We start from the raw sequence: 55,590 nt of genomic DNA, 5'->3' as shown, positions 1-55,590 counted from the left end.
GGTCGGTGCACGTGGGGGAGGCCGCGTACCTGGGACAGGGAGCCATGGTGCGCGAGGGTGTGAAGATCGGCGCCGGTGCCGTGATCGGCATGGGAGCCGTTGTCCTGCAGGACGTTCCGGCAGGAGAGACGTGGGCCGGCGTGCCGGCCCGCCCGTTGCGTGGGGAGAGCGCGTGATCGAGATTCCACTGGTGGACCTGCGTGCCCAGCACGAGCAGGTGGCCGACGAGGTGGCCGACGGCTGGGCCGAGGTGCTCAAGACGACAGCCTTCATCAACGGCCCCCAGGTCGCCCGGTTCGAGTCGGAGTTCGCCGCCTACCAGGAAGTTCCGCACGCCATCGGTGTCGGCAACGGCACCGACGCCATCGAACTGGCGTTGCGCGCGCTGGGCGTCGGCCACGGCGACGAGGTCGTGCTGCCCGCCAACACCTTCATCGCCACGGCCGAGGCCGTCGCCCGCTGCGGCGCGACGCCCGTGCTCGTGGACTGCGTCGACGACACGCTGCTGATCGACGTCTCACAAGTGTCCTCTGTGGTCACTTCGCGCACCAAAGCCGTCGTGCCGGTGCACCTCTACGGCCAGGCCGCCCCGGTCGAACTGCTGCCGCTCGGCCTTCCGGTCGTCGAGGACGCCGCCCAGGCCCAGGGCGCGCGCCGCAACGGCGTCGCCGTCGGTGGCCTCGGTGCCGCTGCCGCGACCTCGTTCTACCCCGGCAAGAACCTCGGCGCGTACGGCGACGGCGGCGCGGTGCTGACGACGTCGGACGCCGTCGCGGAGTCGGTCCGGTTGCTGCGCGAGCACGGTTCGCCGCGCAAGTACGAGCACCCGGTGCTCGGCTTCAACAGCCGCCTCGACACGCTGCAGGCCGTGGTGCTGTCCGCGAAGCTGCGCCGCCTGGAGGGCTGGAACCAGTCCCGCCGCGCCGCCGCCTCCCGCTACACCGAGATGCTCGCCGACGTTCCCGGCGTGCGCACCCCGGTTGTGCTGGACGGCAACCTGCCCGTCTGGCACCTCTACGTCGTGCGCGTGGCCGACCGCGACCGAGTGCTTTCCGCTTTGCACGCCTCGGGAATCGGCGCCGGCATCCACTACCCGACGCCACTGCACAAGACCGGCGCGTTCGCCGGCCTGACCGGCTCGTTCCCGGTGGCGGAGACCTCGGCCGCGGAGATCCTGTCGCTGCCGCTGTTCCCCGAGATCACCGAGGCGCAGCAGACCCGCGTCGTCGAGGCGCTGAAGGCAGCGCTCTGATGACCGGCGTCCGCGTGCACCCGCACGGCCTGTGCGAGTCGGACGATGTCGGCGAAGGCACGCGCGTATGGGCGTTCGCGCACGTGCTGCCCGGCGCACGCATCGGCCGTGACTGCAACATCTGCGACGGCGCGTTCGTCGAGTCGCGCGCGGTGCTGGGCAACAACGTGACGGTCAAGAACGGCACGTTGGTCTTCGACGGCGTGACGTGCGAGGACGACGTGTTCCTCGGACCGAACGTGTCGTTCACCAACGACCTGCGGCCTCGTGCGCACGTCAAGAAGACGGGCGACGCTTTGGAGACCACCCTGGTCCGTCGGGGCGCGACTCTTGGCGCCGGTGCGATCGTCGTGTGCGGCACGGAGATCGGTGAGCACGCGTTCGCGGCGGCCGGTGCGGTCATCACTCGCTCGGTGCCCGCGCATGCGTTCGTGGCCGGCAATCCGGCCGTGGTGAAGGGCTGGGTCTGTGCGTGCGGTGTGCGGCTCTCAGATGATCTCTCTTGCCCGGAGTGCGGCATCCGGCACGAGCAGACGCCGGACGGCCTGAAAGCCGTCTGAGCCTTTCGCGCAAAACGCCGGACGCGCCGCCGCAGGACTTGTAACGTCCCGGCGGTGCATTTGCTCACCACCGCGCAACAGGACCGGTTGCGGCACCTGGCGCGCCGCAGTCCAGCGTTCATCGGCATGCGGATCGTCGTCCACGAAGACCACGTCGAGGTCAGCCATCCGGAGCAGCTAGAGCTCGGGTTCGAGTCGCTGTCGGCGGCACTGGCCGGCGTTCCGGCCGGCGAGTGGCCGGATCTGGTCGACGAGCACTTCCGGCGGGCCATCGCTCTCGGGACGGCGGACGGTTCCGACCTCGAAGGGCCGACCGACGTCGTGCTCCAGCGCACCTACCTGCGCCTGGCCACCTCGGACAGCGGGGTGTCGGAGGTCGCGTCCTACGCCGACGAGATCACGCCCGGCCTGCTCCGGGTGCTCGCCTTCGACCGGCCCGACTCCATCGTGATCATGAAGGACGAGGACGTGCTCCGGCACGGTCTGGACCAGCTCTACGACGCCGGCGCGGAGAACCTGGCGGGGGAGCTGCCGGACGGGTACCTCGAGGGCGACGGCGTCTACTACCTGCAAGGTTCGGACTACGTCGGCTCCCTGGTGCTGATTATCCCGTGGGTCATCGAGGTGTTGACCGGAGTGGCCGACGCGCCCCACGGCGCACTGGTCGCGATGCCCGCCCGCGACCAGTTCATCTTCCACGTCATCCGGGACCGGGACACCGCGGGCGTGCTGGCGGCACTGGACGAGGTCGGGCGGCTCGCCGCCGAGTGCCACGCGAACAGCGCGCACCAGCTCAGTTCGCGGGTGTACTGGTGGCGTCCCATGCCCGTGGGCGGGCTCGAAACCGTCGGGCACCACAACGGCCTGGGCATGGCTACGTACTACTCCGACGACTTCGAGGACCTGCTCTTCACCGTGGGGCTGGAGTACGGGACTGCTTGAGCCGGTTATTCGGGCTCCCACGCCACGAGCCGGTCGAAGACGCGCAGGTCGTCCTCGCCCTCCACGAACACCGGTACCGTCCCGATAGGTCCGGCACGGGGCCTGGGGAGGTCGCGCATGGCGACGTTCGGCGAGATTTCCACGCAGCTCGAGCGCGCCTGCGAGCTGGCGACCAAGGCTCGCGACTTCGTGGAAAGCGCTCGCGAGTCGGCCTCGGACGCGATCACGTTGTTCGCCAACGCGATGGACGGGTCGGTTGATCCTGAGGCGGAGACGACTCACGAACAGTGGCAACACGCCAGCAACGAGATGCAGGCTCTTGGTGAACTGCTAGGCGCAGCCATCGCGTCGGTTCGACGGTACCAATGCACGCTGTCTCCAGCATCGGATCGATCCGCGCAAGCCGCGACAGCGCCCACCGACCCACGGGGTCACACTGGGACGTCCTCGATCCCGTCCGCGGTCTCCGCGGAACGCGCGAACGAGTTGCGCAGGGAACTGCCTCCACCGGTCAATCCGATGACCGATCCCGGACGCAAGACGCACGGCCGTTGGGTCGGGCCTGACGGCCAAGCTCATGCGATCGTCAGCGGGAAGGACGACGATTCACTAGCCGCCGGCGCGTTGCTTCAACGCCTGGGCATGCCGGTGCGGAGGATCACCAAGTCGTCGGACGTCGAGATGAAGCTCGCCGCACGCATGGTTCGCGATGGCATTTCACACGTCACGGTTTTCATCAACAACGTTCCGTGCCGGGGCCAGTTGAGTTGCGACACCCTCGTACCGATCATGCTTCCGGAAGGTGCGACCCTGACGGTGCACGGTGTGAACAGGGACGGCACGCTGTTCAGGAAGCGATACACAGGAGGTGCTCGCCCGTGGTGGCGCTAGAAGCGTGGTTCGACAGCGACGCGGAGGACCCGACGATCGTCCGGACCTCGGATGAGCTGGACGCGGTCCTGGACACCATCGCCGCGTGGCCTTACCCCGGCCAACTCCAGCTCCTCATCGCCGACAACCCCGGCTATGTGGTTCTGGACGTCGGCCTGAACGGTGCCAAGCAACGCGGGGTCCTCTTCTACTCGAACCAGGAGCTCCCGGACGCTTACGCGAGTCAGGGAAGTGACACGGTGGACCCCGCTCCCATCTACTACTACATGGGGTCTGACACCGAGTTCCCCGCCACCGCCGAGATCCCCCTGGCTGACGTCCGCCGCGCCGCACACGAGTACATGAGCACGGGCGGCGGTCGCCCTCACGACATCACCTGGCAGGTTTGGACCGACTAGCGGCCTTCCGCGCGTCAGAAGGCGTCCGCTTCCTGCCACTGAACGCAGTCCGGACGCACGCCGGTCGATTGGAACTCGCGCAATGCCTTGCCCACCAAGGACAGCGGCAGCGCCGCATCGGCGGGAAACTCCCTGCGGCTGTCGACGTCTCGATACAACGTCGGCATGTCACCGGCAGGCTCGTCGGCGCGCGTCATCCAAATGCCTTCAACACCCTCAGCGGTCGGTCCGAAGTAGAGCATCGCGCCGACCTCACCCCCTTGGGTGACACCGATCTTGAACATGCGGTCGGGGATTTCGGCAAGTCCGCGCGTCGGTAGCTCAGGTGCGGAAACCTGCGTAGGGTGCGGCTGCTCGTGCTCGACGAGTTCGCGGAGCACGCGCTCCAGGTCCGACTCCGAACGGACCGACACCGGCTCGTCCGCGTCGTGGGTGTCGGTGTAATACCAGACATCCAGCGTGTAGCTCACCGCGTGTCCCTTCCGCGAAACTCCCGTGACCTTACTGGCGGGTCGATGATGCCGTTCTCGATCAGGTAGCCGTTGATCCGCTCTTGCTCGCCGTCCGGTTCGCTGCCGCTCTGCACGCTGGCTTGACCTGGGCAAACTATTCTGCAGCCTGCTCGATCTCCGCGAGCATCGCAATCGCTGACTGCCCGGCTTTAGTGCGACACTCGGTGCCGGAGCGATCGTGGTGTGCGGCACGGAGATCGGTGAGTACGCGTTCGCTGCGGCCGGCGGCCATTCGCGTTGCCGTATGGGCTACTCCGGGCGCGGTTGCCACTGAATCCCGGTTGGCCGCTGCCCTCCGGTTGCCAGGAACTCGTGTGCGGCCCGGCGCACCTCGGCCAGCGGAAGTTCCGCACCGGGTGGGTACTCGGTATCAGACCCCATGTAGTAGTAGAGCGGCGTCGGCGCGGTCGGGTCGGTGCCCTGGCTGAACCACGTGTCCCGGTTCCGTGCCGAGTAGTAGAGGGTGCCGAGTTCCCGCTTGCCGTCCAGACCGACATCAAAGATCGCGTGGCCAGGGTCGTCGGCCACCAGTAGCTCCACGATGTGCGACCCGCCCCAACCGGCCACCTGGTCCAGCACGGCATCCAGTTCGTCTGGTGTGCGGACGATTGTCGGATCGTCGGAGTTGATGTCGAACCACGCCTCTAGCGCCACCACGGGCGGGCACCTCCTGAGTATCGCTTGCGAAACCACGTACCGTCCGGGGCCACGCCGTGCACGGTGAGTGTGGCGCCCTGATTCCGTGCTCGGCCATGTGCGCGGCGAGCTTCATCTCGACATCTCCCGCACGGGCCGCACGGCCTGGCATGTCCAGCCGTTCCAGCTGATCGTCGACCAGCCGGGCGTCAGCGTCTTTGCCGCTGACGACGGTCCTGGCGACGCCGTCGGGACCGATCCATCGGCCGTGAGTCTTGCGACCTGAGTTCGGCTCCGTGATAGCTGGCGGCAACTCCCGGCGCAGCGCGTCCACGCGTTCGGCTGGGATCGCGATTGGCCCGTAAAGGATTCCGAGGCTGTGCAGGTAGGAACGGATCTCGTCAGCCACGGTGGCCAGCGTGGAGAGTTGCCCCTCAGGCTCAGTAATTCCCTCGATCACTCGCGTGAACAGCGCGCACGTCTGATCTACGTCCGCTTGTGTGCTTCCCGACGCCGCCGAGGCGAGCAGCTCACGCGCTTGCTCGGCGAGATCAGCTGCGGCGTGGTGGGCGGCCATCGATTGGTCGATCTTGCCCAGCACGCGCCGCAGTGCGTCTCCCACATCTCCGAGCGACGCCACATCGTTCTCCTCTAGGCGGGTTCCCAGCTGATGAGCCGGTCGAACACCCGCGCGTCACCCTCCAGCTTCAGCTCCTCGACGGGCTTGCGGCCGTAGAAGGCCAGCACCAGTTCGCTCGCCGTGCCGCTGAGCGACGCGTCGGCGGTGCCCTCGACCTCACCGACTCGGGCGCCGCCGGCGTCGAGCGTCACGCGCCAGGAACGTCCCTCGGTGGTGTGGTAGTCGACGATCGCGGGCTCGTGCGGCCACGCGGACGTTGTTGCGACGCAGGTCGTCTGGAACTCGTCGACGCCGTCGAGCGCCACCTCGTCCGGCAGCGGCTGGGCGGCGCCGATGGTGAGCTGGGCGTCGTAGGTGTGGACCGCGATCTCCTGGAGCTGGTGGCGGGCGGCGGCGCCTGCGGTGGCCGGCGCCTGCGAGTCGCTCCACCACGCCCAGCAGGCGCGGTCCGGGCCGGACTCCTTCAGGGCGTCGACCAGCAGTCGTGACGACTCGGTCATCCATGCCACCAGGTCCTCGCGCGGCGCTTCGACCTGAGTGCGGGCCGGGGGAGCGTCGGCGGGGCCCGCGGCGACGATCTCCGCCCACTTGCGGCGGCCGTCGCTCAGGTGCTGGACCAGGTCGTACAGCGTCCAGCCCGGGCAGGTCGGCACCGGTGCGCCCAGGTCGGGTGCGGAGGCGATGGCGGCGCAGAAGGCGCCGGTCCGTTCCTCGATCAGTCGCAGCAGGTCAGGGAACGCCAGAGTGTTGTGCACGCTGCTGTCTATCACCGTGCCGCGGTGGCAGCACAATGATTTAAAGCTGGTCCGTTTTCACCCGAACGAGCCGTTCTATGGAGTTACTTCAACGCCTACGGTCCAAGAGCATGACTGCGAGCATTTCCACCGCGTACAGCCGGGATCTGGGCGACGAACTGCGCAGGTTGCGCGAGAACAACACCAGCTTCGGAGGCCGGGCGATGGCCGCCCAGCTGGGATGGGATCCCAGCAAGGTCTCGAACATCGAGACCGGCAAGGCCCGCCCCACCGAGGTCGACCTGGCCCAGTACCTGGCGACGTGCGGGAAGGGCATCGAGTTCCTGCAGGACTTCGCCGACCGGTACCGCCACGCCTTCGACCTGTACTTCGCCCAGGTGCCGGAGAACCTGCGCACACTCACCATGGTCGAGAACATGGCCACGAAGATCTTCGCCTACGAGATCCTGTCGATCCCAGGCCTCTTGCAGACGGAAACTTACGCCCACGCGCTCTTCGTGGAGACCGGCTGCGAGTCGGTGGAAGATATCAAGAAGTTCGTCGCGTTGCGCATGGAGCGACAGTCCATCTGGCGACGGCCCTACCGCCCTGAATGTGTGTTCTACGTGCATGAACTGGCGCTGCAGATGCGGATCGGCGACGTCAAGGTCATGGAAGACCAGTACCTGCGCCTCCTCTTCAACGCGCACATCGTGCGCATCGTGCCGGCGAACGCTGTAGGCCTCGCGCTCCACTCGCCGGTCTCGCTGTTCGAGTTCGGCAAGGCATCACCGCTGGCCTACTCGGAGACCGATCTGGCCAAGGTGTTCGCGCAGGACACCTCGGCCATCAAGTCGAGCAGGACGCTCTTCGAGCGGTTGGATGCGGTTGCCCTGGATGAGGAACAATCTCGGAGCATGCTGGCGGAGTACGTCAGCGGACTGCGAGAGGACCCTCATGGCCATCGAACGGACCTGGCGTAAGAGCAGCTACAGCGGCGGCACCGGTGACAGCAACTGCGTCGAAGTGTCGCTGGCCCAGGACGCGTTGGTGCGGGACTCGAAGAACGCGAGCGGTGACGTCCTCGCGTTCTCCGCCCCTGCCTGGCGCAGCCTGCTCAGCTGGCTGGCCTGACCTCGGCCGCCTTGCGCGCGGCGGCCTCCTGTCTGGCTATGCGCAGCAACGCGCCGGACACGCCGATCAGCATGAACGTCATGCCGGTCGCGACGCTGAACGCGAGCTCGTCGAACGTGGCGGCACCCAGCGCGGACGTCAGCATCGCGGCCACCAGGCACATCGCGATGCCGCGCACGCCCTCGTCGCGGGACAGCGCGCGGGCCCGCAGTGCCGCGAAGATGGCGCCGAGGAACAGCAGGGCGAAGGCGATCAGGCCCAGGTAGCCGTTCTCGATCATCGTCAGCAGGTACTGGTTGTCGAGGATCGTGTACTTCGAGGGCAGGAAGGTGCCGAAGCCCCTGCCCAGCCACGGGTGTTTGGCGATCTCCAGCCAGGCGCCGTCGTAGTCCTTGGTGCGGCCCTGGAACGACGGGTCGTCCTCGATGTTGGAGAACATCGAGGTGACCGTGCCGAACAGGCCCGGCACGACGATGGACGCGCCGCCCAGGAACACCGCGCCGACGCCGAGCAGCGGCAGGCCTCGTTCGCGGGGCAGCAGGATCGCCATCACGATGCCCGTCACCACGAGGCCGATGATCGCCGTGCGCGAGAGCGACAGGATCGCCATCAGCGCCAGCAGTGACAGGGCGGTCCACCAGCGGCCGACGGGCTCGCCGCGGTCCTTCGCCTGGAACACGAAGTGCGCGGCGAACGGCACGCCCAGTACGCACACCAGACCGAACTCGATCGGGTGGTTCACGGTGCCGGCCGGGCGGAAGAAGATGGAGCGCGACTCCAGCGCCGAGTAGCCGTTGTCCTGCACGCGCAGGCCCGGCAGCGAGATGTACGACGCGAGGTCGAGACCCAGGCCGAACTGGAACAGGCCGACGAACGCGCTGACCGTCAGGCAGGCCACCATCACCCGCAGCGCGCGGCTCAGCCTCTCGCCGCTGCGGACCGCGTCGCACACGAACACCGCGAGCGCCGCCATCGACACGATCCTGATGAGCGCCGAGTCCGACACCGACAGCTCGTCGATCGGCAGGTAGCGCCGCGTCGCGAGCGCGTACGTCATCAGGTGCAGGATCACGTAGATCGCGAGGATCGTGCGGACGGCGTTGCGGCCCTTGGCGAGGCCGAGGTGGTCGACGAGGTGCGCGGCGAACCAGACCACCGCCAGGCACATCGCGACGAACAACGCCGGGGGCAGCGTGATCGGGACGAACGCGATGGTGAACCGGGCGGGAACGACGAGCAGCGCCACCATGTAGAAGATGAGCAGAGTGGCGCCGTCGGCTCGCTGGGCGATCAGTCGTCTTTCGTCGGCCATGCCGGGTCAGGTTTGGGTGCGGCGATGATGACGGTCTTCTGATGCGCGTTCGGCAGGCCCTGTGGCATTGGGCGCTGGGGCGCGACTCCGTTGCCGTTGGTCTGCGGGTTCGGCCGGACCGGGGGAACGGGAGCCGGCGTGGTGTCCTTCTCGGACGGTGCCAGGTCCTTCGCGTCCCTGTCCTTGCCGTCCTTGCGGCGCTTGACCTTCAGCAGGATCGAGTCGGCGGCGAACGTCGAGGCCAGCGTCAGCAGCAGCAACACGACGGTGGCCGCGCCGACGTAGCGGACCTTGCCGCCGATCTTGGCCGAGGCCGTCGTCGGCTTCACCAGGACCTGCGCGGTGATGAACGTCTGTTCGGGCGCGCTCAACGCCTTCTGCTGCGCCGCGAGCTCCGCCACGGTCTTCTCGAGCACCTTGCCGACGAGGCCTTCGGCGGTCTCGGCCGAGTCGGCCTCGGTCGTGACGAACAGCAGCGGACCGCCGACGGGACCGGTGTTGGCGGTGTAGACGGCCGTGGAGCCCTCACCCGCCAGCTCCTCCGCCGTCTTGGGGTCGCCGAGGACCTGGGTGAGGATCTGCGCGGTGGTGGTGAGGCTGCCGTCGAACTGCAGCAGCGGGTTGACCCTGACGACGTCCTCGGGCTTGGTCTTCTCCGAGTACCGGCCACCGGCCGCGGGGGAGGTGAGGACCAGCACGCCGCTCGACTCGTACCGCGTGGGCACGGTGATGTAGACGGAGAGCGCGAGGACACCGGTGAGCAGCACTGCGGGAAGGGCGATGTACCACCGCCGCCGCAGCACTCGTACGGTTCCCCAGAAGTCCATCAAAATCCCCGATCCGCGGCTCGGTCTTGCGAACGCACTGTTCGTAGGGTATCGCCTGCTTTGAAAATCGGGGTGAGCTGCCAACTGTTACAGGCCGTAGCTGTGCGGCGATGAAGGAAGGGAATCCAGGAGGCAGCATGCGTGCAGGACGACTGACCGTGACCATCGCGGCCATTCTCGTGGTCGTCGGTGGGACAACGGCTTACGTCGTCACAGCGGCCACCGACGCGAGGCAGCCGGCGGGCGCCGAGAAGGTGTCGCAGGCCAGGACCGGCGATCTTCTGTTCGTCGATCTCGCGGGCGGTCAGCACCGGGTCGAGAAGCTCGCCGACGGCGGCTCCCGCACCCCGACGGAGCTGGTCTGCCAGCGGTTCTACGCCGCCGGCGGCACGAGCGTGTGCCTGAAGCTGTCCGGTCCCGGCCCGACCTACTCGGCCGAGGTGAGCCGCGACGGCAAGGCGGTCAAGACCATTCCGCTGCCGGGCATCCCGAGCCGCGCGAAGGTCTCGCAGTCCGGGAACGTGGTGTCCTGGACCAGTTTCGTCACCGGCGACTCGTACTCGGTGCCCGGTGGTTTCTCCACCCGCACCGGCTTCCACGACCTGCGCACGGGGGAGACGGCCGAGTCGCTCGAACACTTCGCCGCCACTGTGGAGGGTGTTCCGCACACAGCCAGTGACGTCAACTACTGGGGCCTGACCGTGGCTTCCGACGACAGGACGTTCTACGCGACGCTCGCCAGCGGCGGTTTCACCTGGCTGGTGAAGGGTGACCTGGTGGCCAAGTCCGTGACGACGTTGCGTCGTGACGCAGAATGCCCGTCGCTCTCGCCGGACGGCACGAAGGTCGCGTACAAGAAGCGCATCGGCCGCCTCGGGCCGTGGGACCTCGCGGTGCTCGACCTCGCCTCCAACACCGAGACGCGGCTGCCCGGCACCGCCGGCATCGACGACCAGGCGACGTGGCTCACCGCCGGCGACCTCGCGTTCGCCGCGGTGCCCAAGGACGCCAAGCTCCCGGCCGTTCACGTGGTTCCCGCCGACGGCTCGCAGCCCGCGAGGGTACTCATTTCGGACGCCACGTCGCCGTCCCCCGTCATGTAGCGAGTTCGCGGCGGAGCACCTTTTCCAGCTCATGTCCTGCCGTATCCCAAGAACGTCCCTCCACACTGGACGCGGCCGCACGGGCGACCGCGCCGAAGTCCGGCGTTGTGACCACTTCGGACAGAGCACGCGCCAGTGAGTGCGGAGTGGGTGTCGCGTACCGGACGTGGTCGTTGTCCAGGACTACGCGGTTGAAGTGCGCGTCGTTCACCACGGGGATGCATCCGGCCGCGAGCATCTCGTGCGGCACCAGCGAAACATTGGTCATCGACAGTGACAACCCGGCGAAGCAACGGTTGTAGATGGCGTTCAGGTCGTCCGGCGTGACCAGGCCGTGGTCGAGGAACTGCGGCCCGAGGTCGCCGATCTTCTCGCCGTAGACGTGGATCTTGAGGTCGGGGTGCTTCTCGGCAAAGATCTCCAGCGCGAGCACGCCGAGTTCGAACGCCCTGCGCGGTGCCTTGCGCCGCGCGTAGAAGACGATGCCGTCGCGCTCGTCGTCGCCGAGCTTGTACCTGTCGGCGTCGCAGCCGAAGTCGAAGTAGTCGGCCGGCATGCCGTGCTCGTCGCGGACCTTGTCGGCGAGGAACCGGCCGGCGGTGAAGCCGTGCATGCCCATCCGGTACGTGTTCTCCGCCAGCGCGTAGAGACCGCCGGACGGGTAGAACCACGGTTCGTAGTCCTGCACGAGGTAGAACCTCTTGCCCGCACAAGGGTCGTTGAACGCCGGGTACGCCGTGATCCACGCCGTCGCGAACACCGCGTGGGCGTCCGCCATCCCGTCCGTCACGTCGTGGATCGAGCCCTTGAAGAACGGGAACGCCGCGCGGATGCCGGGTTCGACGTCGGCGACCGTGTTGCCGAACGTGTCGTACAGGTACAGCCTGCACTCGTGCCCGAGCGACTCGAGGTGCCGGATCAGCCGGAACATCGTGGTGTGGCCGCCGGAGCCCTTCGACGGGGGAGTGGTGACCCAGTTGACGACAAGCCTGCCGTCCTGGGGGATCGGCGGGATCACCACGGGCTTGCGCGCCTCGACGTCGGCCTTGCGGACGTCGTCGAGCCGTACGGGCAGGTCCTCGCCCTCGGCGCCGAGCCTGCGGGTCGCGGCGGTCAGCAGCCGGACGCCGAGCTGTTTGGCGCCCTGCTCGCGGACGATCTTCGTGACCTGCCTCAGTCGTCTCACGCGCTCGCCCTCTTCTTCAGCACCGCAAGGATTTCGTGTCGCATCGGGAACACCACGAGCGCGTAGGCGAGGCAGGACAGCGCGCCACCGACGAGGATCTGCAGCACCTGGCTGTCGATCATGTTCCGGACCGCGAGCACGACGGCGACCATCAGCAGACCGCCGAGAAACGGCCGGAGCAGGCGCGTGCCGAGCGCTCCGGCGCGGATGCCGTAAGGCTTGAAGGTGATCAGGTACGCGGGCGTGATGACCAGCACCGCGACGACCACGTGTGCCGCCGCGACGCCCCGGATGCCGTCGAGGTGCGCGCCCAGCGCCAGCAACGGCACCAGCGCGCCCAGCCAGACCAGGTGGATCACGAGGATCGCCCGCGACCGGCCCGCCGAGGCGAGGAAGTCGTAGCCGAGTTCGAGCGCGACCCGGACCGCGCCGAGCAGCACCAGCAACGCCAGCGCGGTCGCCGCGGGAGCCCAGCGCTCGCCGTAGACGACGCGGATGAGCGGTTCGGCGAGGGCGGCCAGGAGCACGCACGCAGGCACCGTCACGAGCGCCAGGAGTCCGAGCGCACGCCCGAACGACCTCTGGAACAGTTCGGGATCCTCGCGCACCTTGGAGAAGGCGGCCAGCGACACACTCCTCACCGGGGCGCTGAACGCCGCCACCGGCCAGCTCGCGAGGTTGAACGCCAGCAGGTAGAAGCCGAGCGGGATGGTGCCGAGCATCGCGCCGACGACGATGTAGTCGACGTTCATCACGCCGAAGATCAGCAGGCTCGACCCCGCGAGCGGCAGGCCGAACGCGAGCAGTTCCTTGGCCTGGACGGGATTCCAGCCGGGCCGGAACCTGTCCTTGGTGAGCCAGAACATGATGACCGCGGCGGAGAGGTTCTGCGCGATCCGCTGCCACGCGAGGCTCCACGCGCCGAAACCCATGAACGCCAGCACGACCGCGATGGCCGTGCCGCACACGAACGCGGCGGTGTCGGCGTAGAACTTGTGGTCCTGCCGGAAGTTGCGCTGCATCATCGCGCCCGGCACCGCGGACGCGCCCGCGATGACGAGGGCGATCGACATGAGCTGGATGACGCCGGCCGCCTCGGGGGCGTCCATGGCGTTCGAGAACCACGGCGCGCCGAGCACGCAGATCAGCGCCAGCAACGAGCCCGACGCGAGCGACAGCGTCGTGACGGTCGGCGCCATCTCGTCGATCGGGCCGTTGTGGCGGACGAGCGCGGCGCTGACGCCGAGTTCGGAGACGCTCAGCACGATGTTGAGCACGACCAGGGCGACCGCGAACACACCGAACTGCTCGGGTGCGATCAGCCGGGCCAGCAGGATGCTGATGCCGACCGCGGAGAGACGTTGCAGCAGCGAGTTGATCGCGCTCCAGCGGATCGCCGAGGAGACCTTGCCCTCCAGCTGACCCGTGTTCTCTTGCGTCGTCACCACTCGCCCCGCCACTTCCACCGCTGCGTCCCGATGAACAACTTCGCTCTCTTGTAGGCGTGTGGCGCGAGGAAGAGTTGCGTGCGGCTCAGAAAAGAAGGGCTGAACTTCTGGCGTCGCAACAGAGCGCGATGCTCCGGTAGCTCTTCGAGGTCCGGATAGGTCTCGCGGGCGAAGGCGAGGAGTTCCTTCTCGGTACCGTCGAGCTGGTCGCGGTCGTGCAGCCGGACCGCACGCCACAGCGCGTCGGCCGCGATCGCCTTGTGCGCCAGCGACTTGAGCCGTGCGGGCAGTCCGGGGTTCTGCTCCAGCACGAGGTCGAACACGTCACGGCGCTGTTCCAGGTCGGCGAACACCGACTTGAACGTCGTGCGCATCATCGAGTTCTCGTGCACCCGGTAGTAGGCGCCGGGCCTGCCGCTGACGTAGCCGATGTCGGACACGGCCGCGATGCGCAGCCACATCTCCAGGTCGCCGGCGTGCGGCAGGTCGGAGCGGTAGCCGCCGACCTTCTGCTGGATCTTGGTGCGCACCACGACCTCCGGCGAGGAGATCACGTTGCGGCTGCTGCGGAAGCGGTTCTCGATCCACTCCTCGCCCCGCCAGACCTTCGATCTCACCGGAAGCTCAGTCACTCTCGGCAACGCATTGTGGTCGCTGTAGTAGACGACGCGGCCGTAGACCATGCCCACTTCGGGATTCTGCTCGAAGACCCCGGCCGCGCGCTCCAACGCTCCGGGAGCCAGCAGGTCGTCCGCGGACAGCAGCACCGTGTAGTCGGCGGTCGCCCAGTCGAGCAGGCCCTCGTTGTAGGTGGCGATGTGCCCTTTGTTCACCTCGTGCCGGTAGCCCTCGACGCGCTTGTCCGCGGCCATCAGTTCGGCCATCACCTCGGGCGTGTTGTCCGACGACGTGTCGTCGATCACAAGCACCCGCACGTCGACACCGGGCTGGTCGAGGACACTGCGGACGCAAGCCGGTAGGAAGTGGGCGTAGTTGTAACAGGGGATCACGACGTCCACTGTGGGAAGCGTTGGCACAACCTGAGTATCGGTACCGCCCGGCATTCGTTAGCGCCGCAACGTTTTGGTCTCATCAGGCGATGTAGGCGATGACCGGAGTAAGGGGAGTCATGGCCGACCACGTCATCCTGACGCGCTTCAACCTGCCTTCGAAGGGTGCCGAAAGTTACGTCCGGGCAAAGGAAGGATGGCTGACCGAACGCGTTGCGCTGTTCGAGCGCTACTGCCTGCCATCGGTGCTCGCGCAGACGGACAAACGGACGCGTTGGCTCATCTATTTCGACCCCGAATCACCGCAATGGCTCAAGGACAGAATCGCCTCACACGGTGATGCGTACACGCCCGTTTACCGTCCGGAAGTGTCGCGGGAAGAACTGAGATCGGACGTCCGGTCGCTTTTCTCCCAGACCGGTTCCGAGCTGATCACCACGAACCTGGACAACGACGACGGCCTCGCGGCGGACTTCGTGGAACGCCTCTGCGCGGCTCCCCGTCCCACGACCACGGCGGCGTACTACCTGGTCAACGGCCTGATCAAGTCTCCGGGCGGGCTCTATCACCGGGTGGACCGGCACAACGCGTTCGTCTCGGTCCGCGAGTCCTGGGACGCACCCGTGACGTGCTGGGCGCACTGGCACAACCACATGCACCTGCATTTCCCCGTCGTCGAACTGGGCGGGGCGCCGGGCTGGCTGCAGGTCGTGCACGGCGGCAACGTGTCGAACCGCACACGCGGCCGGCTCGTCTCGCCCGAGCCCTACAAGGCGTCGTTCGGGGACTCGCTGGACGACGTGTCCGCGCCGCGCGCGATCGCCGTGGCGCAGGACCGTCTGGTGGATCAGCCGATCCGTTTCCTGCGCGACTCCGGGCGGGTGGCCGCGAAGAACGCGGCCATGAAGGTCCTCGGCAAGGGTGGCTTCGAGAAGATCAAGCAGAAGCTGGCTGCTCGCGGTTGATCCCGCCTGTCTCTCTCACGAGCGCTTTTCTCGTGAGAGAGACAGGCGCTGCTCTTCAGATCGTCCTAGATGCGCAGCGAAGACGAGCGTCACGGTGAGTGCTGCCAGCGCTACCGTGATGCTCGTCCCAAAGGTGGAGAACTGCAGCAGCAGTCCAAAGGCGACGGACGAGACGAGACGGCCCAGCGCCTGCCCGGTCTGTACGACGCTCAGCCCTGACGCACGGAGTGACTCCGGTGCCGTCTCGCTCACCTTGGCCGACAGCACACCGTCCGTCGCCGCGTAGAACAGGCCGTGCAGCAGCAGCGCCGCGATCGCGACCCCCATACCGCCCTCGGGGATGAACAGCAGCGCGTACACGCCGAGCAGCAGCGCGTGGCCGGCGAGGAACATCCGCCAGCGCCCCACCCGGTCCGACAGCTTCCCGAGCGGCGCGGCGGCGGCGAGGAAGACGATCGCGGTGCCGAGCGGCAGCAGCGGCAGCCAGCCGAGCGGGATGTTCGTGGCCTTCTGCACCAGCACGTAGACGAACGCGTCCGACACCGTCGCGAGCCCCAGCATCCCGGCGGAGATGGTCGTGCGGCGGAAGTTCTTGTCGGTCAGCAGGTTCAGCCCGGCCCGGAACGACGGCCGCGGCCCCTTCGGTTTCTTGCCGGTCGGCGTGTCGCGCACGAACGCGATGAGCACGATCAACCCGATGACCGCGAACGCCGCCGACACCGCGAAGATCGGCCCCGGCACGGTCCCGATCTGGAAGAGCAGCAGGAACGTGATGAGCGGGCCGAGCAGCGCGCCGAACGTGTCCATGCTCCGGTGCACGCCGAACGCCGCCCCGAGCCGGTCCGCGGGTGTGGCCAGGGAGATCATCGCGTCCCGTGGCGCCGTCCGGATGCCCTTGCCCGCGCGGTCCGCCGCCATCAGCGCGCCGATGCCGAACGGGGAGGCGCCGACCAGCGGGAAGAAGATCTTCGTGGCGGCGGACAGCCCGTACCCGGCCGCGGCGACGGCCTTGGGCTTGCGGAACTTGTCGGAGACGCTGCCGCCGACCAGGCGCAGCACCGCCGTGGCACCCGTGTAGATGCCGTCCAGCAGGCCGAACTGGGCGTAGCCCAGGTGCAGCGTGAACAACAGGTACACCGGCAGGAACGCCGTGATCATCTCCGCGGAGATGTCGGTCAGCAGGCTGACCGTGCCGAGCGCGAACACCGTGCCCGGCAACCGCTTGCGGAAGTCGGTCTTGGACGGGCGGGAGGAGGCGACGTACACGGGTCACCCACCTGCCCCGGAAACGAAATCCCTGTTCATGGACCGTCCTACCAGCTGAGCGTTTGGTGCCACACCTCTAGAGACAGCAGCGTCCAGATGCGCGGCTGCTCGTTGCGGTCACCGGAATCGTGGTCGTCGAGCAGAGCGCGGACGGCCGCGCGGTCGAAGGTCCTGCCCACGAACGACGTGGGCCCGGTCAGCAGGTCGTAGGCCATGTCGCGCAGGCCGTCGCGGAACCAGGCGTCGAGCGGCACCTTGAAGCCGGACTTCGGCCGATCCACGATGTCGTTCGGCAGGTGCTGGCGCGCTACCTCCTTCACGACCCACTTGGTCGTGCCGCCGCGGACCTTCACGTTGCTGGGCAACGAGAACGCCAGCTCGGCCACGCGGTGGTCGAGGAACGGCGGGCGCAGTTCCAGCGAGGCGGCCATCGACATGCGGTCGCCGCGTTCGAGGAGGTTGTCGGCGAGCCAGGTGTGCGAGTCGGCGTAGAGCATGCGCCGCAACGCGTCCCCGCGCCCGTTCTCGTACGGGGCCAGCACGGACCGGGTGGCGGGACCGCCCAGCAGCGCTGCCCGTTCGGACACCGTGAAGGGCGCGAACCAGCCGCGCATGCGTTCGGCGTAGGACGGTTCGGAGATGGCGCGCAGAGCGACACCCAGCCGTGCCTTGGAGGCGGGCAGTGCCTTCTCCAGGCGTCGTAGAGCGAACGACGGCGCGGCACCGGCGAACCGGGTGGCCGCGGCGAAGCGGTATTTGGGGTAGCCGCCGAACAGCTCGTCGCTGCCCTCGCCGGACAGCACGACCTTCACGTCCCTGCGGGCCAGCTCGGCCAGCCGGAACACGGCCACGTCGGCGGGTTCGGACAGCGGTGCGTCGCGGTGCCAGGAGAGCTTGGCCCAGCTGTCGCGGAAGTCGTCGGCCGTGACGATGACGTTGTGGTGCCGGCTGCCGACGAGCGCGGCGACCTTTTCGGCGTGGTGGATCTCGTCCACGCGCGGGTCGCCGAAGCCGGCGGAGAACGTGTGCAGCTCGGCGTCACCGCGTTCCCGCGCCACGAGAGCCGTGATGAGCGACGAGTCGACGCCGCCGGACAGGTAAGCGCCGACCGGCACGTCCGCGACCAGGGCGTCCCGCACGGACGCGGTGAGCGCCTCGTCCACGAGCCGCACGGCCTCTTCGGGCGTGACGGAGCGGATCTCCGACTCGCGCGGCAGCTCCCAGTACGGCTCGGTCCGCACCTCGCCCTTCGCGGTGACGACCAGGTGGTGGCCCTGCGGCACCTTCCGGACGCCTTTGACCAGCGTGTGCGGCGCGGGCACCGAGCGGTGTGCCAGGTAGTCGTGCAGCGACTCGTGATCCACCTCGGCCGCGCCGATCGCGGGCAGCAGCGCCTTGATCTCGGACGCGAACGCGAACATCTTCGAGTCCGCGTAGTAGTAGAGCGGCAGGATGCCGAGCCGGTCGCGGAACAGGTGCGTTTCGCCCGTGTGGGCGTCGTGGATGGCGTAGGCGAACTGGCCGCGCAGCTTGGCGACCGCGGACGGCCCGTGCTGCTCGTACAGCGCCAGCAGGACCTCGGTGTCGCCGTTCGTGCGGAACGGGTAGGCCAGCTCGGTGCGCAGCTGCCGGTAGTTCAGGATCTCGCCGTTGAACGCGATCGTCGTCGTGCCGGACGCGCCCGCCATCGGCTGCGGGGACCCGGCCAGGTCGATGATCGACAGCCGGGTGTGCGCGAAGCCGATCGAGCCGTCTGACCAGAACCCGCTGTCGTCGGGGCCACGGTGGTGCAGCCGTTTCGCCATCTCGGCGAGGACCTCGCGCGAGACGGGCGCGCCGTCGAACCGTCTGATGCCTGCGATACCGCACATGTCCTAGCGCTCCCCAGAAGAGGATTTTTCGGCGATCTGCATGAGCTCACGGGCGCGGGAGTCCCAGGACGAGGCCAGCACGGCCGCACGGCGTTCGGCCGGGGTCTTCAGGCCGCCGTCCTTGAGCGTGAGCCGGATCCGGTCGATGAAGTCGGCCTCGCCCTGCGCGATCCGGATGACGTCGCCGTAGCGCTCGACCTCGGGGAAGTCCGTCGACACGACGGCCAGGCCCAGGGCCAGGTACTCCTTCATCTTGATCGGGTTCGCGTGCTTGATCCAGTCGTTGTCCAGCCACGGCATCAGCGCGACGTCGAAACCCGAGCCGTAGCCGGGGATCTGGTCGTAGGACCGGAAGTCCAGCCAGTGCACGTTGGGGTACTTGTCGTAGCGCTCCATGGAGCAGGTCGCGTCACCGATCAGCACGACCGACGCCTCGGGGAACTCCTGCGCGACCTTCTCGATCAGGTCGAAGTCGACCAGGTAGTCGTCGAGGCTGCCGAAGAACCCGATGCGCGGGCCCGGAATGCTCGCGATGTCGGCGGGAAGTTCGGTGCGGCGGGTGAAGTGGCCGACGTCCACGCCGTGGTCGAGGAAGTGCGCCCTTTCGCCGGTCAGCGCGGATTCTTCTTCCTGCAACGCGCGCGACACGTAAAGCACGGTGTCCGAATTGGACAGCAGCTGGTTCTCCAGCGCGGCGATCGTGCCCTGGTCGGCCTCGGGGAACGCCGAGTGCCGGTCGGAGCGGTTGAAGATCAGGCCCTTGGTCTTCATGGGTTTCACGACGTCCCAGGCGGTGGGGATCGTGGCGACGACGACCGGCGTGCCCATGCGGAGGAAGAAGCAGACCGCTTTCACCTGGGTGCGGACCAGGACCGAGTTGAGCTTGCGCAGCCACGGCTTGCCGTAGAACGGCAGGGGAGCGGGCGTCATCACGTAGAAGTTCGGCGTGTCCTCAATGGGCTGCCGCACGAGCTTCGCGACGCTCATGGCCTTGCGGAAGATCCGGCGCAGGAACTGGGTGCTCTTGCCGGGCGACGGCATCCGCAGGCCGATGCTGTTGACCAGCAACACCTTGCGGTGCTTGGCGACGCGGCGCAGCAGCTGGAAGTCCGAGTGGGCGCGGTTGTGGTACCACCAGTCCTGCGCCGAGAAGCACAGGTAGCTCGGGCCCTCGGAGGCCACTTCCTCCGGCCAGCGGCGCATGCGGAAAAGCCCCTTCAACGCGGTGCGGTGCTTCGGCGAACGCGCGCGAAGCCCTTCGTTCACGACCATGGCGAGCCACATGAAGAAAGCGGCGAAACGCCCGTGCAGTTCGCGGTGCAGGCGGACCTTGTTCGAGGCGAGCATCGACCACAGCCGCGCGTTCGTGGAGACCTCGCCGCCGATGTGCGTGACCACCGCGCGCGGCTCGAACCAGACGCCGCCGGCGCGCAACATGTACTCGGTTTCCTCCGAATAGAGGAAGTAGCGTTCGTCCAAAAGGCCGTGCTTCTCGATGACCTCGCGCTTGACCAGCCACGCGCAGCCCGTGGCCCAGTGGGCGGCGTGCGCGCCCTGGTAGGCCAACGCGGCGGTGACGGTCTCGCCCAGGCCGATCCGCCCGGCCCTGGTGCCGCCGATGAGGGCTTCCGCGAGGGTGCCGGTGGAGGTGGGCCTGCGGCGCAGCGAGTAGGAGAGCGCGCCATTTTCGTCGACCAGGCGGGGCGCGACGATCGGCTTTCCGGCCGCGCGGAGTGATTCCACGGCTCCTGGGTGCAACCGGATGTCGGCGTTCAGGATGAGAACGTCGTGACCCTCGGCGGCTTTGATGCCCATATTCACACCGGCGGCGTATCCGCCGTTGACCGGGCTGCGCAGAATTTCCACGCCGGGTCGAGTGGCCGCCGCCACAGTGCCATCGGTCGAGGCGTTGTCGACGACGATCACCCTGACGTCGTCCGGCACCGAGTCCAGGCATCCCGCGATGACCTGTTCGCTCTGGTAAGTGACGATGACCACCGCGACAGGTGACCGCTCCACAACCGCTCCTCGCATTTGAGTCTCTGCGCGCTACATCGAGTGCCTTGCAACCTCCGTTACGAGATTCGCCCCATGTGTAACCGTTTTGCCTTCCGAAACGAGAACCAGAGCGTGACGTCATCGCCTCACGTGTTGATCATCGTGCAGAACCTCCCCGTACCGCTGGACCGCCGGGTGTGGCTGGAATGCCGTGCCCTGACCAACGCCGGGTACGAGGTTTCGGTGATCTGCCCCAAGGGTCCGGGTGATCCCGCTTACCAACTTCTCGACGGAGTGCACATCTACAAGTACGCTCCGCCGCCCCAGGCCGAAGGCGCGCTGGGCTATGCGTGGGAGTTCGTGTACTGCTGGGTGCGCACGGCGTTGCTGAGCGTGAAGGTGCGTGCCCGCAGGCGGTTCGACGTGATGCAGGCGTGCAACCCGCCGGACACGTACTGGGCCCTGGCTCTGTTGTGGCGGCTCGGTGGCGTGAAGTTCGTCTTCGATCACCACGACCTGAACCCCGAGGTGTTCCTGTCGCGCTTCGGCGAGCCCAAGGGCGTCGCGGGCAAGGTGCAGTACCGGATCCTGAAGTGGCTGGAGCGCCGCACGTTCCGCACGGCCAACAGGGTGACGTCGACCAACACCTCGTACCAGAAGATCGCGTGGACGCGCGGCGGCGTGCCGCTTGAGCACACCACCGTCGTGCGCTCCGGCCCGGACACCACCGTGATGCGGCCTGTCGAGGGCGTGGACGAGCTTCGACGCGGCGGCAAACATCTGGTGGCGTATCTCGGAATCATGGGACCGCAGGACGGCGTCGACGGGGTCCTGGAAGTCGCACGGAGAGTTGTTTTCGACCACGGCCGCACCGATGTCAGGTTCGCGCTGCTGGGCTTCGGAGACTGCCTCGAAGACCTGAAGAAGCAGGCCACGGCCTGGAAGCTCGATCCGTACGTCGAGTTCACGGGACGGGTTGGGCCCGAACAGATCAGTCGCTACCTGTCGACCTCGTCGGCCGGTCTCGGCCCGGATCCGTTGTCGCCTTTGAACGACGTGTCCACTATGAACAAGACCATGGAGTACATGGCCTACGCGCTGCCGGTCGTCACGTACCGGTTGCAGGAGACCGTGGTGTCCGCGGGCGAGTGCGCCGTGTTCGTCGAGCCGGGTGACGTCGAGGCGTTCACGACGTCGCTGCTCGACCTGCTCGACGACGCCGAACGCCGTGCGCGCCTCGGCTTCGAGGGCCGGCGTCGCTGCGAGGCGGAGCTGGACTGGCGCCCGCAGGCCGAGAACTACGTGGCGGTGTTCGACGGGCTCACCGGCTTCGCCTCGCGCGGCCCGTTCCCCGACGGCAGGCCCGCGCTCGGCGCGGGCACCGACCAGTGGGGCAACAAGATGATCGACGTGAGCGACGACGCCGTGCTCCGCGCGTTCGCCGTGACCCGAACGGGAGAATGATGTTCGTCAGAAGGATCGCTGTCGTCGGCACCGGCTACGTCGGTCTGACCACCGGTGCCTGTCTCGCCTCGCTGGGTCACCGCGTGGTGTGCGCGGACGTCGACGCGGGCAAGGTCGAGCGCCTCTCGCGCGGTGAGGTCGACATCCTCGAACCGCGTCTTGCCGAACTGGTCGCCGAAGGTTTGGCCTCCGGTCGCCTGTCGTTCGTTCTCGGCGCGTCGGCCGCGGTGGCCGACGCCGAGGTCGTGTTCCTGTGCGTGCCCACGCCCATGGGGGTCGGCGGCATCGCGGACCTGGCGGCCGTCGAGTCCGTTGTGGACGAGACGCGCGACCTGCTGCCGTCCGGCACCGTGATCGTCAACAAGTCCACCGTGCCGGTCGGAACGTCGATCCGCACCGCCGAACTGCTGCGCCGGGACGACGTCGCCGTCGTCTCGAACCCCGAGTTCCTGCGCGAGGGCTCGGCCGTGCACGACTTCCTGAACCCTGACCGCATCGTCGTCGGCTGCGACCAGCAGGACGCGGCCGAGCGAGTCGCCGCCCTGTACGCACGCCTTGGCGCGCCTACGGTTCTGACCGACGCGGCCTCGGCCGAGATGGTCAAGTACGCGGCGAACTGCTTCCTCGCGATGAAGCTCTCGTACGTCAACGCGGTCGCGGAGCTGTGCGAGCGCCTCGGCGCGAACATCACCGACGTCACCGAGGGCATGGGCTACGACAAGCGCATCGGCCAGGCGTTCCTGAACCCCGGCCCCGGCTGGGGCGGCTCGTGCCTGCCCAAGGACACGCACGCGATGCTCCAGGTCGCGGACGCCGCCGACTTCGAGTTCCGCCTGCTGCGCGCCACCATCGACACCAACGAGCGCCAGCGCCAGCGGATGGTCGAGAAGGTCCGCCTGGCCGTCACCGGCAAGCGCGGCGGCTCGCTGTCCCACGTGCGCCTGGGACTGCTGGGCCTGACGTTCAAGGCCGGCACGGACGACCTGCGCGACTCGCCCGCGTTGGCCGTGGCGGCGTTGCTGAAGCAGGCGGGCGCGGAGCTCGTCGGCTACGACCCGGCACTCACCGGCGGCACGGACCTCGGCCCGGTGTCCGTTGTGGACGATCCGTACCAGGCGGCCAAGGACGTCGACGCCCTCGTCGTGCTGACCGAATGGCCGGAGTTCCGCTCGCTCGACTGGCCGCGGCTGGCCGAGACCGTGCGGCAGCCCGTGGTCGTCGACACCCGGAACATCCTGGACCCGGACGTCATTCGCCGCGCTGGCCTGACCTGCACGTCGCTGGGTCGCCGTTAGTCCTTTTGAGACCGTCTTCGGGGCGTTCGCCGGGAACGGCGAACGCCCTTTGCTCACCAGCGCGGCAGATCCGGCCCGTGGTGCGTGATGCCGGCGAAGAGGTCGGTCTCCGGCAACGGCGCGTTCGTCGTGTCGATCGCGCGGATGTAGGACTCCGCCGCGAACCGTTGCTGCGCCGTCAGCTTCCCGATGAGCGACTGGCTTTCGTAGCAGTGCAACGCTTTCCGCTTCACGTCCGCCACGCCTGAGGTGTCGATCGTGGTCGTGGCAAGGCTATCGTGCGCTTCCAGGTACAGCTTCGCCGGAATGCCGGTCTCCTTGACCGCGTGCTGCGCGACCCGCGCCGCGTGCACGTGATCGCGGTGCTGGTGCGGGTTGTGGTGGTCGTGCGTGACGACGACCTGCGGCCGGAAGTGCTCGATCAGCGCGGCCACCCGCCCCGCCGCCGTCTCGACGGGGATGGAACAGAAGGCGCCGGGCGGCACCTCGCCCGTCTCGCCGGAGTCGTGATATCCCAACAGTTCCAGGTCTGTGACGCCAAGCACATCGCACGCCGCGTTGAGCTGTGCCCTCCGCCGCGCCGCCACCGCCTGCGGGTGGTGGTTCAGCTCGCCGGGCTTGACGCCACCGGGCATGTCGCCCAACTCGCCGCTCGTACACGTGACGAGGACGATCCGCACGCCCTGGCGGGCGTAGTGGGCCAGGATTCCTCCGGTCGACCGTGACTCGTCGTCGGGGTGAGCATGAACGGCCAGCAAGGTTCTCGGTCCATCGAACTGCACGCGGGGAAGTTACCCCGAAACTATTGTCTTGCCGGTGACCGACTTGCCGTCTGGCCTGAAGCCGCACGAACTCGCACAACACCTGCGTGGACAGATCGAACGCGGGCACGCCTATGCCCGTGCGCGCAAGCAGCGGTTCAGGTGGAAGTCCGTAACTGTCCGACTGACCACTTTGGTGCTTTCGGCGGTGTCGACGATCATCCTCGGACTGCAGAACCTCGACCCCTGGACGGGGACGGCGTTCGCGCTGGTGGCGGTGGTGACCGTGGTGTCCGCTTTGGAGCCGTTCTTCGCGTGGCGCTCGCTGTGGGTGCTGATGGAGGAGGCCAGCTACAAGTTCCACCGGCTGGAGGACGATCTCTCGTACTACGTGGCGTCCACTCCGGCCGACGACGTGGATCCGGAGCGGGTGCGGGAGATGTTCGAGCGGTACCAGGAGATCTGGGACTCGCTCAGCGGGCGGTGGCTGAAGTTCCGCGACAACGGTTAGTGCGGAACACCTTCGCCGCCGGCGAGGGCTCGGCGGCGAAGGCGGTCACGGGACTACGGCGTGCCCGCGGGCTTGCCCTTGGCGTCCGGCGCGCCGGCGTCGTGCAGGAAGTTGTCCTGCCACACCGCCCACTTGTGGGAGGCGCCCTTCTGGCTCACGTAGGCCGCGCCCCACCCGGTGCCGCTGAAGCGGTTGTTGATGGACTTCATGTTGCGGCCGTAGAGGTTGTCGAAGCCCGACTCCAGGCCGAGCTGGTAGCCGCCGCCCTCCAGGAGGTTGCCCTCGACGGTGACGTTGTCGATGTCGCCGCCGTAGGTCTGGATGAACAGGGCGCCGGTGTCGTTGCCGGTGGAGCAGTCGATGCGGTTGTTGCGGAACGTCAGGGTGCGGCCGGCGTTCTTGTCGAGCGGGAAGTCGCGGACGGTGGCGCCGTCGTTGTGCGACTCGCCGTCCGAGCGCAGGCCGCGGACGTAGTTGCCCTCGGCCAGGCCGCTCAGGCTGCTGCCGGTGTTGTAGAAGCAGATGCCGGAGCCCATGCCGCTGATGTAGTTGCGCTGCAGCGTGCCGACGCCGAGGAACGCGCAGGAGCCCGCGATGGTCTTGGCCGGGAGGGCCGAGCCGTCGATGTTCGAGTCGCGGATGGTGACGGGAGCGCCGGTGACCTGGCAGGAGTTGCTGCCGCACGGGCCGTTCGTCGTGATCAGCGGGGCGGTCTCACCGAGCCTGGTGGGGCGGACGCAGGACTTCTCGATGGTGATGTTGCCGGCGAACAGCGTCAGGGCCTGCTCGACGCGCTTGCCGGAGATCACGGTGCCGGCGGCGGGGGCGCCGGGGCCGGTGTAGAGTGGCAGGGCGTCGCAGTTCAGGCCGTGCGCGGCGAGGCCGGTGTTGCCCTGGGTGAGCTTCCAGCCGGGGGAGCCGGAGGGGGCGGGGCTGTTCGCCGGGGGCTTCACGGGGCCGTTGGTGGCGGGCTTCGTGGCCGAGCTGGGTGCCGCCGAGCTGCTCGGGGCGGCGGAGGAACTGCTGGGGGCGCTGGTCGAGGTGGCGCTGCTGCTTTCCGCCACCGGTGCCGGTTGGGCCGCCTCGGTCGGGGAGCAGGCGGCCAGCACGATGACACCACCGGTCAGCAGTACGGCCAATCTCAGTCTCACGGCTGGTCTACCTCCACGCGCGTTCACGACGGGGGACCGTGAACTCGCTAATTGTGTCGTCGGCCGTCGCGGAATGTGTACAGAACTCGTACGACGGAGTTCGTACGGGGCCGTTGAACGGTCAGCACACTGCACGGCACGACGGGTGGAGTCAAGCGGATCTCCTTGCGCCGCAACATCATCTTCCGTCCGGCAGGGAATGTTCGGTCCGCGTGAGCAGGTAGATCACGGTTTTATCACCGAGCCATCCGAATTTTTGATGTGTGAGATCAGCGACCAATGAAAGACGCGCGGCCGGGACCGTCCGTGAGGAAGCTGTGCACAGCGCGTGGCAGGTCCTCGGTCTCGAACAACGCCGACGCGATCGTCGTGACGTGAGCGTCGGCCTCCGGGACGCCACCGTTCTCGAAATGCGCGAGCACCTGTTTGGTCGCGAAGTGTGCCTGCGTCGGACCGATCGCGAGCGACAAAGCGAACTGTTCGGCCGAGAGCGCGAAACCCTCGTCCGGAAACACCCGGTTGACGACATTCCATCGTTCGAGCGTCGCCGCGTCGTAAAGATCGCCGGTCATCACGAACTCCTTCGCGCGACCCACGCCCGCCCGTGCCGCCAGCCGCTGCGTGCCGCCCATCGTCGGCGTCAGGCCCACCACCTTCTCGACCAGCCCGAAGCGCGCCGACGACGAGGCCAGGATCAGGTCGCACGCCACCGCCAGCTCGAAAGCCCAGGTCAGGCACAGTGCGTGCGCGGCGAAGACGGTCGGGATCGGCAGCGCGGCGAGGCGTTGTGGCAGCACGAGCATGCGGTCGAACAGCTGCTGCGCCTCCTCGCGGTACTCCTGCGCGGCGAACAGCGACACGTCCACGCCGCCCGACACGACCCGGCCAGAGGCGTTGACCAGCAACGCCCGCGCGTCCCCCAGCTCGTCCAGGGCCTCGTGGAACTCCGCGTCGAGGTCGAGGGAGTACAGGTTGAGCGGCGGCGCGTCGATCGTGATGATCGCGAGCTCGTCGCGGCGGGTCAGGTGGATCTTCACAGCTTTCTCACAACCAATCGCGGCGCTTGAACATCAGGTACAGGAAGTAGGAGAGGCCGAAGATACCCAGCGTGGAGACCCAGAAGCCCCATTTCTGCTCGAAGCCTGGGTACGGGACGTTCATGCCGTAGTAGCCCGAGATCGCCGTCGGCACCGCGATGATCGCGGCCCAGCTCGTGACCTTCTTCATGATCGAGTTCAACCGGTTGCCCTGCACGGCGACCTCGGCCTCGCGCAGGTTCGTGATCAGCTCCCGCATCGACTCGGTCAGCTCGGCCGTGAACAGCGTGTGGTCCTTCACGTCCAGGTAGTACGGCATCATCACGTCGTCCACGAGGTCGTGCTCACGGTGCAACAGCGACCCCAGCACCTCACGCATCGGCAGCGCGACACGCCTGAGCTGCACCAGGGCGCGCCTGAGCTGCAACGCCCTGCGGCCGACGTGCGGCTTCTCCTCGTAGATGCGGTCTTCCAGGGTCTCGATGTCGTCGTCGAGGGCCTGCGCGGCGGCGTAGTGACCGTCCACGACGTCGTCGAGCAGTCCGTGCAGCAGGAACCCGACGCCCGACGAGGCCAGCTGGGGCGCGCTGTCCCACCGCCGCTCGACGCCGCCCAGGGCGTAGTCCTCGCTCTCGCGCACCGTCACGAGCGCATTCCGCGCCACGAACACGTCGACCTCGCACGTCTTGATCTCGTGCTTGTCGTACCGGACCGCGTACACGGAAAGGAACAGGTGAGTGGGATAGCGGTCGACCTTGGGGCGCTGCCGTTCGGAGAACGCGTCCTCGATGGCGAGCTCGTGCAACCCCAGTTCGTCGCGCAGCAGACCTATCTCGTCTTCGGACGGCGCGCAGAGGTCGAACCACACGACGGCGGAGTGATCTTCGAGACGCCCGGCCGCCTCCGCGACCGGGAAGTCCCTGTCCACGAGTTCGCCGTTGCGGTACAAGCGGGTCCGGCCCATGGGTGACAACGATACGTAGATCTACTCAGATGTGAGGTTTCGGCCCGAGTTCCCGCTACCCTCGATCCGGTGAAGGTGGACCAACCACAGCGCATTGGGGACTACCTGCTCTTGGGCAGGCTTGGTCGTGGTGCCATGGGAACGGTCTACCTGGGGCAAGGCAGCGACGGACGCCAGGTCGCGGTCAAGGTCGCGCGGGCCGAGCTCGCCGACGACCCGCGTTTCCGCGAGCGGTTCCGCCGCGAGGTGCAGATGGCCCGTGCGGTCGGCAGCGCCGGCACGGCGGCGGTCGTGGACGCCGACACGCGCGCGCCCCGTCCGTGGATGGCCACGGAGTACGTGCCCGGGCCGACGCTCCAGGAGGCCATCGAACGGCACGGTCCCTTGCCGGAGCACCATTTGAGACGCCTCGCCGAAGGTCTGGCCGAAGCGCTCACCGCCATTCACCGGGCTGGTCTGGTCCACCGCGACCTCAAGCCGTCCAACGTGCTCCTCGGAGCCGACGGACCCCGCGTCATCGACTTCGGCATCTCGCGCGCGATGGAGCACACCGCGCTGACGGAGACCGGCATGGTCTTCGGCACGCCCGGCTTCCTCTCGCCCGAGCAGATCACCGGCCAGGAGGTCGCGTCCCCGAGCGACGTCTTCGCCCTCGGCGCCGTGCTGGTCTACGCGGCGACGGGCAAGGGCCCGTTCGGTGAGGGTCCGACGGCGACGTTGCTCTACAAGGCCGCCCACGGCGAACCGGACATCGACGGCGTGCCCAAGCCGCTGCGGCCGTTGGTGCAGAAGTGCATGCACCGCGACCCGGCCAAGCGTCCCGAACCGGCCGAGGTGACGCGCCTGCTGTCCCATGTCGTCACGCCGAAGCCGCCGACCAGCAAGATGCCCGCCCCGATGACGCCGGCCGCCGCGACGTTCTCGACGTCGCGGTTCGTGCCGATGGCGTGGGGCGGCCTGAACCTCGCCGTGGCATTGCTCGCCGCCGCGATCGCCGACCCGGCCGCGCAGGCGAACGGCGCCACGCAACTGCTGGCACTGGCCGCGTTCTGCGTGCTCGTCGTGCGCGCGGTGCGCTACTTCAGCGCTGCCGCACGCCGCAAGGTCGTGATCGAGATCAGCCGCGAGGGCATCGCCACGACGCGCAACGGCAAGTTCCACCAGTACTGGTGGTACGAGCTCGCACGGGTGCGTGTGGTGCCGCACAAGAAACGGCCGTGGGTCGTCGTCTGGCTCAAGGACCCGGCGCCGCGCCGCTTCTTCGGCGCGCACCACGGCGGTGTGCGGGTGTTCCCGATCGCCCACGAGCGCACCAGGAGGCGGCGCGAGCGCGACGTCGCCGAACTGCGCGCCGCCCTGGCCTGGTACCTGCCGCGCAGCTACGACGGCCGCTGATCGGTCCACTCGGCCGTGATGGTGACCGAGGTCGTCACCGTGTCCGCCGGGATCCGCGAGTCGGTCGCCTTGCGCTGCTCCATGCCGGTGACCTGGCCGGTCGCCGGGTCGACGGTGAACAGCGTCGTGCCGCCGTCGGCCGACACCTTCCCGTCGTCCCAGCGGACCTGGGGAGACTCGGCGATCCTGCGGTACAGCGCGGCCTTCTCCTCGTTCGTGGTGAACGGCGAGAGCATCGCGGCCGCGGCGTCGTCCAGCCTTCGCCCGGGATCGGTGCTCAGCGGCTGTCCGGCGGTCTCCTCCTTGCACGGGGTGCTCGCGCAGAACGAGTTCCACAGCACAGGACCGCGGGAGTCGCCGGCGAAGTCCGAGGCGGGCCGCCGCGCACCCGCGATCGGCCGCTGGCCTCCGGTGGGCCTGCGGTAGATCACGACCATCTCGTCAGCGGCGGTGGGCAGCCACACGTCGAACTCGAACTCGATCGCCGAGGACGCGTACGGGTCGCCCACTCCCATCACCTGCCAGATGCGGTAGGTGATGCGGCGGTACTTGGCCGTCGGCTGCTCCGCCACCTCCAGCAGCGTCGCGGCCTCCGGCAACGAGGTCGCGGGCTTCACCGGCAGCGTCGCGGGCGCGTCCCGGGAGACAGGCCGCAGCAGCACCACGAGCCCGGTGATCATCACCACCGCGACGGTCGCCGCCGCGATGCCGGCCCAGCGGCGTGAGCGGGACCGCGGCTTCTCGGCGAACAGCTGCTCGCGCAACCGGGCCAGCCGCACGTCGTCGGCGGGCCGCATCGGGTAGAGCTCGGCGAGGTCGTCGTCCAGCACGTCACGCATGTTCCACTTCCTTCAGCTTCGCGCGCAGGCGGTGCAGACGGGACCGGGCGGTGCCGGGGTTGAGGCCGAGGGCTTCCGCGCTCTCCTGCACGGACAGCCCGGCCAGCGACACCAGCAGCACCAGGTCGCGGTCGGTCTCGGACATCCGGGCCAGCTCGCGGGCGATCCGGCGCAGGTGCGCCCGCGAGTCGACGCGGGTGACCACCGTGTGCTCCAGCGACTCGGCGACACCGAGGTCGACGCCGTACCGTTCGGCGGTGCGCAACAGGCGGGTCTCGCGCTTGGCGTGCCCGCGCAACAGGTTCGTGGCGATGCCGTAGAGCCAGCCGACCACACTGCCCTTCTCGGGGTCGTAGCCCTCCTCGCCGCGCATGGCGGCCAGGAAGGTCTCGCTGACGAGGTCGTCGGCCACGTCGGCGCCCACCCGCCGCGCCAGATATCGGTGCAACGGATGGGCGTGCTCGTCGAACAGCTCCGCGAACATCACGCCCCCAGTTGGCTTCTCGCGGCACCGGTGTTGCAGTGACCTGAATCACAGTGGACGGCCTTTCGATGATGGTCCCATGACCAACTGGACCGTGACGGCCACCGATGCCGCGCGTTCGCCGCTCAACCGCGAGTACAACGCGGAGATGATCAGCCGCTACTGGGGCCGGCCGACGCACGACGCCGAGATCGACGCCTACGAACGCGACGAGCAGGACCACGACGTGCCGGTGTTCCTCGTCGTGTCGCGCGATGGCGAGGAGGCCGGCTGCCTGGGCATGCGCTTCCTCGGCGACGGTGTCGGCGAGCTGACGCGGATGTTCGTGCGCTCGGCGTTCCGAGGACAGGGTGCCGCGTCGGCGTTGCTCACCGCGATGGAGACCGAAGCGGCGGAGCGCGGCATCACGACGTTGCGGCTCGACACGCGCGGAGACCTCGTCGAGGCAAGGAGCCTGTACGCCAAGCACGGATTCGTGGAGATCGGCCGTTACAACGACGCCGAGTACGCCGATCACTGGTTCGAGAAGACTCTGAAGAGGCTAACGTCCTCTCCTCCGCTCGCGATGTCCTGAGAAGGTCGGGATGACGCACGCCAGGAGGCATTGAACATGCGGTTGCGTCCACTGGTGATGGCTGTTGCCATCACCTCGGCACTGGTGGTGACCCCGGCTCACGCGGCACCCGCCGGCCGGGTTCTGGGTTACGTCGCCAACAACGGCGGCGGGGTGTCGGTGATCGACACGGCCACGAACGCGGTGTCCACGACGATCGCCGACGGCGGTGGCAGCTCGCCGTACATGGCGGCGGTCGCGTTCGACGGAACTCGCGGCTACGTGACGAACTCCGTGCAGAACACACTGACAGTCATCGACACGCCGACCAACACGGTCGACAGGTCCGTTCCCGTCGGGACCCACCCGGCGGGCGTCGCGGTCGCCCCCGGTGGCGGCTTCGTCTACGTCACCAACTATCTGGACGGCACGGTGTCCGTGGTCGACACGGCCACGCTGACGGTCACCGCGACCGTCACGGTCGGCTCGAACGCCGACGGCGTCGTCGTCACCAAGGACGGTTCTGCCGTCTACGTCACGCACGACGTTCCAGGGCCGGGCAAGGTCTCGGTCATCGACACGACGTCCAACACCGTCGTCGCCACGATCGGCGTCGGCAACGCGGCGACCGCCATCGCGGCCTCGGCGGACGGCAAGCGGATGTACGTGGTCAACAAGGGTTCGGACAGCGTCTCCGCCATCGACGTCGCCTCGCGCACCGTCGTCGGCACCGCGTCCGTCGGCTTCACGCCGCACGGCATCGCGTTGACGCCCAACGGAAACCGCGCGTACGTGACGAACAGCGAGTTCGACTCGGTGTCCGTCGTGGACCTCACGACGATGACCGAACTGCAGAAGATCTTCGTCGGCGACCGCCCGATCAGCGTGGCTCTCACGCCGGACGGCGCGAGCGCCTACGTCACGAACTTCAACGGCAACTCGGTGTCGATCATCGACACGGCGTCGAACACGGTCACCGGCACCATCGCCGTGGGCCAGCGCCCGGTGGGCATCGCGATCAACTTCGTGCCGCCCGCCACGTCGAAGCTCGCGGCCGGGTCCGCCCAACTGCAGTTGCGGCTCCTCGGTTTCACGGTCCGCTCGCTCGACGCGACGCTGACCGACAAGCACACCGGGGTGCCGGTCGCCGGCCAGCAGGTCGTCTTCCGCACGGTGAAGGGCAACCCGCTCTGCACCGCGACGACCAACTCGTCCGGCAAGGCCACCTGTGACGCGCAAGTGTCACTGCTGGTCGGTCTCTCCACGCTGCTGCAAGGCTTCACGGCCTCGTACGCGGGGAACAACGAGCACGGCGGTGCCTCTTCGCACGGGCACATCGCATTGCTCTAGTGGTGGAACTTCGTTAAGCCGCCATCGGCACGTCGAACCGGAGCGCGTCCACGTAGTCCGCACAGGACTGCCTGGACGCGACTCCGTGGACGACCTGCCAGCCGGCGGGCACCTGCAGCACCGCGGGCCAGATCGAGTACTGGCCCGTCGGGCTGACCAGCACCAGGAACATGGTGTGAGCCTGTGCGAACGGGGAAGTCATGCCCCCAGAGTGACCTGCGACACCTATGGTCCGGCTATCTCCCCGCTCAAGCTCACCCGACCGCGCGGTTCCCGATCTTGGCCCCCGTGTGATTACGTGGTGCCCGTGACTGTGGAACAGGTGGTCCTCCTGGCCGAGGACGGTTCGGCCATCGGCGTCGAGGACAAGGCAGTGGTGCACCACGCGGATACCCCGCTGCACCTCGCGTTCTCCAGCTACGTCTTCGACTCGGCGGGCAACACCGTGCTCACCCGCCGGGCACTGCACAAGAAGACGTTCCCCGGCCTGTGGACGAACACCTGCTGCGGCCACCCCCTCCCGGAGGAGGACATGGCCCAGGCCGTGCTCCGGCGCCTGCGCGACGAGCTCGGCATGAAGGTCTCCGAACCCGAACTGCTGCTGCCGGCCTTCCGCTACCGCGCCGAGATGGACGGCGTCGTCGAGAACGAGATGTGCCCGGTGTTCCGTGTGCTCTCCGACGACGAGCCGGTCCCCAACCCGGACGAGGTCGACTCGACCGAGCGGGTTCCGTGGAGCGAGTTCGCTTCCAGCGTGCTCGACGGCACGCGCGCAATCTCGCCGTGGTCGCGTCTGCAGGTCGCCGCACTGGTGGAGCTGGGGCCCGATCCGCTGGCGTGGCCGGTCGCGGACCGGGCCGGGCTCCCTAAAGCGGTGCGGCTCGGCTCACCACTCCAGTGATCCACCGTTCTCGTTCGTGCGGAACCGGTAAGCCGCGTAGTCGAGAGCCAAGCGTGCCCGGTGCGCCGCCCCAGCGGGAGGGTTGCTGGAGACCGCCCAGGTGGTCCAGAGCCCTGCGATGAAGGCAGAGAACGCGGTCAGCCTTGGCTCTGCGTCGACCTCGGCGAAACCGGGGAGCTGCAACACCCAGCGTTCGGCCTCCTGTGGTGAATGGCCGGCCTCGATGAGGCGCAGCGTCAGGAACGCACCGTCGACCCACGCCGCGCCGCGGGCGGGGAAGGCCCAGTCGATCACGTGTGCCGCGCCGCTTTCGTCGATCAGGAACTGCTCGCCGTGCATGTCTGTGTGCAGCAGGCAGGAACCGTCGATCAACTCGGTGATGAGAGTGGCGTGATGGGTCAACTTCGCGACATCCCATCCGGCCACGACTTCGGGGTTCGTGCCGGCGAGTGTGATCCACGCGTCTGTGAGCGTCCACCGATCACGGAGCGGGCGCAGTTCGGATGTGGTGATCGCACTGAGCGTTCCGAGGACTTCGGCGACAGTCCCCAGATCCGGTGAATGCGGAGCCAGGCTGGCGGTTCGTCCCTTCAGATGTTCGAAACCGACCAGCAGCCAGTCGTCGATGTCGGCGTGGAAGCGGACTGCTGGAGCGATTCCCGCGGCGATCGCTCCAGCGGTGATCTCGTTGCGAAGCCAGCGCATGCGCACGCTGACACCGCGCACACCCTTGAGGAACACGTCCGGCCCCTCCGCCGTGAACAGGACGGTGCTCAGGTCACTCGCTGCTCCCTGAACGATGTCTTTAGCGCCGGTCAGCTGGCCGACCCGGTTCACGACAGCGGTTCTGACGTGTGCGGGCAAGTCGGCCCAACGAGTTTTCACGGTGCTCTGTCCACTCACTTGTCGGGGTAGCGCACGTCTTCGTTCTCATCACCCGCGCCGCCGCTGGCACTGCAGTTGCCGTCCTCATGGCACTGTCCGCACTTGGCGCCATCGATGAGCCAGAGGTCAGGATCGACGACGAACCCAGCACGGGCAATCGCCTGCATCGTAGAAGCCACACCGTGAACTGGAGCACCATTGCGCGTGCTCGACACGGTGGGATCGTCATCGGGGACATGATCGAGAAACCGGCCTGCGACCTGAACGCAGAATGCGCGGTAAGGGCGGGTGTACATCAGGAACGCGTGCCAGCCGGGATCGACTGCCTTGGACGGCCTCAACTGGACGTTCGCGGCGGTGCTTCGCCCCGCCGTCGCCAGGAACGCCAGCGCTTGATCTACAACACGCGGCGCGAGCGCCGGGTCCACGCCGAAATCGGTGACCGCGCGGTCTGTCAGTGCATGGAAAAGCGGTGCGGTGACAAGTGTCCGCCCCGCGACTGAGACGTTGGTGATCGTCATGGGTTCCTCGTTTCCAGTGGTGCGCCGGCCACAGGCCCGGCTGCTACCAGGCAACCGGATCGCCGGCCTCCCGCACCAGGGCGCGGAGGAGGCGCCGATGTGGCAGCAAAGTCGCAGCGACGGTTCTGATCTGCGGAAACCTCCGCAGCAGTTCTTGTCTGCCCAGGTAACCCGAACGGGTGCACCTAGTTGACCGTCGGCTCATCACGAGGTCTGAGGTTTTTACGGGTGAACGCGGCCTTAGGTCGTCCTTACGTCGTTGTGTCAGCCGGTCCAAGCGCGTACATGTTCAGATGTCCAGGTCTCTGGCATGTGAAGTCGACGTGAGGAGCGGAGTGACGTTGATAACCGCGGCGCGGACGGTCCTCGGACTGCGCATCCAGCAAAGCAGGCTGACGTTCGAGGAGCTCGCGGAGCAGGTGGAGATCTTCGCCCGCGAGAGCGGCGAGATCGGAACTCTGAGCCCTCGGCACGTGCAAAGGCTGTGCGCGGGCAAGCTCACGCCTGAGCAGTTGCGGGCTCCGACGGTTCGCCTGCTGGAGCGCTACTTCGAGTCGTCGATCGAGGAACTGCTCGCAGCTCCTCAGGAGTCGGTGGCGGTCGCAGGCCGAAGCGGTTCCAGGTCAGCGCGGGCAAGCAGCGCTCTTGCCGTTGCCAGACAACGGAAAGGGCACTCGCAGGAGAGCTTCGCCGAGGAGGTCGGCGTGGCCTTCAGCACGGTCGGCAGATGGGAGCGGGGAGAGTGCATGCCGCAACCGTGGAAGCGGCCGGCTATCGCCAGAGTCCTCGGTATCTCGATCGAACAGCTCGCCATCCTGATCGAGTCGACCGGCGAAGTGAGGTGCCAGGTGGACCGGCGCGTGTTCTTGGAGACTGCCACTGGGGCGGTGCTCAGCATGGCGACGACATTCCGCCCCGTTCAGCCGACTCGCGCGGGAGAATCCGACTGGCGTCATCTGCTCGACAGGACGGCCCGCTTGCGTCGGCTGGACAACTACCTGGGCGGCCGGGACACGTATGACGTGTACGCGTCCGAACTCGAATCAACGGTTCACTACGTTCGGTCGGTCAACTGTTCCTCGAAGATCCACACGGCCTTGGTGGGCGTGATTTCGGAGCAGGCGCAGATGGCCGGCTGGGCGGCGTTCGACGCGGGCATGCAGGCCGAGGCGAAGCGGCACTATCGCGACAGCCTGAAGGCGGCTGAAGAGGCAAAGGACGCGGCGCTTGCCGGAAATGCGCTGGCCTTCCTCGCGTATCAGGAAGTCAGCACCACGGGCCCGAACATCGGCCTCGCCGAAGCGTCGTACGCTGCGGCGGAGAAGGACGCCACGCCGAAGGTTCGAGCCTTGTTGCTTGAGCGCAAAGCGTGGACCTATGCGGTCGCGGGCGACCATCTGGCCGCCGAGCATGCGCTGGCGGACGCCAGGTCGGCGTTGGAGGCACGCTGTGAGAGAGCTGAGCCGGACTGGGTGTTCTGGGTCGACGACAACGAGATCGAGATCATGGCCGGTCGTTGCTGGGCCGAGTTGCGGCGGCCACTGCGAGCGGTTGCCACGCTGGACGCTGCCTTGGCACGGTTCGACGACACTCACGCGCGTGACAAGGCGCTGTACATGACGTCGTTGGCACATGCCCTCATCGATGGCGAGGAGATCGAACGTGCTGCGCTCGTGACTCAGGAGTGCGCCCGGCTCGCACAAGGTGTCAGTTCGGTTCGGCCTTGGGAGCGCATCGACGGCGTGGTGAAGCGGCTTCAGGAGTTCAAGGCATCCGCTGTCGTGTCGCACACCATCGAGCAGGTTCGTCACTAGTCCGCCGGCGCGACCGTTCGCTTCAGCCAGTCGAAGTATGCCTCGGGTGCGTCGACGATCTCCACAGCGGTGACCTCCGGGTTGTCCCACGGGTGTTCCGAGAGCAGATGGGCGCGCAATGCCGGCCAACGGGAAGCCGTGGTCTTCAAGACGGCCTGCCACTCCTGCCCGGTGCCGAGCTCGCCGAGATGCCAGTAGATCGAGGTGGCCGGACCGACTACCTGAGCGCTCGCCGCGAGCCTTGCGGCGACGGCAGATCGCGCGAGGCGCACCGCGACTTCCTGACTGTCGGCGACCGTCGTGATCTGGAGGTAGTCGGACATGCTTCGCAGCATAGCGACGCTCTGTCGACGGCATCCGTGTTGCCTGATGACGAGTGGTCGCCGCTTTCGTGCCACGCGACCACTCGCCACCTCGGCTCACCATTCCAGTGATCCGCCGTTCTGGTACTCGATGACCCGGGTCTCGAAGAAGTTCTTCTCCTTCTTGAGATCCATCATCTCCGACATCCACGGGAACGGGTTCTCGGCCGGCTCCCACACCGGCTCCAGGCCGAGCTGTGCGCACCGGCGGTTCGTGATGAACCGCATGTACTGCTCGCACAGCTCGGAGTTGAGGCCGAGGATGCCGTTCGGCATGGTGTCGCGGCCGTAGGCGATCTCCAGCTCGCAGCCCTCCGCGAGCATGGTCCGCACCTCCTTCTGGAACACGTCGTTCCACAGGTGCGGGTTCTCGATCTTGATCTGGTTGATCGCGTCGATGCCGAAGTTCAGGTGGATCGACTCGTCGCGCAGGATGTACTGGTACTGCTCGGCGATGCCGACCATCTTGTTGCGGCGGCCGAGTGACAGGATCTGCGCGAAGCCGGTGTAGAACCACATGCCCTCGAAGACCACGTAGAACGCCACGAGGTCCTTGAGGAACGCCTGGTCCGTCTCGGGCGTGCCGGTCCTGAACTCCGGGTCCTCCAGGTGCTGCGTGAACTGCAGCGCCCACGCCGCCTTGTCCGTGATGGACGGGATCTCGCGGTACATGTTGAACAGCTCGCCGTCGTCGAGGCCGAGCGATTCGCAGATGTACTGGAACGTGTGGGTGTGCACGGCCTCCTCGAAGGCCTGTCGCAGCAGGTACTGGCGGCACTCCGGGTTCGTGAGGTGGCGGTACACCGCGAGCACGATGTTGTTGGCCACCAACGACTCGCTGGTCGCGAAGAAGCCGAGATTGCGCTTGATCATCAACCGTTCGTCGTCGGTCAGGCCGTCCGAGGAAGACGCTGTCTTCCAGAGCATGATGTCGGCCTGCATGGAGACCTCGGTCGGCATCCACGCGTTGTTGCAGCCGGCCAGGTACTTCTCCCACGCCCAGTGGTACTTCAGCGGCAGCAGCTGGTTGACGTCGGCGCGGCAGTTGATCATGGCCTTGTCGTCGACGGAGACGCGCGCGGCGCCTGCCTCGATCAGGTTCTCGGTCACTGGCAGGCCTCGCAGTCGGGGTCGGTGATGGAGCAGTTCGGGTCCACGGCGACGGGGGAGACGGCGTTGAGCTTGCCGTCGGTGCCCTGCAACGTGGACTTCTCCACGTGCGTCGCGCTCTGCGTGCGCAGGTAGTACGTCGTCTTGAGGCCGCGCAGCCACGCCAGCTGGTAGAGCTCGTCGAGCTTGCGGCCGCTCGGCTGGGAGAGGTACAGGTTCAGCGACTGCGCCTGGTCGATCCACTTCTGCCTGCGTGCACCGGCCTCGATCAGCCACGAGCTGTCGACCTCGAACGCTGTGGCGTACAGGGCCTTCAGGTACGGCGGCACCCGGTCGATCGCGCCGAGGCTGCCGTCGTGCAGCTTGAGGTCCGAGACCATCCGCTCGTCCCACAGCTTGCGCTGCTTGAGCGCCCGCACCAGGTCGGGGTTGATCACGGTGAAGTCGCCGGACATGTTCGACTTCACGTACAGGTTGCGGTACAGCGGTTCGATCGACTGGTTCACACCGGCGATGTTCGCGATGGTCGCGGTCGGCGCGATCGCCATCACGTTCGAGTTCCGCATGCCCGCGCGGGCCATCGCCCTGACCGGCTCCCAGTCCAATGTGGACGAGCGGTCGACCTCCAGCTCACCCTCGGCGCGGGTCGCGGCCAGGATCTCCAGCGAGTCGACCGGCAGGACGCCCTGCGACCACAGCGATCCCTCGAACGACCCGTAGGCGCCGCGTTCCCGCGCCAGCCCGGCACTCGCGGAGATCGCGTAGTAACTGATCTCCTCCATGCTGCGGTCGGCGAACTCGACGGCCTCCTTCGACGCCATCGGCGTGCCGAGTGTGAACAGCGCGTCCTGGAAACCCATCAGGCCCAGGCCGACCGGCCGGTGCTTCAGGTTGGAGTTCCTGGCTTCCGGGATCGTGTAGTAGTTCACGTCGATCACGTTGTCGAGCATGCGCACCGCGGTGCGCACGGTCTTCTCGAGCCGCGCGTGGTCGATGCCCTCGGCCGTGACGTGCCGCGCGAGGTTGACCGACCCCAGGTTGCAGACCGCGACCTCGTCGATCGTGGTGTTCAGGGTGATCTCGGTGCACAGGTTGGACGAGTGCACGACACCGCTGTGCTGCTGCGGCGAACGCAGGTTGCACGGGTCCTTGAACGTGATCCACGGGTGGCCGGTCTCGAACAGCATGGTCAGCATGCGCCGCCACAGGTCGACGGCCTGCACGCGACGGAAGACCTTGATCTCGCCGTTGTCGGCCATCTCCTCGTACGCACGGTACTTCTCCGCGAACTCGCTGCCGAACGCGTCGTGCAGGTCCGGCACCTCGTCGGGGGAGAACAGCGTCCACTGACCGTTCGCGCGCACGCGGCGCAGGAACTCGTCCGGCACCCAGTTCGCGGTGTTCATGTCGTGCGTGCGGCGGCGTTCGTCGCCGGTGTTCTTGCGCAGGTCGAGGAACTCCTCGACGTCGATGTGCCAGGTCTCCAGGTAGGCGCAGACCGCGCCCTTGCGCCGGCCACCCTGATTCACGGCTACCGCGGTGTCGTTGGCCACCTTGAGGAACGGCACAACACCCTGCGACTTGCCGTTGGTCCCCTTGATGTGCGCGCCGATGCCGCGCACCGGGGTCCAGTCGTTGCCCAGACCGCCGGCGAACTTCGAGAGCAGCGCGTTGTTGCTGATGCCGTGGAAGATGGCGGCGAGGTCGTCATCCACGGTGGTGAGGAAGCACGACGAGAGCTGCGGGCGTGTGGTGCCCGAGTTGAACAGGGTCGGCGTCGAGCACATGAAGTCGAAGCTCGACAGCAGCTCGTAGAACTCGATCGCGCGGGCGTTCCTGTCGTCCTCTTCGAGGGCGAGGCCCATCGCGACGCGCATGAAGAACGCCTGCGGCAGCTCGTAGCGGCGGTCGTCGTGGTGCAGGAAGTAGCGGTCGTAGAGCGTCTGCATGCCCAGGAACTGGAAGTTCAGGTCGCGGGAGGCGTCGAGCGCGGCGCCGAGACGGGCCAGGTCGAAGTCGGCCAGGCGCGGGTCGAGCTGGCCGAACTCGATGCCGTGGCGGACGAACTGAGCGAAGTACTCCGGGTAGCGCTCGGTCATCTCGGCGTGCGACAGGGGGACTCCGCAGGCCTCGGCGCGGAGCTTGTCCAGCAGCAGCCGGGCGCTGACGTAGGAGTAGTCCGGGTCATGCTCGACCATCGTGCGGGCGGCCATGATCGGCGCGAGCGCGAGCTCCGCGTCGGTGATGCCGTCGTAGAGGTTGCGTTTGGTCTCGGCCAGAACCGCCTCGGCCGACGCGTTGGGCAGGTCGGCGCAGGCTTCGTTGATGACCACTGAAAGGCGGTCGGGCACGCTCTCTCCTCCGAGATCTGCCGAGGAAATGCGTGCGCGCGCCAGCGGACACACCACTGGCGCACACAGCCGCCCTCCCTCGGGGCACCGTGTCGTGCGCGCAGGCTTGCGCGCACACCAATGGCAGGTCTTCGGACTCGTGGGCGTACCTCTGGCGCCTACCGGCCGTCGCTTCCCAGGTCTCGCGACCCAGTGCTTCGTTGACGGCTTTCGTTCCCACTCACCGCTGCGGGGCAGTCCCGGATTCCCACCGGGTTCCCTCTTGCCTCACCGGCCCGGTTGAGCCGAGCCGGTGAACCACTAGCGCGGCAGATACTACATGTGGTGGTGGGGTCTGGATCACCACCCAACATGCGCGTGTCGTGGGTTAGGGTCGAGAACGTGGGTGATCTTCGGCCTCGGGTCGTCATCGGTGCTCTGGTCAGCGGGGGCCTCGCTTCGGCGTCCCTTTTCGCCGGGACGGCGGCGCCCGTGACGAGCGGTGTCCTGGCCGTCGTGGCGGTGCTGGTGATGATCACGACCCGGCGATCAGGGCCGCCCCGAGAGTGATCATCACGGCGGCGATCAGGCCGTCCAGCACCCGCCACGCGCGGGGTTTCGCGAACAGCGGGCTGAGCAGCCGCGCGCCGAACCCGAGCGCGACGAACCAGGTGATGCTCGCCGTCACCGCGCCGACCCCGAACAGCCACCGGCCGGCCGCGATCGAGCCGAGCAGCAGCAGCGTGTCGAGGTAGACGTGCGGGTTGAGCCACGTCAGCGCGAGCGCCGTCAGCACGGGCCGGCTGTTCGTCTCCGTTCCCGCGTTCAGCACCGACGGCCTGAACGCCCTGCGCGCCGCCACAAACCCGTACCCCAGCAGGAAAATCCCGCCCACAATCGCCGCGACCGTGATGGCCTGCGGGAACTTCTTCACGATCACGCCGAACCCGGCGACGCCCACCGCGACCAGGATCGCGTCCGATAGTGCGCACACGGCGACGACCTTCGCGACCGCGTGCCGCCGAAGTCCTTGGCGCAGCACGAATGCGTTCTGCGCGCCGATCGCGACGATCAGGGTCATCATGGTGCCGAAGCCGAGTAGCAGGTCTGTCACGCGTTCCACGGTATTTACGCGGTCTTGATGAGACCAGCTAAAGATCCTTACGTAGCATTAGCAGCTGTGATGGATCTGGACCTGGTGCGAACGCTGCTCGCGGTAGTCGACGCGGGCACGTTCGACGCGGCCGCCGCCGCGCTGCACGTCACGCCTTCCGCTGTCTCGCAACGCATCAAAGCTTTGGAGCAACGAACGGGCCGCGTGCTGCTGGTGCGGGCGCGTCCCGTCCGGTTGACGCCGTCGGGTGAGGTGATCGTCCGCTACGGTCGGCAACTGCTCGCCCTGGACCAGGACCTCGACGCGGCGCTCGGCGAGGACGCGGTCGTGCGGGTGCCGATCGCGGTGAACGCCGACTCGCTCGCCACGTGGTTCCTGCCCGCCCTGCAACGGGTTCCGTCGTCGCTCAGGATCTCCTTCGACCTGCACCGCGAGGACCAGGACCACACGACGGCGTTGCTGCGGCAGGGTCTGGTGATGGCGGCGGTGACGTCCTCGCGCGAGCCGGTGGCGGGCTGCTCGGTGACCAAGCTGGGCGAGATCCGTTATGCGGCAATGGCTTCGGAGTCCTTTGTGGAGCGATATCGGAACGGCCCGCCGAAGTCATGGCTGCCGGACGCGCCAGTCGTCGTGTTCGACCGCAACGACGACCTGCAGGACCGTTTCGTGCGCACGCTGACCCGTGGCCGCGGCGCCTCGGAACACCGCCACTACGTGCCGTCGTCCGAGGTGTACGTGCGGGCGATCGTGGCCGGCCTCGGCTGGGGAATGGTGCCGCCGCAACAACTCCAGGACGGCCTGGTCGACCTCGTGCCGGGCCGCACCATCTCCGTGCCGCTGTACTGGCAGCAGTGGAAGCTCGACTCGCCGGCGCTGACCGCGGTGGCCGAGGCGGTCGCGGCCGAGGCAGGCGTCGCGCTCTATTAGGCGTTAGCCTCGACGCCATGACCGGCGAGCCGATGAACCTCAACGGGAAGACCGCAGTCATCTACGGCGGTGCGGGCAGTGTGGGCGGCGCGATCGCCGCCGCGTTCACCGAGGCGGGCGCCAGTGTGCACCTGGCCGGCCGCACGGAGGCGACGCTCAAGGCCAGGGCCGCCGAGCTCGGCGCCGAGTACGCCGTGGTCGACGCGCTGGACGAGCAGGCGGTGGACCGGCACGCCGCCGCGTTCGAGCGGATCGACATCTCCGTCAACGTCACCACCGACAACGACGTCCAGGGCACGCCGATGGTCGAGATGAGCGTCGAGGACTACCTCAGTCCCGTCGTGTCGGCGGTCCGGTCCAAGTTCCTCACGGCGAGGGCAGCGGCCCGGCACATGATCAGGCAGCGCTCCGGCGTCATCCTGTTCTTCGGCGGCACCGGTGAGCCGTCGGCGCACCGGAAGTGGCAGCTCGGCGGTCTGCTCGCGGCGTTCGACGCCGTGGAGTCGATGCGCCGCCAGCTCGCGGCCGAGCTCGGGCCGCACGGCGTCCGGGTGGTGACCCTGCAGACCGGCGGCATCCCCGAGTCGGTTCCGCCGGAGCATCGCGGGCCGATCGAGGAGGACATCGTCGGCGACACGCTGCTCGGGCGGGCGGCGACGCTCGGCGACGTGGGGCGGACGGCGGTGTTCGCGGCCTCGGACTGGGGTCGCACGATCACGGGAGCGCAGGTCAACATCACGTGCGGGAGCGTCTTCGGCTGATCCTGTCGAGTTCCTGGCTGCAACCTGTCGGGTTCCTGAACCCAGGAACCTCGCGCGTTCGCCGGGACGTTGTCCGTTATGTGCTCATACCTCGTCTGGCCGCCATAGGCGGTTCGCTCGCCGTCGTCGCGACGATCGCCATGGTCGGTCTGCTGGACCTGACCGTGGGTCCGCTGCGCCGCACCATCAGCGAGTACGCGCTGGGCGACTACCGCCCGGTCTTCGACGTCTCCGTGGTGCTGCTGGCCGCCGGGTCGCTCGCGATCCTGGGCGTGCTGGCGCACAAGGGGCTGACGCGGTGGTGGTCCGGCGGCTCGATCGCGCTCGCGCTGTGGTCGGCCGGCCTGTTCCTCGTGGTGGTGTTCCCGAAGACCAACTGGGCGATGGGCACCAACGAGCTCAGCGGCAGCATTCACCGGTTCGGCAGCATGCTCGCGTTCGTCAGCCTGCCGATCGCCGTCATCCTGCTCGCGCGGCCGTGGCTCAGGGACCACGTGTGGGGAAAGCACGCGAGGTGGACGATGGCGTCCGGTTTGTTGAGCGTTGTCGCATTCATGCCGATCTTGTACGCCATTGTGATGGGCATGGTTTCCGACGTTCGGTGGTGGCGCGTCTTCCCGTTGGGCTACATAGAAAGGATCTTGCTCATCGCCGAGGTGGGCGCTGTGCTCGTCGTAGGGCTGTGGGCTGTCGCGGCAAGTAGGGTTGCGCCATGGCGAGTTGGGGAGACCTCGCGGATTACGTCCGCGCCGAGTACGACGTCATCCACGACGAGGGTGAGGAGCTGAGGATCCTCTTCACCTTCGGGGACGTGGAGGAGGACGAGGACGACCGCACGCAGGTCGTGATCATCGTCCGGGAGGTGCTCGACAAGATGCACGAGTGGGTGCAGATCGCGTCCCCGTGCGGGTTGGTCAAGGACGTGGACCTTCAGGCGGTGCTGGCGGAGGTCGGCAACTCCACCGTCGCGTGCGGCCTCGCGATCATGGGGGATCACGTCGTGGTGCGGCACTCGCTGCCGCTCAAGGACCTCGACATCCACGAGTTCACCGACCCGCTCCAGTTGCTCGCCGGTACCGCGGACACGTTGGAAGAGCAGTTCTGGGGAGGCGACGGCTACTGATGTTCGATCTGACTCCTGCGGCGGACCGGCTCGCGGGTCTGGTGCGAAACGTGACGGACGGCGACCTGAAGGCGCCGACCCCGTGCCCGAGCTACACGGTCGGCGACCTGCTCGACCACGTCGGCGGCCTGTCGGTCGCGTTCACGATGGCGGCGCTGAAGACCCCGCTGGAGGGCTCCGGCTCCGGCGACGCGTCCCGGCTGCCGCTCGACTTCCGCGAGTCGATTCCGCGACGGCTGACCGAGCTCGCGACGGCCTGGCGTGCGCCGGAGGCCTGGGAGGGCATGACCCGCGCGGGAGGCGTCGACCTGCCCGGCGAGGTCGCGGGTGCCGTGGCGCTGGACGAGATCGTGCTGCACGGCTGGGATCTCGCGAAGGCGACCGGGCAGCCGTTCGAGGTCGACGAGGACCTGCTCCAGGTCGTCCACGGCTTCGTGTCGCAGATCGGCCCGGACGACCGCGACGGCTCGCTCTTCGGAGCCGCGGTGGAGGTCGACTCGAACGCGCCTCTGCTCGACCGTGTCCTGGGACTCAGTGGGCGCGATCCTGGGTGGAGACTAGGTTAGGCTCTCCTAACGTGAGAGCCATTACGGTGCAGGTTCGGGCAGGGCTGGGCGTGGGACGTCTGGCCGCCGCCATGGAGTCCCTGGTGGAACTGCATCCTGAGCTGTGTCGTTCCGGCTTCGCGCACCACGAGGTCGCGGATCCCGCCGCCGCCACCCCCGCGGCCCTCGCGGAGGCGGAGGCGGGGCTCGACCTGCGAACCGGCGTCCTGATGCACCTCGTGTGGCTCGACGCCGGGCCCGTGCGCACCGGCCGGATCGTGCTGGTGCTGCACGACATCGTGGCCGACCGGCTGCCCAGGATCCTGCCGTGGCTGGTGCGGGCCTGGAAGCAGCCGGCGCTGGTCAGCTGACCTTGCGCGCCAGGAACACGTGCTCCCGGCCCGGCCGGTCCGGCGCGTCCCGCACGTCGACGACCTCGAACCCGCAGCGCACCAGGCTGTGCGCGACCTCGGCGCGTGAACGGAACCGCAGCGTCGAGTCCGAGGTGATCACGGAGCCGTCCGGGAAACCGTAGGTGTGGCGGAACGACACGAACGGCAGGCTCACGTCGAGCAGGTCGAACTGCTCGCGCACGCCGACCAGCACCCGTGGCTTCACCCGTGCCCAGTCCTCCCAGGCCCGTTCCTCCGGCCGCCGCGTCTCGAACGCGAAGTGCCCGCCGGGTCGCAGCGCGCCGTGCACGCCCCGCAGCGTGGCCTCCCAGTCGTCGCCGAGGAACACCTGTGCCACGTTCCCGGTCATCGTCGCGAGGTCTACCGACAACTGGGGCAACGTGGTGGCGTCGCCGTGGATCCAGGTGACTCTGGAGTCCTTGGCGCGAGCGATCTCCAGTGAGGCCAGCGCCGGATCCACCCCGACGACCGTCCGGCCGGATGAGGCGAGCAACACAGCCAGACGTCCCGTTCCGCACCCGACGTCGAGCACGCTCCTCGCCTCGACCTCGGCCGCGATTCCGAGATATAAGTCCAGGTCCAGGCGAGGCCCGTCGAAGGCGTCGTAGATTTTTGCCAACCGTGGGTCGGCGAATATGGCGTCAGGCATTCCACATCGTAGGCCCGACGACGAACGGCATCAGCAACTCGATCACCTCTCGGTCCGGCTTTCCGTTCAGTTCCTCCTCCGCGACCCGTCGCGCGATGCCGGCCAGGAAGTCCGCCACCTGCACACGGGCGTCGTCCTGCGAGTCGACCAGCGTCAGGCTTTCCAGCCGTGGAGCCAGTTCCCTGAGGTGCCGGATCCGCCCGTCGGTCAGCGAAAGCTGCTGGTCGTGCACGATCGACACCGGCCCGTCCCACTGCGCCACGGCCCGCAGGATCGCCGGGAACAACGGGTCGAGCGCCCCGCGCGGGCCACGGGCACGCAGCAGGTCGTTGTACAGCTCCAGGGGCCCGGTCACGGAGCCGAACTCCGCCCGCACCCGCGAGGCCAGGTACCGCCGCTTGTCGAGCAGTTGCACACGGGCACGACCGGCCAGCGGACCGTCCTGGCCGAGGAACCACAGCAGCACCCAGCGGTTCTTCGTCCGCAGCAGGTGGTTCGCCTTGTATTCCAAGGCAGGTGACCTGATCATCTGGCGCAGTGACTCGACGCACGCCGCAGCCTCGGCCACGGACAACGAGACCCCGGCGTGCGCGAAGACCGCCGTGACCCCGCCGATGAGCTTCTCGCCCTCGGACCCCGACTCGTCACAGGCGATCTCCATCAGGACATCCGGAACACGGGGCCACGCGCGCGGAACGGCAGATGCGCGCCCGCCGGAATGAGGAACGCGTGCTCGCGCCGGATCCGCAGCACGTCGCACCACCCGTCGGTGATCACCAGGACCGGACCGCCCGAGGGGAAGTCGTCCGCGCGTTCGAGCAGGTCGATGCCGGGCTGCAGCACCGTGCCGCCGCGCCCCCGCACCGTCACCCGTCCCGCGATGTCCTCGACGGGCACATATCCGGCGTCATATGCCATCGCGTCACAGAAAACCACGCGTGCGGCGGGTACGTCACGCGCCGCGGCGTAGGAGGCGATCGCGCCCAGTGCCTTGCCCAGCAGCTTGGGGTCCATCGAGCCGGACGTGTCGAGCACGACGCCGAAGGTCGGCCGCGACTCCAGCGACTCCGGCCGCACCCAGCCGGGCCGCGGAATGTCCGGAGTGGACGCTTGTCGCCGCGACGCACGCGCGTAGGTGCGCCGTTTCTCCACGGCTGGAACGAATTCCTCGAACCACCGCGCCAGCTGGGCGTCCCACGACAACGGCGGGTGCTCCAGCGCCCGGATCTCCTCGACCAGTCCGGCGGGCAGAAGTCCGCGCGACGACGTGTGGTAGCTCAGGCCGGTCAGCAGCGCACGCCGGTAGAACTCGTCCAGATCGGTTACATCGGCGGGCCCGCGCAACGGTTCACCGAGCAGATCACCCTGGTGATGGCCCCGCAGCGTCAGCAGCTTCCGGTACCGCCGCAGGTCCACCGCGATCCGGTCGTACACCGACTCCGCCGACAGGCCACGCAGCTCCGGGTCGTGCAGCACGCCCTCCGGTGCCGAGCCGACGCCCATCTCGACCAGCCAGCCGTTCACCACGAAGTCGGCGGCGATGTTCCACAGGTACGCATCCCGCCCGCCGACCCGGTCACAGTGGCGCAGCGCGGCGTGCAGCATCTCGTGCGCCAGCACGAACCGCCACTCCTGCTTGGTCAAGCCGGCCAACGGGTTCACGTAGATCTCGGCAGAGGCCGTGGACACCGCCGCGATCGAGATGTCCCAGCCCCGCGCCAGTTCCGCGTCCGCCACCACCTTCATCGTCGACGCCAGCGCGCCCAGCAGCGGGTAGTTCGACACGAACCAGCCCAGCGCGAGGTCCCACTCGGTCCTGATCGGCCGCGAGTCGGACAACGACGACCGCGCGCCGCCCGCCACGTCGATCGCGGCCACGGCGGCGTTGGACAGGCCGGAGGCGAACCGCTCGGCCCACTTCTTTGGGTCCTCGGCTGGTCCGCCGCGCACGCACCGGCCCGGCTCCCACGAGAACGGGCGGGTGCCGAGCCGGATCGCGGGCTGGAAGTCCAGCACGTCGTCGCAGGACGCCGTGCCGAACCCCAGATGCAGCAGGCAATGCGCGAACACCCACACCCATTCGGCCTCGCTCGCCTTGCGCGTCGGATGCGCGCGCATCGACCCGTCCAGCGAGATATCCGCCCACGGGTGGTCGGAGTTCCGGCTCTCGTAGCTGCTCAACGGTGCGAACAGCGGATGCAGGCGGATCTCCGCGCGTGCGGCCTCGAAGTCCAGCGCGGCCTGGTCGGCGAAAGCCTTCCTGCGCTTGCTCATGCGCGTGCCGCGACCAGCCGGGGCAGATCGCGGGTGACCTCGACGAGGAACCACGCGGGCAGCACCGGGTTGCCGTCGTCGTCGGCCGCGATCACCATCTGTGCGATCTCCAGCGACAGCTCCGCCAGCTCCAGCAGCAGCGCCTTGCCCCGGTGCGCGAGCTGCTTGCCCGCCGCCGACGCGTGCGCCTTGTCGTGCGGCAGCTCCTTCACCAGCCGTGCGCGGAACGCCTCGCCCAGGAAGTAGAGCAGGTCGCGGTCCTGGGGCGCCGCCGGCCAGCGGACGTCCCCGCGCAGCACGGCCTCCAGCCCGAACGCGTTGCGCACGGTCTTCACGTACGCCTTGAACATCGACGCGTGGTTCGCGGTGACCGTGCCGAACGCCAGCACCCCGAGCAGGTCCTCGGAGATGTCGTCGCCGAACGACTGCAGCGCGTCGGACAGCATGTGCCAGCCACGCGGCGTGGAGAACGTCTCCTCGACCTTCGGCGCCGCGCTCCACAGGTGGTCCGGGCGCTGCGTCAGGTACTCCAGCACCCACGGGTGGATGTTGCTCTCACGCGCCCATGCCAGCCAATCGCGCGCGGAGGCCGTGAGGTGCACGTGGATCATGCGGTTCACGAGTGCGGACGCCATCGGGCGCGCCAGGGCGTTGTCGACCGCCCGGTTTCCGGCGCCGATCACGATCGAGCCCTTCGGCAGCTCGTAGGAGCCGATCCGGCGGTCGAGGATCAGCGAGTAGAACGCCTTCTGCACCTCGGGGGAGCTGGCGTTCAGCTCGTCGAGGAACAGGCAGTAGGGGTCCTGCCGCGCGATGGACTCCGGCGGGGCGAACCGGGATCGGCCACCGACCAGTTCCGGAACTCCGATGAGGTCCTCCGGCGCGAGCTGAGTGCCGAGCAGCGTGACGCACTCGAGGCCCAGCTCGGTGGCGAACTTGCGGACGAGTGAGGACTTGCCGATACCCGGTGCTCCCCAGAGGAAGACCGGCCGGACGACGGCGACGTGCAGCAGCACCTCCGGGAGCTGTGCTGGTGTCACGGTGACTGTGGATCGCATCAGGTGGTCGAGGATGCCAAATCCGGCCAGTTCGGTCGCCCGAATTTGTTGACACGAGCAGTGGTCTAGTGCTGTGATTCAGCCACAACTGTTAGGAAACCTTCTTAACTAAAGCGCCGCCGCGCCCTGTAGTTCCCCTTGCACAGGAGGCACCTGTGGCCAGATCCCTGTTCATGGTCGTCCCGGCAGCGTTGACGCTCGCCGTGGTCCCGGCCGTCGCGGTCGCCGCCCCGGTCCAGTACCAGGCGGAGAGCGCCTCGATCTCCAACGGTCTCGTCGAGTCCAACCACGCCGGCTTCACCGGTTCGGGCTTCGTCAACTACGACAACGAGGTCGGCAGCTCAGTCGAGTTCACCGTCAACGCGGGCACCGCCGGTCCCGCGACGCTCACGTTCCGGTTCGCCAACGGCCAGACGGCGAACCGCCCGATGAACATCTTGGTGAACGGCTCGGTGGCGGCGAGCCAGTTCTCGTTCCCGAGCACGGGCGCTTGGACGTCGTGGACCACCAGGTCCACGACCGTCACCCTGAACGCGGGCTCGAACAAGATCAAGACTGTCGCGACGACGTACAACGGCGGCCCGAACCTGGACCGCGTCGACGTCGACGCCCAGACGGGCACGCCGGACACCGTCGCCCCGTCGGTCCCCGGCAGTCTGCGCTCGACCGGCACCACGGCGTCCTCGGTGTCGCTGGCGTGGAACGCGTCCACCGACAACGTGGGCGTGACCGGGTACGTGCTGTCCAACGGGCAGACCGCGTCCGGCACCACCCACACGGTCTCCGGCCTCACACCGGACACCGCGTACACCTTCACCGTGCAGGCGCGTGACGCGGCGGGCAACCTGTCCGGAGCGTCGAACTCCATCTCGGTGCGCACCCAGCCGGGCACGCCCGGCGGCACCAGGCCGCACGACATCAACGGCCTGCTGCGCGTGTGCGGTGTGCAGCTCTGCAACCAGTACGGCAACCCGATCCAGCTGCGGGGCATGAGCACGCACGGCATCCAGTGGTACCACCAGTGCTCCAAGTCCCAGTGGTGGGACGCGCTGGTGAACGACTGGAACGCGGACTTCATCCGCGTCGCCATGTACATCCAGGAGGACGGTTACGAGACCGACCCCCGCAAGTTCACCGACATGATGCACGGGTACATCGAGGAAGCCACGCGCCGTGGCATCTACGTCCTCGTGGACTGGCACCAGCTCTCGCCGGGTGACCCGAACTACAACCTGTCGCGCGCCAAGACGTTCTTCACGGAGATCGCCAACCGGCACAAGGACAAGACCAACATCATCTACGACATCGCCAACGAGCCGAACGGCACGTCGTGGGCGAGCGTCAAGTCCTACGCCGAGCAGATGATCCCGGTCATCCGCAACATCGACCCGGACAGCCTCATCGTCTCGGGCACGAACGGCTGGTCGACCTTCGGCCACTCCGACGGCCAGAGCCCGTCGCAGGTGCTGAACAACAAGGTCAACGCGACCAACTTCATGTACTCGTTCCACTTCTACGCCCAGGCCCACAAGGACTCGTACCTCAGCGTCCTGGACCAGGTGTCGAGCCAGGTCCCCGTGTTCGTGACCGAGTTCGGCACGCAGGCCGCGTCCGGTGGTGGGTCGAACGACTTCACCATGTCGCAGAAGTACATCGACCTGATGGCCCGCAAGAAGATCTCGTGGGCCAACTGGAACTTCTCCGACGACGGCCTGACGGGTGCGGTGTTCAAGACGGGTACCTGCTCGGGTACCACGTTCGCGGGCACCAGCGTCCTGAAGCCGGCCGGTGTCTGGGTGCGCGAGCGCATCAGGACGCCGGATAACTTCCCGACGTCTTGACCTGTTGAACGGGTGTAGCCGCTTGCGGCTACACCCGTTCGTTTACGTCAGCGGCCAGGTGTGCACGGGTTCGTTGGCGTGCATCAGGTCCACATAGGTCCGCAGCATCGTGCGCAGCGCGTCCGCCCGGTCCATGTGCGTGTGGTCGTAGTGCCGGTGGAACTCCCGCGCCTGCCAGGTGGCGCCGTTCACGCCGCTCAGGCACCGCTGCTCGATGACGCCCAGTAAACGATCACGCTCCGATGATTCGACGCCCCACCGGATCAGTCCTTCGTGGGCGAGCGGCAGCAACCGGCGCAGCACCAGTTCGACCACCGGCACCGTGCCGACGCCGGGCCAGTACATCTGCGCGTCCATGCCGTTGCGCGAGGCGGCGTTGAAGTTCTCCTCGGCCGCCTGGAAGCTCATCTGCGACCACAGTGGACGTTCGTCCTCGGCCAGTGCGCGCACCAGGCCGAAGTACAGCGCCGCGTTGGCCAGGGTGTCCACGATGGTTGGCCCGGCAGGCAGCACGCGGTTCTCGACGCGCAGGTGCGGACGGTCGCGCACCACGTCGTACACGGGCCGGTTCCAGCGGTAGATGGTGCCGTTGTGCAGCTTCAGCTCGCCCAGCGTGGGTGTGTCGCCCTTGTCGAGCACCGCCAGCGGGTCCTCGTCGTCGGTGATGGGCAGCAACGCGGGGAAGTAGCGGACGTTCTCCTCGAACAGGTCGAAGATCGAGTTGATCCACCGCTCGCCGAACCACACGCGCGGCCGCACGCCCTGGGCCTTGAGCTCGTCGCCGCGGGTGTCGGTGGCCTGCTGGAACAACGCGATGCGGGTCTCGCGCCACAGTTCCTTGCCGAGGAAGAACGGCGAGTTCGCACCGACCGCGACCTGCACGCCCGCGATGGCCTGGGCGGCGTTCCAGTAGGCGGGGAACTGCTCCGGGCTGACCTGCAGGTGCAGTTGCGTGCTCGTGCAGGCGGCCTCGGGGACGATCGAGCTGGCCGTGAGGTGCAGGCGCTCGACGCCGTCGATGGAGATCTGCAGGTCCTCGCCCCGCGCGGCCAGCACCTGCTCGTTGAGCAACGCGTAACGCGGGTTGCCGGACAGCAGATCGGGAGAGATGTCCTTGCTGCGCAGGGTCGGCAGGATGCCGTTGATGACCATGTGCGCGCCGACCTCACGCGCCTTCTGCTCGGCGGAGTTGAGGCTGCGGCGGACGGTCTCCTCGAACGAGGTGATGCCACCGCCCGCGAGCCGGCGCGGGGCCACGTTGATCTCGATGTTCCACTGGCCCAGCTCGGTCACGAAGTCCGGGTCGTCGATGACCTGCAGCGCCTCGTGGTTCTTCATCGCCGGATCGGCGTTCTCGTCGATGAGGTTGATCTCGATCTCGAGACCGGTCATCGGCCTCTCGAAGTCGAAGCGAGCTTCACGCAGCATCCGGGCGAACACGTCGAGGCAACGCCGCACCTTGGTGCGGTACCGCGTTCGGTCCTCGCGCGTGAACTCGTGCTTCGCGACGTCCTCGCCCATGGTGGCCTCCCGGCGGTCGAGGGTTCACCCCACCACTGTGCACCATGGTTGATCAATCCGACACTCGTGTGTCTTGTTCCGGAACAACCGGACAGGCCACCTCATCCGCGCGCGGGCACGGCTATGGCGGTGACGAGGAGGTCGCCCTGCACGAGCCAGCGGCCGTCGAACCCGGCGATCGGGGAGTCGGGCAGCAGGATGCGCGAGTGGAACGTGCCGCCGGCGTCGAGCGTGATGTCCGCGTCCTCGAAGCCGAGCCAGCGCCGGGTGATCGGGAACCAGGCCTTGTAGGTGGTCTCCTTGGCGCTGAACAGCAACCGGTCCCAGCAGATCTTCGGGTCGCCGGCCTTCAGGCCCGCCATCCTGCCGAGCTCGGCCGGGATCGCGATCGCGCCCAGCACGCCGTCCGGCGCGGGCAGGTGCGGTTCGGCGTCGATGCCGATCGTCTCGAAGTCGCTCGTCCGCGCGAGTGCCGCGGCCCGGTAGCCCGCGCAGTGCGTGAGGCTGCCGACGACGCCGTCCGGCCACAGCGGCTCGCGCTTCGGGCCCGGCAGGATCGCGGCGGGTGCGACGTCCAGGACCCGCATGGCCTCGCGGGCGCAGGCGCGGACCGTGCCGAACTCGAACCGGCGCTTGGGCACGGCGTTGCCGAGCTGCGCCTCCTCCTCAGGGAACAACTCGACCGGCTCGTCGTCGTCGTACCGCTCCACCACCGCGATGGGCGGGGAAAACAGCTGCTCCAGCACTTATGACTCCCGCAGCACGTCGTGCAGCTTCACCTGGGTGGTGCCGCGTGGTTTCCACTCGCGCGGGTAGCCGAGCGAGACCTCGTCGAAGCGAACGCCGTCGTAGTGCGTCGTGCGGGGGATGTGCAGGTGGCCGTAGACCATCTCGACCGCGTTGAACCTGCGGTGCCAGTCCGCGGTCAGCGACGTGCCGCACCAGAGCGCGAACTCGGGGTAGCGCAGCACGAACGTGGGGTCGCGGACGAGCGGGTAGTGGTTGATCAGCACGGTCGGCCCGCTGATCTGGGCGAGCCGCTCCCCGGTCTCCCGCACGCGCGCCTCGCACCACGCCTCGCGGGACGGATACGGGTCGGGGTGCAGGAAGTACTCGTCCGTGCACACCACGCCCGCCTCGTGCGCGATGGCGAGGGCCGACTTCACGTCCGTGGCGCCCTGCGGCCGGAAGGAGTAGTCGTAACCCAGGAAGAGGGGACAGACAGTCACCGGGCCCTTGGGGCCGTCGAACGTGACGTACGGATCCTCGGGCGTGATCACGTCGAGGCTGCGGCACAGCTCCACGAGCTGCTTGTAGCGCACCTCGCCGCGGGACTGGTTGGCGTCGTCCTTGGTGGTCCAGAGCTCGTGGTTGCCCGGCGACCAGATCACCCGCGCGAACTTCGGGCGGAGCGTCCGCAGCGTCCATTCGATGGAGTCGAACTTCTCCGCGATGTCCCCGGCGATGATCAGCCAGTCAGCCGGGTCCGGCGGCGCGATCGCCGCCACGACGTCGCGGTTGTCCTGGTAGGAGACGTGCAGATCGCTGGTGGCCAAGAGCTTCACGCCTCGACGGTATCCGGGGGCCGACGAGGGGATCAACAGCGCCCGATGGCGGGGTTGCGCGCCACCCGATCGTGAGAGCGGTACCACGACCGGTTATCCGTTCGTCGCAGACAGTGCGCCACTCGTCTCAACAGGACGAGCCGCGCGTCGCCACGGCACAGCCGCTCATCGCCTTTCATGGCCTACGTACTTACCTGTTTTCGGGCCGCCTTCCTACTGTGAGCGCTGTCACCTGACGGAAAAGTCCTGGCGGAGGACCACACCATGACCGACTCACAGTTCGCTCGCACCCCGGACCCGCGGCTCGCGCGGCAGGTCCCGCCCCGCCAGGTGCCAGGGCGCCCCGTCCCACCGCGCCAGGTCCCACCGCGCCAGGCGGCCGTGGGTCAGGCGGCAGTGGGTCAGGCCCCGGTCCGCTACGGCCAGCCGGTGGACCCGCGCCTCGCGGCCAACCCGTCGTTCCGCCGCACGGTAGGCGCCGAGATCACGCGCCACGCCCAGCAGCACCAGGCCTACGCCGTCCCCCAGCGCCGCACCCCGGCCGAGGACACGGCCCTGGCCACCCTGCTCCGCTCCCGCCAGCGCGCAGAGTCCGCCCGCCAGGACCCGCGCCCCGCCGACCTGACGCCGCGCTCCGACTCGTGGATGCGCACGTCCGCGTGGCCCGCAGAGCAGGAACCCGGCCGTGGTGACGTCATCGAACAGCTGTCGTCCCGCCTGGTGTCGGCGAACCTGTGGGCCGTGATCGAACCGCTGATCCCGCCGGCCAAGGTGCGTCGGCAGGGGGGTGGGCGTGGGCGGGTGTCCAACCGGTCGGTGTTCACCGCCATCGTGTTCGTGCTGTCGTCCGGGTGTGCTTGGCGGCATCTGCCGGCTTCGTTCGGGGTTACTGTGCCTACCGTGCACCGGCGGTTCCAGGAGTGGACCGATCTGGGGTTGTGGGTTCGGCTTCGTCGTGCTGCGGCTGAGGGGGCCTGTGGCGCGGACGAGTTGGACTGGGTTCGGGCTGTGCTGGATGCTGCGGATCGTCGGGCTGCCAAGGCTGCCGGCTGAGGTTTTTCGGCTTCGCCGGAGTCACCCTGCGGAAGGGTGGCTCCGGCGTCTTGTTTTTGGGGTGGGTGGGGACCGCTTGTCGCGGGATTTCGGGATGAGTGGTCGCTGGGTGGGGCGGTTCCGGGGGTGCCGGGTTGAGGCCGTGCGGGTCGGTTTGCGTGGGCGTGTCGTGTTCCAGCGGGGTGGTCACCTGCCGTGCGAGTGGTCGCCTTGCGTGGGTGGCCGGGCGGGCAGTACCGGGTCGGTGCGGGTCATCGCCGCTGCGCGTCGATAGCGATTGGGGCTTGACCTTGAGCCTCTGGCGGGATGCTTGACGGCCGGAAAAGGCCGGGCT

56 protein-coding genes, 2 pseudogenes and 1 riboswitch (1 of these 59 only partly in view) are annotated in these 55,590 nt (G+C 68.0%); of the genes and pseudogenes, 26 read left to right on the top strand and 32 right to left on the bottom strand.

The window, feature by feature from the left end:
* From IG04_RS0105920 to IG04_RS0105890, 6 genes are all read left to right on the top strand, one after another.
* On the top strand, positions 1-176 hold the end of the coding sequence (locus IG04_RS0105920; RefSeq protein WP_030475510.1) for an acetyltransferase. 472 nt of this gene lie to the left of the window's left edge; 176 of the gene's 648 nt are visible here — the last part of the coding sequence; its start codon lies beyond the left edge, outside the window; its stop codon occupies positions 174-176.
* Positions 173-1,252: a DegT/DnrJ/EryC1/StrS family aminotransferase gene (locus tag IG04_RS0105915; protein WP_030475509.1), complete on the top strand. Its 1,080-nt coding sequence runs from the start codon at positions 173-175 to the stop codon at positions 1,250-1,252. The genes IG04_RS0105920 and IG04_RS0105915 overlap by 4 nt, the downstream gene beginning before the upstream one ends.
* Positions 1,252-1,812, top strand: a complete 561-nt coding sequence (locus IG04_RS0105910; RefSeq protein ID WP_030475508.1) for an acyltransferase — start codon at positions 1,252-1,254, stop codon at positions 1,810-1,812. The genes IG04_RS0105915 and IG04_RS0105910 overlap by 1 nt, the downstream gene beginning before the upstream one ends.
* A 54-nt stretch (positions 1,813-1,866) precedes the next feature.
* Complete coding sequence (locus IG04_RS0105905) at positions 1,867-2,754, top strand: DUF1444 domain-containing protein (RefSeq protein WP_144065589.1); 888 nt, start codon at positions 1,867-1,869, stop codon at positions 2,752-2,754.
* A gap of 117 nt (positions 2,755-2,871) precedes the next feature.
* Positions 2,872-3,645, top strand: coding sequence for a DddA-like double-stranded DNA deaminase toxin (locus IG04_RS43735; RefSeq protein ID WP_051768993.1), 774 nt, complete (start codon positions 2,872-2,874; stop codon positions 3,643-3,645).
* The gene (locus IG04_RS0105890; RefSeq protein ID WP_030475505.1) at positions 3,633-4,043 is read left to right on the top strand and encodes an Imm1 family immunity protein; all 411 of its coding nucleotides are present in this window, start codon (positions 3,633-3,635) and stop codon (positions 4,041-4,043) included. Before IG04_RS43735 ends, IG04_RS0105890 begins: the two co-directional genes overlap by 13 nt.
* Before the next feature lie 14 nt (positions 4,044-4,057).
* Here the strand turns inward: IG04_RS0105890 and IG04_RS47090 are convergent, their stop codons facing one another.
* From IG04_RS47090 to IG04_RS0105865, 4 genes and pseudogenes are all read right to left on the bottom strand, one after another.
* On the bottom strand, positions 4,058-4,513 hold the full coding sequence (locus IG04_RS47090; RefSeq protein WP_030475504.1) for an Imm1 family immunity protein: 456 nt from the start codon (positions 4,511-4,513) through the stop codon (positions 4,058-4,060).
* Positions 4,514-4,804: 291 nt separating this feature from the next.
* Entirely contained in the window at positions 4,805-5,212 is a 408-nt protein-coding gene (locus IG04_RS0105880; RefSeq protein ID WP_030475503.1) for an Imm1 family immunity protein, read from the bottom strand.
* A gap of 136 nt (positions 5,213-5,348) precedes the next feature.
* A pseudogene (locus tag IG04_RS48880) lies at positions 5,349-5,768 on the bottom strand (DddA-like double-stranded DNA deaminase toxin); the annotation flags it as partial.
* A gap of 74 nt (positions 5,769-5,842) precedes the next feature.
* Positions 5,843-6,586, bottom strand: a complete 744-nt coding sequence (locus tag IG04_RS0105865; RefSeq protein ID WP_030475500.1) for a maleylpyruvate isomerase family mycothiol-dependent enzyme — start codon at positions 6,584-6,586, stop codon at positions 5,843-5,845.
* A gap of 110 nt (positions 6,587-6,696) precedes the next feature.
* On the opposite strand from IG04_RS0105865, the gene IG04_RS0105860 reads away from it, so the two are divergent.
* Together IG04_RS0105860 and IG04_RS43730 are read left to right on the top strand one after the other, a co-directional pair.
* Positions 6,697-7,548, top strand: coding sequence for a helix-turn-helix domain-containing protein (locus IG04_RS0105860; RefSeq protein ID WP_030475499.1), 852 nt, complete (start codon positions 6,697-6,699; stop codon positions 7,546-7,548).
* Positions 7,523-7,699, top strand: coding sequence for a DUF397 domain-containing protein (locus IG04_RS43730; protein ID WP_211257688.1), 177 nt, complete (start codon positions 7,523-7,525; stop codon positions 7,697-7,699). The genes IG04_RS0105860 and IG04_RS43730 overlap by 26 nt, the downstream gene beginning before the upstream one ends.
* On the opposite strand, the gene IG04_RS0105850 is transcribed toward IG04_RS43730, so the two are convergent.
* Together IG04_RS0105850 and IG04_RS0105845 are read right to left on the bottom strand one after the other, a co-directional pair.
* Complete coding sequence (locus IG04_RS0105850) at positions 7,683-9,011, bottom strand: O-antigen ligase family protein (protein ID WP_036013881.1); 1,329 nt, start codon at positions 9,009-9,011, stop codon at positions 7,683-7,685. The genes IG04_RS43730 and IG04_RS0105850 overlap by 17 nt on opposite strands.
* Entirely contained in the window at positions 8,990-9,838 is an 849-nt protein-coding gene (locus IG04_RS0105845) for a YveK family protein (RefSeq protein WP_144065588.1), read from the bottom strand. Before IG04_RS0105845 ends, IG04_RS0105850 begins: the two co-directional genes overlap by 22 nt.
* Positions 9,839-9,975: 137 nt before the next feature.
* Here IG04_RS0105845 and IG04_RS0105840 point away from each other — a divergent pair, with 137 nt between their 5' ends.
* Positions 9,976-10,941 carry a TolB-like translocation protein gene (locus IG04_RS0105840; RefSeq protein WP_030475496.1) on the top strand — a complete coding sequence of 322 codons (966 nt, stop codon included), beginning with the start codon at positions 9,976-9,978 and terminating at the stop codon, positions 10,939-10,941.
* Here the strand turns inward: IG04_RS0105840 and IG04_RS0105835 are convergent.
* From IG04_RS0105835 to IG04_RS0105825, 3 genes are read right to left on the bottom strand one after another with little or no spacing between them, the layout of a single operon-like run.
* Entirely contained in the window at positions 10,934-12,127 is a 1,194-nt protein-coding gene (locus IG04_RS0105835; RefSeq protein WP_036013880.1) for a rhamnosyltransferase WsaF family glycosyltransferase, read from the bottom strand. The two genes, IG04_RS0105840 and IG04_RS0105835, sit on opposite strands and share 8 nt — an antisense overlap.
* Positions 12,124-13,572, bottom strand: a complete 1,449-nt coding sequence (locus IG04_RS0105830; protein ID WP_036013994.1) for a lipopolysaccharide biosynthesis protein — start codon at positions 13,570-13,572, stop codon at positions 12,124-12,126. The genes IG04_RS0105835 and IG04_RS0105830 overlap by 4 nt, the downstream gene beginning before the upstream one ends.
* Complete coding sequence (locus IG04_RS0105825) at positions 13,569-14,594, bottom strand: glycosyltransferase (protein WP_245816558.1); 1,026 nt, start codon at positions 14,592-14,594, stop codon at positions 13,569-13,571. The genes IG04_RS0105830 and IG04_RS0105825 overlap by 4 nt, the downstream gene beginning before the upstream one ends.
* Before the next feature lie 110 nt (positions 14,595-14,704).
* Between IG04_RS0105825 and IG04_RS0105820 the strand changes: the two genes are divergently transcribed.
* Positions 14,705-15,550 (top strand): glycosyltransferase, encoded by an 846-nt coding sequence (locus tag IG04_RS0105820; RefSeq protein WP_030475492.1) that lies wholly within the window; start codon positions 14,705-14,707, stop codon positions 15,548-15,550.
* A 15-nt stretch (positions 15,551-15,565) separates the two neighbouring features.
* On the opposite strand, the gene IG04_RS0105815 is transcribed toward IG04_RS0105820, so the two are convergent.
* Genes IG04_RS0105815 through IG04_RS0105805 form a run of 3 tightly spaced genes read right to left on the bottom strand, consistent with a single transcriptional unit; the run spans position 15,566 to position 20,706 of the window.
* Entirely contained in the window at positions 15,566-16,816 is a 1,251-nt protein-coding gene (locus IG04_RS0105815; RefSeq protein WP_051768989.1) for an MFS transporter, read from the bottom strand.
* A 47-nt stretch (positions 16,817-16,863) separates the two neighbouring features.
* Positions 16,864-18,687: an asparagine synthase (glutamine-hydrolyzing) gene (gene asnB, locus IG04_RS0105810; RefSeq protein WP_030475490.1), complete on the bottom strand. Its 1,824-nt coding sequence runs from the start codon at positions 18,685-18,687 to the stop codon at positions 16,864-16,866.
* A 3-nt stretch (positions 18,688-18,690) separates the two neighbouring features.
* A complete protein-coding gene (locus IG04_RS0105805; RefSeq protein WP_245816556.1) occupies positions 18,691-20,706 on the bottom strand; it encodes a glycosyltransferase in 2,016 nt (671 codons plus the stop codon).
* 111 nt (positions 20,707-20,817) lie between these two features.
* Between IG04_RS0105805 and IG04_RS0105800 the strand changes: the two genes are divergently transcribed.
* Positions 20,818-22,149 (top strand): glycosyltransferase family 4 protein, encoded by a 1,332-nt coding sequence (locus IG04_RS0105800; RefSeq protein ID WP_245816554.1) that lies wholly within the window; start codon positions 20,818-20,820, stop codon positions 22,147-22,149.
* A complete protein-coding gene (locus IG04_RS0105795; protein ID WP_030475487.1) occupies positions 22,149-23,444 on the top strand; it encodes a UDP-glucose dehydrogenase family protein in 1,296 nt (431 codons plus the stop codon). The genes IG04_RS0105800 and IG04_RS0105795 overlap by 1 nt, the downstream gene beginning before the upstream one ends.
* Positions 23,445-23,497: 53 nt before the next feature.
* Here IG04_RS0105795 and IG04_RS0105790 read toward each other — a convergent pair whose 3' ends face one another.
* Positions 23,498-24,226, bottom strand: coding sequence for a PIG-L deacetylase family protein (locus IG04_RS0105790; protein WP_030475486.1), 729 nt, complete (start codon positions 24,224-24,226; stop codon positions 23,498-23,500).
* A 34-nt stretch (positions 24,227-24,260) separates the two neighbouring features.
* On the opposite strand from IG04_RS0105790, the gene IG04_RS0105785 reads away from it, so the two are divergent.
* A complete protein-coding gene (locus tag IG04_RS0105785; protein WP_245816552.1) occupies positions 24,261-24,716 on the top strand; it encodes an SLATT domain-containing protein in 456 nt (151 codons plus the stop codon).
* 53 nt (positions 24,717-24,769) lie between these two features.
* Here the strand turns inward: IG04_RS0105785 and IG04_RS0105780 are convergent, their stop codons facing one another.
* From IG04_RS0105780 to IG04_RS0105770, 3 genes are all read right to left on the bottom strand, one after another.
* Positions 24,770-25,867 (bottom strand): right-handed parallel beta-helix repeat-containing protein, encoded by a 1,098-nt coding sequence (locus IG04_RS0105780; RefSeq protein ID WP_157512868.1) that lies wholly within the window; start codon positions 25,865-25,867, stop codon positions 24,770-24,772.
* 269 nt (positions 25,868-26,136) lie between these two features.
* Positions 26,137-26,904 (bottom strand): enoyl-CoA hydratase/isomerase family protein, encoded by a 768-nt coding sequence (locus IG04_RS0105775; RefSeq protein WP_030475483.1) that lies wholly within the window; start codon positions 26,902-26,904, stop codon positions 26,137-26,139.
* A gap of 7 nt (positions 26,905-26,911) precedes the next feature.
* Positions 26,912-27,868, bottom strand: a complete 957-nt coding sequence (locus IG04_RS0105770) for a magnesium transporter CorA family protein (protein WP_030475482.1) — start codon at positions 27,866-27,868, stop codon at positions 26,912-26,914.
* Positions 27,869-27,937: 69 nt separating this feature from the next.
* On the opposite strand from IG04_RS0105770, the gene IG04_RS0105765 reads away from it, so the two are divergent.
* Entirely contained in the window at positions 27,938-29,263 is a 1,326-nt protein-coding gene (locus tag IG04_RS0105765; RefSeq protein ID WP_036013877.1) for a serine/threonine-protein kinase, read from the top strand.
* Here IG04_RS0105765 and IG04_RS0105760 read toward each other — a convergent pair.
* Positions 29,248-30,102 carry a hypothetical protein gene (locus IG04_RS0105760; protein WP_030475480.1) on the bottom strand — a complete coding sequence of 285 codons (855 nt, stop codon included), beginning with the start codon at positions 30,100-30,102 and terminating at the stop codon, positions 29,248-29,250. The genes IG04_RS0105765 and IG04_RS0105760 overlap by 16 nt on opposite strands.
* On the bottom strand, positions 30,095-30,586 hold the full coding sequence (locus IG04_RS0105755) for an RNA polymerase sigma factor (RefSeq protein WP_036013875.1): 492 nt from the start codon (positions 30,584-30,586) through the stop codon (positions 30,095-30,097). The genes IG04_RS0105760 and IG04_RS0105755 overlap by 8 nt, the downstream gene beginning before the upstream one ends.
* Before the next feature lie 79 nt (positions 30,587-30,665).
* On the opposite strand from IG04_RS0105755, the gene IG04_RS0105750 reads away from it, so the two are divergent.
* Entirely contained in the window at positions 30,666-31,160 is a 495-nt protein-coding gene (locus IG04_RS0105750) for a GNAT family N-acetyltransferase (protein WP_051768982.1), read from the top strand.
* A gap of 36 nt (positions 31,161-31,196) precedes the next feature.
* Positions 31,197-32,489 carry a beta-propeller fold lactonase family protein gene (locus tag IG04_RS0105745; protein WP_030475477.1) on the top strand — a complete coding sequence of 431 codons (1,293 nt, stop codon included), beginning with the start codon at positions 31,197-31,199 and terminating at the stop codon, positions 32,487-32,489.
* Positions 32,490-32,502: 13 nt separating this feature from the next.
* Here the strand turns inward: IG04_RS0105745 and IG04_RS43725 are convergent, their stop codons facing one another.
* On the bottom strand, positions 32,503-32,691 hold the full coding sequence (locus IG04_RS43725) for an MbtH family protein (RefSeq protein WP_030475476.1): 189 nt from the start codon (positions 32,689-32,691) through the stop codon (positions 32,503-32,505).
* Positions 32,692-32,802: 111 nt separating this feature from the next.
* Here IG04_RS43725 and idi point away from each other — a divergent pair, with 111 nt between their 5' ends.
* Positions 32,803-33,390 (top strand): isopentenyl-diphosphate Delta-isomerase, encoded by a 588-nt coding sequence (gene idi / locus IG04_RS0105735; RefSeq protein ID WP_030475475.1) that lies wholly within the window; start codon positions 32,803-32,805, stop codon positions 33,388-33,390.
* Here the strand turns inward: idi and IG04_RS0105730 are convergent.
* Together IG04_RS0105730 and IG04_RS0105725 are read right to left on the bottom strand one after the other, a co-directional pair.
* Positions 33,376-34,227 (bottom strand): phosphotransferase family protein, encoded by an 852-nt coding sequence (locus tag IG04_RS0105730; RefSeq protein WP_245816550.1) that lies wholly within the window; start codon positions 34,225-34,227, stop codon positions 33,376-33,378. The two genes, idi and IG04_RS0105730, sit on opposite strands and share 15 nt — an antisense overlap.
* 62 nt (positions 34,228-34,289) lie before the next feature.
* Positions 34,290-34,796 carry a glycine-rich domain-containing protein gene (locus IG04_RS0105725; protein WP_030475473.1) on the bottom strand — a complete coding sequence of 169 codons (507 nt, stop codon included), beginning with the start codon at positions 34,794-34,796 and terminating at the stop codon, positions 34,290-34,292.
* A gap of 335 nt (positions 34,797-35,131) precedes the next feature.
* Between IG04_RS0105725 and IG04_RS43720 the strand changes: the two genes are divergently transcribed.
* Positions 35,132-36,610, top strand: a complete 1,479-nt coding sequence (locus IG04_RS43720; protein WP_051768980.1) for a helix-turn-helix transcriptional regulator — start codon at positions 35,132-35,134, stop codon at positions 36,608-36,610.
* On the opposite strand, the gene cutA is transcribed toward IG04_RS43720, so the two are convergent.
* The 4 genes from cutA to IG04_RS0105695 all read right to left on the bottom strand — a co-directional run bounded on the left by cutA (position 36,607) and on the right by IG04_RS0105695 (position 41,496).
* Positions 36,607-36,933, bottom strand: coding sequence for a divalent-cation tolerance protein CutA (cutA, locus tag IG04_RS0105710; protein WP_051769110.1), 327 nt, complete (start codon positions 36,931-36,933; stop codon positions 36,607-36,609). The two genes, IG04_RS43720 and cutA, sit on opposite strands and share 4 nt — an antisense overlap.
* A gap of 96 nt (positions 36,934-37,029) precedes the next feature.
* Positions 37,030-38,025 carry a ribonucleotide-diphosphate reductase subunit beta gene (locus IG04_RS42270; protein ID WP_245816588.1) on the bottom strand — a complete coding sequence of 332 codons (996 nt, stop codon included), beginning with the start codon at positions 38,023-38,025 and terminating at the stop codon, positions 37,030-37,032.
* Positions 38,026-38,078: 53 nt separating this feature from the next.
* Entirely contained in the window at positions 38,079-40,433 is a 2,355-nt protein-coding gene (locus IG04_RS0105700; RefSeq protein WP_245816547.1) for a ribonucleoside-diphosphate reductase subunit alpha, read from the bottom strand.
* Positions 40,434-40,538: 105 nt separating this feature from the next.
* Positions 40,539-40,750, bottom strand: a riboswitch (cobalamin riboswitch).
* Between the two features lie 197 nt (positions 40,751-40,947).
* Entirely contained in the window at positions 40,948-41,496 is a 549-nt protein-coding gene (locus tag IG04_RS0105695; RefSeq protein WP_051769101.1) for a LysE/ArgO family amino acid transporter, read from the bottom strand.
* 99 nt (positions 41,497-41,595) lie between these two features.
* Here IG04_RS0105695 and IG04_RS0105690 point away from each other — a divergent pair, with 99 nt between their 5' ends.
* From IG04_RS0105690 to IG04_RS0105665, 6 genes are all read left to right on the top strand, one after another.
* Complete coding sequence (locus IG04_RS0105690; protein WP_030475469.1) at positions 41,596-42,453, top strand: LysR family transcriptional regulator ArgP; 858 nt, start codon at positions 41,596-41,598, stop codon at positions 42,451-42,453.
* A gap of 17 nt (positions 42,454-42,470) precedes the next feature.
* Positions 42,471-43,214 (top strand): SDR family NAD(P)-dependent oxidoreductase, encoded by a 744-nt coding sequence (locus IG04_RS0105685; protein ID WP_476737573.1) that lies wholly within the window; start codon positions 42,471-42,473, stop codon positions 43,212-43,214.
* Between the two features lie 80 nt (positions 43,215-43,294).
* Entirely contained in the window at positions 43,295-44,002 is a 708-nt protein-coding gene (locus IG04_RS0105680; protein WP_248782517.1) for a DUF998 domain-containing protein, read from the top strand.
* Positions 43,927-44,337 carry a type III secretion system chaperone family protein gene (locus tag IG04_RS0105675; protein WP_030475466.1) on the top strand — a complete coding sequence of 137 codons (411 nt, stop codon included), beginning with the start codon at positions 43,927-43,929 and terminating at the stop codon, positions 44,335-44,337. Before IG04_RS0105680 ends, IG04_RS0105675 begins: the two co-directional genes overlap by 76 nt.
* Positions 44,337-44,903, top strand: a complete 567-nt coding sequence (locus tag IG04_RS0105670; RefSeq protein WP_030475465.1) for a TIGR03086 family metal-binding protein — start codon at positions 44,337-44,339, stop codon at positions 44,901-44,903. The genes IG04_RS0105675 and IG04_RS0105670 overlap by 1 nt, the downstream gene beginning before the upstream one ends.
* Positions 44,904-44,914: 11 nt before the next feature.
* Positions 44,915-45,253, top strand: a complete 339-nt coding sequence (locus IG04_RS0105665) for a hypothetical protein (protein ID WP_144065587.1) — start codon at positions 44,915-44,917, stop codon at positions 45,251-45,253.
* Here the strand turns inward: IG04_RS0105665 and IG04_RS0105660 are convergent.
* From IG04_RS0105660 to IG04_RS0105645, 4 genes are read right to left on the bottom strand one after another with little or no spacing between them, the layout of a single operon-like run.
* The gene (locus tag IG04_RS0105660; protein WP_030475463.1) at positions 45,246-45,944 is read right to left on the bottom strand and encodes a class I SAM-dependent DNA methyltransferase; all 699 of its coding nucleotides are present in this window, start codon (positions 45,942-45,944) and stop codon (positions 45,246-45,248) included. The genes IG04_RS0105665 and IG04_RS0105660 overlap by 8 nt on opposite strands.
* Entirely contained in the window at positions 45,937-46,605 is a 669-nt protein-coding gene (locus IG04_RS0105655; protein WP_030475462.1) for a DUF3800 domain-containing protein, read from the bottom strand. The genes IG04_RS0105660 and IG04_RS0105655 overlap by 8 nt, the downstream gene beginning before the upstream one ends.
* Positions 46,605-48,218, bottom strand: coding sequence for a vWA domain-containing protein (locus IG04_RS0105650; RefSeq protein ID WP_036013871.1), 1,614 nt, complete (start codon positions 48,216-48,218; stop codon positions 46,605-46,607). Before IG04_RS0105650 ends, IG04_RS0105655 begins: the two co-directional genes overlap by 1 nt.
* Positions 48,215-49,276 (bottom strand): ATP-binding protein, encoded by a 1,062-nt coding sequence (locus tag IG04_RS0105645; RefSeq protein ID WP_030475460.1) that lies wholly within the window; start codon positions 49,274-49,276, stop codon positions 48,215-48,217. The genes IG04_RS0105650 and IG04_RS0105645 overlap by 4 nt, the downstream gene beginning before the upstream one ends.
* Before the next feature lie 155 nt (positions 49,277-49,431).
* Here IG04_RS0105645 and IG04_RS44980 point away from each other — a divergent pair, with 155 nt between their 5' ends.
* On the top strand, positions 49,432-51,117 hold the full coding sequence (locus IG04_RS44980; RefSeq protein WP_211257686.1) for a cellulase family glycosylhydrolase: 1,686 nt from the start codon (positions 49,432-49,434) through the stop codon (positions 51,115-51,117).
* Between the two features lie 42 nt (positions 51,118-51,159).
* On the opposite strand, the gene IG04_RS0105635 is transcribed toward IG04_RS44980, so the two are convergent.
* From IG04_RS0105635 to IG04_RS0105625, 3 genes are all read right to left on the bottom strand, one after another.
* On the bottom strand, positions 51,160-52,638 hold the full coding sequence (locus tag IG04_RS0105635) for a glutamate-cysteine ligase family protein (protein ID WP_030475458.1): 1,479 nt from the start codon (positions 52,636-52,638) through the stop codon (positions 51,160-51,162).
* Positions 52,639-52,739: 101 nt separating this feature from the next.
* Positions 52,740-53,384 (bottom strand): 4'-phosphopantetheinyl transferase family protein, encoded by a 645-nt coding sequence (locus IG04_RS0105630; protein ID WP_030475457.1) that lies wholly within the window; start codon positions 53,382-53,384, stop codon positions 52,740-52,742.
* Positions 53,385-54,203: a metallophosphoesterase family protein gene (locus IG04_RS0105625; RefSeq protein ID WP_036013869.1), complete on the bottom strand. Its 819-nt coding sequence runs from the start codon at positions 54,201-54,203 to the stop codon at positions 53,385-53,387.
* A 645-nt stretch (positions 54,204-54,848) separates the two neighbouring features.
* Between IG04_RS0105625 and IG04_RS47985 the strand changes: the two are divergent.
* A pseudogene (locus tag IG04_RS47985) lies at positions 54,849-55,244 on the top strand (transposase); the annotation flags it as partial.
* Positions 55,245-55,590 lie beyond the last annotated feature (346 nt).

This window comes from Lentzea albidocapillata (assembly GCF_000719115.1).
GTDB classification, from domain to species: Bacteria; Actinomycetota; Actinomycetes; order Mycobacteriales; family Pseudonocardiaceae; genus Lentzea; species Lentzea albidocapillata.
The sequence above is the reverse complement of the archived record's forward strand: the minus strand, read 5'-3'. Positions and strand labels throughout refer to the sequence as shown.

What these genes read in the sequence shown, in the direction of transcription:
- IG04_RS0105635 (WP_030475458.1), bottom strand. Translation starts at nt 52,638, where the DNA reads ATGGGCGAGGACGTCGCGAAGCACGAGTTCACGCGCGAGGACCGAACG.
- IG04_RS43725 (WP_030475476.1), bottom strand. Translation starts at nt 32,691, where the DNA reads ATGACTTCCCCGTTCGCACAGGCTCACACCATGTTCCTGGTGCTGGTC.
- IG04_RS0105725 (WP_030475473.1), bottom strand. Translation starts at nt 34,796, where the DNA reads ATGACGATCACCAACGTCTCAGTCGCGGGGCGGACACTTGTCACCGCA.
- IG04_RS0105910 (WP_030475508.1), top strand. Translation starts at nt 1,252, where the DNA reads ATGACCGGCGTCCGCGTGCACCCGCACGGCCTGTGCGAGTCGGACGAT.
- IG04_RS0105655 (WP_030475462.1), bottom strand. Translation starts at nt 46,605, where the DNA reads ATGGAGATCGCCTGTGACGAGTCGGGGTCCGAGGGCGAGAAGCTCATC.
- IG04_RS0105820 (WP_030475492.1), top strand. Translation starts at nt 14,705, where the DNA reads ATGGCCGACCACGTCATCCTGACGCGCTTCAACCTGCCTTCGAAGGGT.
- IG04_RS0105750 (WP_051768982.1), top strand. Translation starts at nt 30,666, where the DNA reads ATGACCAACTGGACCGTGACGGCCACCGATGCCGCGCGTTCGCCGCTC.
- IG04_RS0105650 (WP_036013871.1), bottom strand. Translation starts at nt 48,218, where the DNA reads ATGAGCAAGCGCAGGAAGGCTTTCGCCGACCAGGCCGCGCTGGACTTC.
- IG04_RS0105645 (WP_030475460.1), bottom strand. Translation starts at nt 49,276, where the DNA reads ATGCGATCCACAGTCACCGTGACACCAGCACAGCTCCCGGAGGTGCTG.
- IG04_RS0105795 (WP_030475487.1), top strand. Translation starts at nt 22,149, where the DNA reads ATGTTCGTCAGAAGGATCGCTGTCGTCGGCACCGGCTACGTCGGTCTG.
- IG04_RS43730 (WP_211257688.1), top strand. Translation starts at nt 7,523, where the DNA reads ATGGCCATCGAACGGACCTGGCGTAAGAGCAGCTACAGCGGCGGCACC.
- IG04_RS42270 (WP_245816588.1), bottom strand. Translation starts at nt 38,025, where the DNA reads ATGATCAACTGCCGCGCCGACGTCAACCAGCTGCTGCCGCTGAAGTAC.
- asnB (WP_030475490.1), bottom strand. Translation starts at nt 18,687, where the DNA reads ATGTGCGGTATCGCAGGCATCAGACGGTTCGACGGCGCGCCCGTCTCG.
- IG04_RS0105695 (WP_051769101.1), bottom strand. Translation starts at nt 41,496, where the DNA reads ATGATGACCCTGATCGTCGCGATCGGCGCGCAGAACGCATTCGTGCTG.
- IG04_RS0105860 (WP_030475499.1), top strand. Translation starts at nt 6,697, where the DNA reads ATGACTGCGAGCATTTCCACCGCGTACAGCCGGGATCTGGGCGACGAA.
- IG04_RS0105850 (WP_036013881.1), bottom strand. Translation starts at nt 9,011, where the DNA reads ATGGCCGACGAAAGACGACTGATCGCCCAGCGAGCCGACGGCGCCACT.
- IG04_RS43735 (WP_051768993.1), top strand. Translation starts at nt 2,872, where the DNA reads ATGGCGACGTTCGGCGAGATTTCCACGCAGCTCGAGCGCGCCTGCGAG.
- IG04_RS0105685 (WP_476737573.1), top strand. Translation starts at nt 42,471, where the DNA reads ATGACCGGCGAGCCGATGAACCTCAACGGGAAGACCGCAGTCATCTAC.
- IG04_RS0105690 (WP_030475469.1), top strand. Translation starts at nt 41,596, where the DNA reads ATGGATCTGGACCTGGTGCGAACGCTGCTCGCGGTAGTCGACGCGGGC.
- IG04_RS0105675 (WP_030475466.1), top strand. Translation starts at nt 43,927, where the DNA reads ATGGCGAGTTGGGGAGACCTCGCGGATTACGTCCGCGCCGAGTACGAC.
- IG04_RS0105755 (WP_036013875.1), bottom strand. Translation starts at nt 30,586, where the DNA reads ATGTTCGCGGAGCTGTTCGACGAGCACGCCCATCCGTTGCACCGATAT.
- cutA (WP_051769110.1), bottom strand. Translation starts at nt 36,933, where the DNA reads ATGTCCGACTACCTCCAGATCACGACGGTCGCCGACAGTCAGGAAGTC.
- IG04_RS0105660 (WP_030475463.1), bottom strand. Translation starts at nt 45,944, where the DNA reads ATGCCTGACGCCATATTCGCCGACCCACGGTTGGCAAAAATCTACGAC.
- IG04_RS0105770 (WP_030475482.1), bottom strand. Translation starts at nt 27,868, where the DNA reads ATGGGCCGGACCCGCTTGTACCGCAACGGCGAACTCGTGGACAGGGAC.
- IG04_RS0105845 (WP_144065588.1), bottom strand. Translation starts at nt 9,838, where the DNA reads ATGGACTTCTGGGGAACCGTACGAGTGCTGCGGCGGCGGTGGTACATC.
- IG04_RS0105745 (WP_030475477.1), top strand. Translation starts at nt 31,197, where the DNA reads ATGCGGTTGCGTCCACTGGTGATGGCTGTTGCCATCACCTCGGCACTG.
- IG04_RS0105840 (WP_030475496.1), top strand. Translation starts at nt 9,976, where the DNA reads ATGCGTGCAGGACGACTGACCGTGACCATCGCGGCCATTCTCGTGGTC.
- IG04_RS0105760 (WP_030475480.1), bottom strand. Translation starts at nt 30,102, where the DNA reads ATGCGTGACGTGCTGGACGACGACCTCGCCGAGCTCTACCCGATGCGG.
- IG04_RS0105670 (WP_030475465.1), top strand. Translation starts at nt 44,337, where the DNA reads ATGTTCGATCTGACTCCTGCGGCGGACCGGCTCGCGGGTCTGGTGCGA.